Raw genomic sequence first — 54,809 nt, 5'->3', positions numbered from 1 at the left:
CGACAGGGCCCCGATCTGGGCGGCCGACAGGGCGCCGATCTGGGTCGAGGTCAGTTCGCCGAAGTCGGTGGTCGACAGGCTCTTGAGCTGGGTGGTGGTGAGGCCGCCGACCTGGGTGGTGGTCAGCGAGCCGGTCTGGGTGGCGTCCAGGGTCGAGAGGCTGGTGGTCGACAGGGCGCCGATCTGGGCGGCCGTCAGGGCGCCCAGCTGGGTGGCGTCCAGCGCGCCGATATTGGTGGAGCTCAGGGCCGCGATCTGGGTCGCGGCCATGGCCGCGATCTGCGTGCCGGCGAGCTCAGCGACGTCGGTGGCGTCGAGGCCCCGCAGCTGGCTGACCGACAGCGCCTTGACCTGGGTGGTGGAGAGCGCGGCCGTCTGGGTGGCGTCGAGGGCCGAGATGTTGGTGGCCGTCAGCGACGCGATCTGGGCGTTGGACAGGGCCCCGATCTGGGTGGCGGTGAATTCGCCGATGTCGGTGGCGTTGAGGGCGGAGAGCTGAGTGGTGGCCAGGCCCTTGACCTGGGTCGTGGACAAGGCCGCCGTCTGGGTGGCGTCCAGAGCCGAGATGTTGGTGGCCGACAAGGCCCCGAGCTGATTGGCGCTCAGGGCGCCGATCTGGGTCGAGGTGAGCTCGCCGAAGTCGGTGGTGCTCAGGGACCTGAGCTGGCTGGTGGTGAGGCCGCCCACCTGGGTGGTGGTCAGCGAGCCGATCTGGGTTCCGTCCAGGCCCGAGAGGCTGGTGGCCGACAGGGCGCCGACCTGGGCGGCCGTCAGGGCGCCCAGCTGGGTGGAGTCCAGGCTGGCCAGGCTGGTGGAGGACAGGGCCCCGATCTGCGCCGCCGACATGGCGCCGACCTGGGTCGAGGACAGTTCGGCCACATCGGTGGTGTCCAGGGCCCGGACCTGGGTCGCCGAGAGCGCCTTGATCTGGGTGGTGCTGATCGCCGCCACCTGGGTGGCGTCGAGCGCCGAGATGTTGGTGGCCGTCAGGGCGCCGAGCTGGCTCGGAGTCAGGGCGCCGATCTGGGTGTCGGCGAACTCGGCGATGTCGGTAGTGCTCAGGGCGGCGAGTTGACCGGTGGTCAGGCCCTTGACCTGGGTCGTCGACAGCGCGGCGACCTGGGAGCCATCGAGGGCGGAGACCGCGGTCGCCGTCAGGGCGCCGATCTGGCTGCTGGAAAGGGCGCCGACCTGGGTGGTGGTCAGTTCGCTGACATCGGTGGCGCTGAACGACTTGAGCTGGGTGGTCGTCAGGCCACCGAGCTGGGTGGTGGTGAGGGCCGCCGTCTGGGTGGCGTCCAGGCTCGAGATGGCCGTCGCCGACAGGGAGCCCAGTTGGGCGGCCGACAGGGCGCCGATCTGGGTGGAGGTCAGCTCGCCGAAGTCGGTGGTCGACAGGGTCTTGAGCTGGGTGGTGGTCAGGCCGCCGACCTGGGTGGTGGTGAGCGAACCCGTCTGGGTGGCGTCCAGCGCAGAGAGACTGGCGGCGCTCAGGGCGCCGACCTGGGTCGAGCTCAGGGCGCCGACCTGGGTCGAATCCAGGGCGCCGACCTGGGTGGTGGCCAGAACGCCAACCTGCGCCGCCGTCAGGGCGCCGATCTGGGTGCTGGAAAGCTCACCGATATCGGTGGTGCTGAGGCCCTTGAGTTGGGTGCTGGTGAGCCCCTTCACCTGGGTCGTGGACAGGGCCCCGATCTGGGTGGTGTCCAGGGCGGAGATGTTGGTGGCGGAGAGCGCCGCGACCTGACCGGCCGACAGGGCGCCGACCTGGGTGGCGTCGAGTTCGCCGATGTCGGTGGTGGTCAGGCCCGCCAGCTGGGTGGTGGTCACCCCCTTGATCTGGGTCGCGGTGAGCACGCTGGTCTGGGTGTCGTCGAGGCCCGAGAGGTTGGTGGCCGAGAGCGCGCCGATCTGCGTCGCGCTGAGAACCGCGATGTGTGAGGTGTCGAGAGCGCCGAGCTGGGTGGAGGTGAGCGCCTTGACCTGGGGGGCGCTGAAGACCTGAAGCTGCGCGGTGTCGAAGACGATGGTTGTGTCGAAGTGCGGGATCTGGGTGGCGGAGAGCCCCTTGACCTGGGTGGCTGAGAGCGCCCCGACCTGGGTGGTGTCGAGGGCCGCGATCCCCGTGGTGTTGATCGCCCCGACCTGGGTCGCGCTGAGCGACTGGATCTCCGTCTGGGAGAGACTCTGAATAACGGTGACCGAGAGGGCGCCGATCTGAGCCGCCGAGAGGCTGGAAATCGCCATGTGAGCTTCCTAGTCGAGAATTTTGAGCGCGGGTTCAGGTCGATCGAAACGCAATAGATATGGAGAGCGCGATACTACCTGGACGCGTTTCCCCGACCCCACCCACAACAGAAACACTAACCAGTGTGTTACGATGATTCTTGGGGCCCGACGCCGTTATCCATTGGGGCCCGAAGTGTTGGGACAGATTAGAGCCGGGGGCGCAGGTGCTCGGTCTTGGCTGGTCTTCAGCGGACGGAGAAATGGCGTTACGGGATCGCTCGCCTTCCCTTCCAACCGGCCCGTTCGCCTGGGGGTTCCCCAGGGGGCCGTCACTTTCCCGCCGCGTCGCCGACACAATCAGCACCCGTTGCCAGGCTTGGGGTTGCGGCGTCCCGCACACGCCGATCGCCCTGCCCGGTCGCACGAGTGGGGCCGCGCTAGTCGAGTTCGGAGTTCGCCAGGACGGCGGCGTCCGGAGCACCGTTCGGCGCCGGCGACGCGGGAGATCGCGGGTACGCGACGCCGCGCGGACGGGGCCCCGCGACCTTAGAGCGCAGGCCGCAGATTTAAGGTGAAGCTTCAGCAAAATCGGCCCGCGCCCCGGCCCGGAAGCCGACCGCGCGCCGCGATTTCAGATTGATTCGGCTGATTCGCTAGCGGCTCAGGCGGCCTCGGCCGCGCCGCCGCTCAGGCCCTGCATGATCATGCGATTGATGTCGATCAGGTCCTGGATGTCCTCCTGGCCGCGGATCGCCAGGCTGGTGTGTTTGCCGACCCAGATGGCCAGCGAGATGATCGAGGCGCGCAGGGACTCCGGCAGGGCGTTTTCCGGCGCGCCGCAGTCGGTGGCGAAGGCCGACCACATGCGGCGATTCCAGTCGAGCGCATCGGCGCGGCCGCTCAGATCCGAGGGATCGAGCTTGGCCGCCTCCATGAGGGCGCGCGTCACCTGGCCGAAGAGACGATACTCCGTCTCGCGGGAGGTTTCGGCCCTAGCCGCGGTCTGCTGGTACGCTCGAAGCGACATTCGTCCCCAACCTCTGATCTTCGTACTCGATGAGCTTCCGGCAGAGCATCAGCGCCTTGTAGTATTCCTTTTCCATGCAGTGCTTTGAGATCGCCACGCACTCCGAGAGCACGGCGGGGTTCCGGATCACGCCCATGAATTCGGTCAAGCGGTGAACGAACTCGTCGTAGTAGCGGGCGGCGCCGGTCTCATCGAGGTACATCATCATCACCGGGAAGTAGATCCGGCGTGCCGGTGTGTTGACCTCTTCTTGCTGCATGATGTCCTTCTCGCGAAGGACCGAGGCCTTGTTCTGGAGGATCAGGACGCCACGGCGGTCGCCATTCTGGACGACTGCGCCGTTCAGCACGAACTTCTCGCCGGGTTTCAGCGACAATTTCAGCGGCACGACCCAATTCCCCCAAAATAACCTGCGCCGAGACGGCGCGAATTCCTGACTTGGCCTGTCCCGGGCGAAAGCTTCGTTCCGGTACATACGACGCATAACCGGACGTTAGTTAACGACGCCTTGCGACGACCTGCGGCGTATGTGCTGAAAGTCTCAGGCCGCCCCATGGTTAGCTCGGGGTTAACCATGACCACCTGTATTGGCGGCATACTCGCCCAGACGACTCACGAGGACCCCGGTTCATGCCGCGTTCGGCCAAGCCTACCGCCACCTCGCCCCTGGCGCTGGAATCGCGGACCGCGCCCACGCCGATCCGGCTGGCGGCCGAGGCCATGGGGTCGGGCGGCGACCGCACCGCGCTGAAGAAGCTGAACGCCGCCATTGGCGAACTGAAGACCCTGGCGATCCAGCCGCTACTGCAGAGCGCCGTCAACGCCCTGCGCAAGCAGGACCATGAGCGCGGCGCGGAGTGGGCGCTGAAGGCGCTGGAGCAGGACGAGCGCAGTGGCTTCGCCTGGTACATGCTGGCGATCGCGCGCGAGATGGCCGGCGACTTCAAGGGCTCCATCACCTGTTACGAGGCGGCGCTCGCCCTCCTCCCCGACCATGCCGAACTGGCGAACAACCTGGGCCGCCTGGCCTACCGCCTGGGGCAGCTCACGGTGGCCGAGCAGTTGTTCCGGCACTTCCTGGCCCGCTTCCCCGACCACCCCGAGGGGGCCAACAACCTGGCCTGCGCCCTGCGCAGCCAGGGCCGGTTCGACGAGGCGATCGAGGTGCTCAAGGGCGCCCTGACCAAGGACCCCGCCCATCCCATTGTCTGGAACACCCTGGGCACCGTGATGTCCGAGCAGGGTGATCCGGTGAACGCGCTGGTCTTCTTCGAGGAGGCGTTGCGCCAGGACGCGGGCTTCGCCAAGGCGCGCTACAACCGCGGCAACATGCGGATGGCGATGGGCGAGATCGCCGCGTCCCTGGTCGACTGCGAGACGGCGCTGCGCCAGACGACACTGGAGTCCGAGCGACAGATGATGCGTCTGTCGCGCTCCACCATCCTCATCAACCTAGGCCGCATCGGCGAGGGCTGGGACGACTACGAGGCGCGCCTGCATCCGCAGTTCGCCGACTCCACCCAGTTCATCACCGACCGCCCGTCCTGGCGGCCCGGCGAGGCGCTGGCCGGCAAGTCGCTGCTGGTGATCGGCGAGCAGGGCCTGGGGGACGAGATCCTGTTCGCCAACCTGCTGCCCGATGTCATAGAGTCTCTGGGGCCTGAGGGGCGGCTGACCCTGGCGGTCGAGCCCCGTCTGATCCCGCTGTTCCAGCGCTCCTTCCCCACCGCCGAAGTCGGGAGCCACACCACCTTCAGCCACGAAGGCCGGGCCATGCGGACGGTTCCGTTCATGGCGGGTCGCCTGGACAGCGTGGACCTGTCGGTTCCCATGGGCTCGCTGCTGCGCCAGTTCCGCCGCTCGGTGGCCGACTTCCCGCAGCGCGAGCGCTTCCTGATCGCCGATCCGGACCGGGTGGCCCATTGGCGCGAGGTGCTAGCGACCGCACCAGCCGGCATCAAGGTCGGCCTGCTGTGGAAGAGCGCCATCGCCAGCGCCGGCCGCCACCGCTTCTTCTCGCCCTTCGAGCAGTGGGCGCCGATCCTCCGCACCCCCGGCGTCTGTTTCGTCAACCTGCAGTACGGCGACTGCAGCGAAGAGATCGAACACGCCCGGCGGGAGCTGGGAGTGGAGATCTGGACGCCGCCCGGCATCGACCTGAAGCAGGATCTCGACGATCTGGCCGCCCTCACCTGCGCCCTGGACCTCACCCTGGGGTTCGCCAACGCCACCTCCAATATCGCCGCCGCCTGCGGCGCGCCCTGCTGGCTGATCTCCACGCCTGGCGCCTGGCCAAGGGTCGGGACCGACCGCTATCCCTGGTATCCGCAGATGCGGGTCTTCCTGCCGCCGGGCTTCCGGCAATGGGAGGCGGTCATGGACGAGGTGGCCGAGGCTCTGGCGCAGTTCCAGGGGTCATGATCGCGCGCCCGGACACTGGTCGAACGCGCGCGGCGATCCCGCCCCTCGTGCTGATCTATGGGGTGTTGGGGCTCGCGCCGTTCCTGGCGCCCCCTCTGGTCGGCCGGCTCGCGCCGCACCTCTCTGGGCTGGCGGCGACCGGGCTGGCGCTGTACGGCGGCCTCATCCTCTCCTTCCTCGGCGGCGCGCGATGGGGCATGGCGGTCATCGAAGACCGGCCCCGAGGCGCCGTCGTCACCATGGCCATGATCCCGACTCTTGTGGGCCTCGCCCTGCTGATGCTTCCGCCGTCGGCGCAGACCGCCAAGCTGGCGGGCCTGGCCGCGGCCCTGAGCGTGCATCTGGTGTGGGATCTTCGCAGCCCGGGCCTGCCGTCCTGGTATCCGTCCCTGCGGATCCTGCTGACCGCCGGGGCCGTGGTCGGCCTGGTCGCCGGGGCAGCCTTGCTGAGGGGCTGAGATGGCCTCCAGCCTGGCGATCGTCATCGGCGGCTCCGGCGGGATTGGCCGCGCGCTCGCCCAACGCCTGAGCGACAGCCCCGCCCATGATCTTGTGCTGTCGGTCTCGCGCAAGCGGCCCGAGGGCTGGGTCGACACCGGACGCCAGGCGTGGATCGCAGCCGACATCCTGGACGAAGACAGCCTGGTCCGCGCGGCGGCGCATGCGGCCAGCCTTGGCGTTCCCAGCCTCGTCCTGGTGGCCACGGGGCAGCTACATGGACCTGGTCTGGCGCCGGAGAAGACCATGCGTTCGCTCGACCTCGCCGCCCTCACCGCGCTGTTCGCCACCAATGCGGCCGGGCCGGCTCTGGCGGCCAAGCACTTCCTGCCCCTCACGCCGCGAGACAGGCCGAGCGTCTTCGCCGCGCTCTCCGCCCGGGTGGGCAGCATCGGGGACAACCGCCTGGGCGGTTGGTATGGCTATCGCGCCTCCAAGGCCGCCCTGAACATGCTGATCCACACCCTGGCGATCGAACACCGGCGCACCCGGCCACTGGGCCTGTGCGTCGCCCTGCACCCCGGCACGGTGGACACCACCCTGAGCGCGCCTTTCCAGGGCGGCGTGGCCCCGGACCGCCTCTCGTCCCCACAGCGCTCGGCGCAGAACCTGCTGGAGGTCCTGGACAGGCTGAGGCCCGAGGACACCGGCGGCTTCTTCGCCTGGGACGGAACGTCCATCCCCTGGTGATGGCGACAGAGGAACAGGCTGGCGGGCCGTGGGTTACCTCCTGACCGGCGCCGCCCCGCGGGCCTCGCATTCAGGAGTTCACACATGCCCGGCGAGTTCGAGAACGAAGCCGACGGCCAGGACCAAGCCGAGGCCCTGGACGAAACGATTCTGGACGATCGCGAGCAGGTGGGGGAGATGCGCACCTTCGAGGAGCTGCCCGAGGTGCTCGACGTCACCCACGAGCCAGAGGATGACGGCGACGATGAGCTGTTGGCCGACAATGACGACGAGCCGGGCCCGGACGATGTCGAGGGGCCCTTCGTCGTGCACGCTGGCGAGTCCGACGCCGACCTCGACAAGCGGCTCGACGAAGGTCTGAAAGAGAGCTTCCCGGCCTCTGATCCGGTTTCGGTGACGCTGCGTGAGGACTAGGCGTTCCTCAACTTAGGTCCTGGCGCGACGTTCATGCCGCTTGAATGTCGCGGCTGTGCCTTTAGGTTGGGCCCAGGTTGAAACATTTGTTCGAGCGCGAGCGTCTTTTTACGCCCGCCCCTGGAGAGCCCTATTATGAGCGAGCGTCAGCGTTTTGAAGGCACCGACAATTACGTCGCCACCGAAGACCTCAAGGTGGCCGTCAACGCCGCCATCGCGCTTGAGCGTCCGCTGCTGATCAAGGGCGAGCCGGGCACCGGCAAGACCGTCCTGGCCTTTGAAATCGCCAAGGCGCTGGGCGCCGAGATGATCACCTGGCACATCAAGTCCACCACCAAGGCGCACCAGGGCCTGTACGAATACGACGCCGTCACCCGCCTGCGCGACAGCCAGCTCGGCGACGAGCGCGTCAAGGACGTGAAGAACTACATCAAGAAGGGCAAGCTCTGGGAGGCGTTCACCGCCGACAAGCGCCCGGTCCTGCTGATCGACGAGATCGACAAGGCCGACATCGAGTTCCCGAACGACCTGTTGCAGGAACTCGATCGGATGGAGTTCTACGTCTACGAGACCAATGAGACGATCAAGGCCGAGGTCCGCCCGATCGTGATCATCACCTCCAACAACGAGAAGGAACTGCCGGACGCCTTCCTGCGCCGCTGCTTCTTCCACTATATCCGCTTCCCGGAAGCCGAGACGATGAACGAGATCGTGGAAGTCCACTATCCCGGCATCAAGCAGAAGCTGGTCGCCGAGGCGCTGCGCATCTTCTACGACATGCGCAAGGTGCCGGGCCTGAAGAAGAAGCCCTCCACCTCCGAACTGCTGGACTGGCTCAAGCTGCTGATGGTCGAGGACATCGACGCCGCGGCCCTGGCCGAGAAGGATCCCACCAAGCTGATCCCGCCGCTGCACGGCGCCCTGCTGAAGAACGAGCAGGACGTGCACCTGTTTGAACGCCTGGCCTTCCTGGCCCGCCGCGAAGGCGCGGGCTCGCGTCCGGGTCAATAACGCTTACGACGAATTCACTCGACCTGATCGAGGGCTCCGGTCACCGTTGATACGAACGGGATCGGAGCCCTTTTTCTTATGAAGACCCTGCTGTTGCTGGCCGCCTCGGCCCTGGCGCTCACCGCCTGCCAGAGGCCCGCCACCCTGAAGGCCAAGCTGGAGTGCCCCCCGACCGAAGGCAGCCTGACCCGGGTCAGCGCCGCCGCCGACGGGCAGAGCTGCGTCTATCGCGAGAGCGACGGCGCCCAGATAACCCTGACCCGCATGCCGGTGAAGGGCGACGCCGTGGCGACGCTCGCCACGCTCGAGGCTGAACTCAAGACCCTTGGAGGCTCGCCTGTCGCCTCCGGCGCCGACACGGCCGCCGCGCCGGGCGCGGCCGCCGAAGCCGCGCGCGTCGTGGCCGAGGCCCGGGCGGACGCCAAGATCGACGCGGCCATCGACCCCGCGGTCGACGAGGCCGTTGAGGGTCGCCCCAGGATTCAGGCCAAGGTCGACACCGAGACCGGCGAGGAACACACCCAGGTCGACCTGCCGGGCCTGCACATCAAGGCCGAGGGCGACAAGGCCAACGTCCAGGTCGGCCCGATCCACATCAAGGCCGACGGCGACAGCTCGACGGCCACGATCAAGATGTACCGGGACGTCCGCATGCGCGGCGAGGCGTTGTCGCGGGAGAAGCGCGGCCTGCGCGCCACCTTCATCTACGCCGGCGACGACCTCACCGGCGGCTACAAGTACCTGGGCTATGAAGCGTCGGGTCCCAAGAAGGGCCCGATCGTCGTCGCGGTGGTGAAGTCGACCGCCAACAGCCGGCACGACGACATGTACGACGACGTCAAGACCCTGGTCCGCCGCAACGGCGGGACCTGATCGCCCAGAACCGCTCTAGGCCGGCTGGACTTCCACGACCTTGTAGGTCAGGGGCCGGCCGTCCTCGTCGGCGACGGTGACATATTCGCCCACGGCGAACCGATGGTCGCCCAGGCGGTGGACCGGCTCGTCGTCGGCGGTGTCGTCGGCCTCATAGTCGAAGAACCAGCGGGCGCCACGCTTGGCCAGGCGACCGTCGGTGGCCTCCTCATCGGGCGTGAAGCGGCGCACGGTGCACTGCGCCTTGGCCTTGGCGTAGGCCGCTTCGTCGATGTGGCCGTCGGAGGTGAGCGGCGCGGTCAGCGAGTAGCCACGGTGGTCGTCGCCTCCCGCGAACTCAGTGCCCGGATTGCGGGCAAGCCGCATGACGATGCGCGAGAGGCTCATGACGGTACGCTTTCAGTCTAGTGGGAAAGGAACAGGGACGGCTGGTCAGCCGCCAGCAGCGAACGGGTCGTGCCACCGAAGATGAACTCCTGCAGGCGCGGGTGCCCGAAGGCGCCAGCCACCAGGATGTCGGCGCCGGCCTTCTTGGTGGCGTAGAGCAGCAGCGGCGCGGCGTCGCCGGAGTCCGGCAGGATATCGACATCGGCCACGACGTTGCGGGCGGCGAAATAGGCCTGCAGACGCGCGGGATCAAAGCTGCGGGAGCTGGCCTTGGGCGCGGCGAGGATCACCACGCGGGAGGCCTTTTCCAAAAGCGGCATGGCCAGGCGCGCGGCGCGGGAGGCTTCCTTGCCGCCATCCCAGGCCACGGCGATGACGCCGCCGGTCTTGAAGCCCTCGCGCGCGATCAGCACCGGGCGCTGCTCGTCGGCCACCATCTGCTGGAAGGCCTCGGCCAGGGGACCACGCCCGCGCGGCGGATCATTGGTGAAGACCACCACGTCGGAAAGGCGGCTCTCGGCGGAGAGCCCCGCCCAGACCGGGGTCTGCAGGGAGATGAACTCGGCCTTGGCATAGGCGCAGGCGTCCACGGCGGCTCGGGCCTTGATCTCGCCGCCGGCCGCGGCCTCCTTCAGGGATTCCAGGGCGGTGGACTGAACCCCGCCCAGAAAGCCCTCGCCCATCCAGGGCATCACATCGGCGACATCAGCGGGGGTGTAGACACAGGCAAGCTCGGCGCCGAACGGTTCGGCCAGCAGGGCGGCGGCCTTTACGGCGGCCTTGTCGCCCTCGCCGCCGGACAGCGGCGTCATGATTCTAGCCCAGCTCATGTGTTTCCCCTTCACGTTGGTGCACAGTGGTGACGACGATGGACCAGCACATTGATCTTTCTCAAGTCCTGGTTCAGGTCACGAGCTTGAGTGTGAGAGGAACGCGTCGGTGAGGAAAGGGCTGCATAAGACCGCCAAAGAGCCCCGGGCGTGGCAACGGATGCTTTCGGGTCGGCGATTGGACCTGCTTGACCCCTCCCCGATGGATATCGAGATCGAGGACATCGCCCACGGACTGGCCCGCGTCGCGCGCTGGAACGGTCAGACGATCGGCGAGCACGCCTTTTCCGTGGCCCAGCACTCTGTGGTGGTGGAGGAGATCTGCGCCCACATCCAGCCCGATCTGGAACCGCGCTGGCGGCTGGCGGCCCTGCTGCACGACGCCTCGGAATACGTCATCGGGGACATGATCAGCCCGTTCAAGGCGGCGCTCGGCTACGACTACAAGCTGTTTGAGGAGCGACTGGAGCACGCGATCCACACACGCTTCGGCCTGCCGGCCAAGGCGCCGCTGAGCGTGAGGAAGCTGATCAAGCGGGCCGACCGGGCCTGCGCCTTCTTCGAGGCGACCCAGCTGGCGGGGTTCGGGTACGACGAGTCCGTGGAGTTCTTCGACCCGCCGCCGGAGGGCTACGACCTGCACATCGAGCCGTTGTCGGCCGCCCAGGCCCAGCTGCGCTACGTGCAGCGATACCAGGTGCTGTCGGAGGCGGCTGGCTTCTCCGTCGGCCCAGCCGCGTTCGATACCGAGTGAGCGTGCCCTTCATCATCTGCGGGCTGGCCGAGGTTCCCGCCGTGATCAAGGCGCGACGGCCTTCGCACATGGTGACCCTGCTGGATCCGGCCAGCATGATCGCCACGCCGGCGGGGATCGAGGCCGCCAACCATCTGCGCCTGGGGGTCAATGACATCGCAGAGCCCATGGAGGGCATGATCCCGCCCGACGAGCAGCTGGTCCATGACCTGCTGGCCTTCGGAAGCCGTTGGAAGGGGGACGCCCCCATGCTGATCCACTGCTGGGCCGGCATCAGCCGGTCCACCGCCAGCGCCTTCGTCCTGGCCTGCGAACGCAACCCCGAGGCTGATGAGCGGTTGATGGCGCTGGCCATGCGGCGCGCCGCCGGCCACGCCTCCCCCAACCGCCGGATCATCGCGCTCGCCGACGACATCATGGGCCGGCGGGGCCGGATGGCCGACGCCGTGGCGGCGATGGGCGACTACGACTACCAGCGCGCCCAGCCCTTCGATTTCCCGGCCCGGCACTAGGATGGATCGCGCGGTGATCATCGGGCTGTCGGCGGTGGTGGTGGCCATCCGCGACGGCCAGGCCGTGGTGCTGACGGTCCGGCCCCGGGGGCAGCATGCCGGCCTGCCCTTCGGCCCCTTTGACCCTGACGGCCACCGGACCTTCGAGCTGGCCCTGCGCGCCTTCGTGACGGCCCAGACCCGGTTCGATCTCGGCTATGTCGAACAGCTCTACACCTTCGGCGACAAGGGCCGTGACGCGCCCCTGGCCGACATGGGCGTCGGGACAGGGGCCGCGCGGGTGATCTCGGTTGGCTATCTGGCCCTGACCCCCCAGGCGGTGGACACCCACGCCCCCGACACCACCTGGGCCGACTGGAGCCGGTTCTTCCCCTATGAGGACTGGCGCGAGGGCCGCCCCGCCGCCCTGTCGGCCCTCGAACCCGCCCTGCGACAGTGGGCGGGGGCGGCGCCGGGTCCGGAAGCCAGCCGCCGCCGCTCGGCCGCCCGCCTGCTGTTCGCCCTGGACGACGCGCCCTGGAACGAGGAGCGGGTGCTGGAGCGCTACGAACTTCTCTATGAGGCGGGCCTGGCGCCGGAAGCCGCCCGCGACCGGGGCGAAGGGGCGCCCTCCCCCGCCCTGGCGGCGGCCATGGGCGAGCCGATGTTCTCCGACCACAGGCGGATCCTGGCCACGGCCCTGTCGCGCCTGCGGGGCAAGCTGAAGTATCGGCCGGTGGTGTTCGAACTGATGCCCGAGGCCTTCACCCTGTCCTTCCTGCAAAGGGCGGTGGAGGCCATCGCCGGCGTGCCGCTCCACAAGCAGAACTTCCGCCGGGCGCTGGAGCGCGCCGACATGGTGGAAGGACTGGGCCGGATGGACACCGACACGGGCGGGCGGCCCGCCGAATTGTTCCGCTTCCGCCGTGAGATCCTGGGCGCGCGGCCAGTCTCGGGCCTCAGCCTGCCGCTGCTGCTCCGCGACTAGACGGCCGTTAATACCAGGACGCGGGCGGCTTGGGCAGGGTCTGGGCGTGTTCGACGCAGTCCCGCAGGCCCGGCGTCAGGTCGGCGCGCAGGATAGCGGCCTTGTCGGGCCGGCCGTCACCGTGTTTCAGGGCCGCGTACCAGCCCGGCAGCAGTTCGTCGATGACGCGCTTGTCCGCCTCCGGCCCCACCTGTTTGGCCAGGATCTCGGCGTCATAGATGATGCGGTCGGCGACCGCGTAGATCTCGCGCATCAGGTCGAGGTCGGCCTGGGTCGGATTGTTCTCGGGCTTGGTGAGCCCAATGAAGCCCCCCAGGCGCAGCTCACAAAGATGGTCCTTGCGCAGGTAGTGGAGCCTGGCGTCCTCCACGTGTTGGGTCACCGGCTGGGCCGAGGCCGGCGGACCAGCCGCGAGGAGGGCGCTCGCCGCAAGGGCCGACAGGATCGGAACTCTCATGCTCATCACGCACCCCCCGTTTGGCGCAGGCGCGCCGAATGCGGCCTGGGCCCACGGGAAAGGATACACCTGTCCGGCGCAGAGGCCGAATCGGCGCGCGCGCAGGCGGGCGGGGGTCGGCAGGGGTCAGTGGCGCGGGTCGAAGATCGAGGAGAAGCGCGAGCCGGGGAAGGCGCGGCGGGCGTACTGGCGGTCCGGAGTCTCGCCGGGCCGGCGCTCCTCGGCGAATTCCGCCAGGACCTTCAGCAGACGCACCATCGGATCGTCGTCGATGAGCACGATCTTGTCGCTTGGGTGAAGCTCCATGCACCATCAACGGGGACGCCATGGCGAAGGTTCCCGCTTGGCGCGAACGGGCTGCCTCGAGCCTAGGCGGCGACGTCGGGGGAGTTGGGCTTGGCCTGGTCGGCGGCCCACTGGGCCTTGAGGGTCGCTGAGGTGTCGCGGGAGCCATCGGGGCTCCAGCCCGGGGGCCCGAACAGGTAGCCCGCGGCCTCACGAAGGGAGCGCGACCCTGCCAGGTCCTTGGCGATTCCAGCCCATTCATGAAACGCGACGCGCAAGATGTTGAAGCTGCTGAGGTTCTTGACGATGCCGTAGCGCGGCGTCTCCTCGTCCAGCTCCGGCTGGAAGGTGCCAAACAGCCTGTCCCAGATGATCAGGATGCCGGCGTAGTTGCTGTCGAGGTAACGCGGATTGCGGGCGTGGTGGACCCGGTGGTGCGAGGGCGTGTTGAATACCGCCTCGAACCACTTCGGCATCCGGCCGATGGCCTCTGTGTGGATCCAGAACTGGTAGACCAGACTGATCCCCTTCTGGATCGCCAGCATGGCCGGCGGGAAACCCAGGAAGGCCAGCGGCAGCCAGAGCGCCCAGGTCCCAGCCAGGCCGCCGGTCCAGGTCTGCCGCAGGGCGGTGGACAGGTTGTAGTGCTGGGACGAGTGGTGGTTCACGTGCGCCGCCCACCAGAACCGCCGCTCATGGCTGAGGCGGTGGAACCAGTAATAGGTCAGATCCTCCAGGAAGAAGATCGCCACCCAGGCCCAGATGGCGGTCATAGGGATGTCGAAGACCCGGTGCTGCCAGACCCAGACCGTGGCGGCCACGGCCGCGCCGCCGGTGAGCACGCCGGCCACATTGCTGCCCAGGCCCATGCCCAGCGAGGTCATGGTGTCCTTGGTCTCGTAGTGGCTCTTCACCGCCTTGAAGCGGGTGAGCGCGATCTCGAGAATGATGGTCAGGACAAAAAACGGGATCGCCAGGGTGACCGGGTCGAACTGGGCCTTGAGCGGATCCATCAGGCCGCCCCCGCGGGAGGCCAGGAGTCGAAGGCCAGGCGCGCGCGGGGCGCCGAGACGTCTGCGAGGTCGAGCTTCAGCACCCCGTCGCGGAAGCTGGCGGCGACGGCCTGGGCCCAGGGGATGTGGCGGGCGGCGTAGCCGTCGCCCACCTCGCAGAGCACCAGGGCCGAGGCGCCGGAGCGGGCCAGGGCGCCGCGACCGTCATTGGTGACCCAGAGAGCGTCGAGAGCCCTGCCCGGGAACTCATCGGCGAACAGGGCCCGGGCGCGGGCCTCGCTGAGCGGCGACATCGGCTTGGCGATTTTCGCCCAGGCGGCCAGGGCCACCAGCAGGGCCACCGCCGCGAAGGATCCAGCGAACTGGATCGCGAATTGTTTGTCCAAGGCGTGTTCTCCCTGACGGGAAAGTCCGCCGTGGGCGGACCAGCGTCAAGGGGCGCGGACGCCGCAATCTAGGCCGCCAGGGCGCGCCTAAGGCAGGTGACAACCTGGTCAGCGTGATAGGGCTTGGAGACGAAGTCGCTGCCCTCGGGCAGTCCGCCCGAGAGGTCCGCGCCACCCGTGGTCACCAGGATGCGGACGTCGGGCCACCGGGCGTGGACCAGCTGCGCCAGGTCGATGCCGTCCATGGAGCCCGGCATGTTCACATCGGTGAACACCGCGCAGATGTCGTCGTGCCTGCTGAGGAGTTCCAGCGCCTGCTCGGCGTCATCGGCCTCGATGACCGTGAACCCCGCCTCCTCTAACCCAACAGCGGCCGTGAGCCGGACCAGGATTTCATCTTCAACCAAAAGCACTAAGGGCGACATGGTGGAGCAACTTGCGGGGTTGGCGGAAGTTCCGGGTTCTTGCGATCAGTTCGCAGGCGGTTCGAACAGATAGGCCCACGGATAGCCGTGCGGCGCCGGTTCGCCCGCCGCGATCCGGTCCAGGTCGCGGCGCGCCTTGGCGCTGAGGAACTGGGCGTAGGTGATGATCTCGGCGGTCGGCTCGAGAGCTTCGGCGGGATTGGTGTCGGGGGCCTCGGTTTGCATGGCGTCACCTCTGTTGCGGCCTGGGCCGCGATAACCGCCATGAAGCGCCTGCCCGCCTGAATGGGCATGGAAGCGGCCCGTTGGCTGGCGTTCAGGTTCCCTGGCCTTGCCCGTGACAGGCGGCGGAAACAGAACAGGGCCGCCCCATGGGGACGGCCCTGCCTGCAATCGGTCGCGCGGGTGACCCGCGCGGGACTTACTTCTTCTTGGCGGGCGCGACGCCGTTGACGGCGTCCTTGAGGCCCTTGGCGGCGCGGAAGCGCACGGCCTTGGAGGCCGGGATCTTGATCGCTTCGCCGGTGGAGGGGTTGCGGCCTTCACGGGCGGCGCGGGCGCCGACGTCAAACACGCCGAGACCCGACAGACGGACATCGCCGCCGCCGGTCAGAGCGCCCGAGACGGTGGCGACCATGGCTTCCAGCACGCGGCCGACTTCGGCCTGAGTGGTCCCGGCGGCAGTGGCGACCTGTTCGATAAATTCAGATTGGGTCATGTGACCTCCGGTTGTCTTTGTTGCGCCCCGCGTATCGACGCAAGGGAGGCAAGGGTTTGCGCAGATTCGCAGGCTATGGCGACCTTGACGCAAGGGAAACGGGGCCTCGAGACCCGGTTTTTGGGCAAAATAGCGCGCATTCGTCGCGGAGGAGAGGCGTATGAACCCCTCCAGGACGTCATCGGTCGTCGCGCAGGTACACCACCTGGCTGCGACCCGAGCTGATCAGGTGACCCAGCAGGAAGCCGGCGGCGGCCGCGATGCCGAGGGCCACGTAGGGCTTCTCACGCACTAGGACGTCGGTGTCGCCGAAGCGTTCGACGGCGCGTTCCTTCACCTTGCCATAGACCTCCTGGCCCTTGGCGACGACCACCTCGGTCTTGCCTTCCAGCAAGGTGCGGGCGGCGCTCAGCAGGCTGTGGGCGGCTTCGTTGAGGGCGGCGGGCGCCTTGCCAAAGGCGTCGGCGGCTTCGTTGAGGGAGCCGGCGGCGCTGACCTTGGCGTTCCTGGCCGAGGCGGCGACCGGATCGAGGGCGGCGGTGGCGTCCGCCAGATTGGCGGCTGTAGCGTTAGCCGTGGTTCCGTTGGCGGAGGAGGTCATCGGGTCGGCCATGATTTTTCTCTTCGGATAGGGGATCAGGCCCCCAAGGGCGGGGAGCCGGGCGCGACATCAACGATGTCGGCCCGGCCAAGGTTCCGAACCTAGAACTTACGCGTGTAGGCGACCACCCAGACGTCGGCGGTGTCCTCCGACTTCATGAAGTCATGGTGGGTGTAATCCAGCCGGACGCCATTCTTGTCGTCCAGGAAGTACTGGCCGCCGGCGCCGAAGTTCCAGCTGGTGTTGCGGTCGGTCGCCGAGCCGCCGGCGGCCGTGAAATTCAGCTTGGTTTCGCCGTACCCAGCCCGGACGAACAGGTCGGCGCGCGGGGTTATAGGCAGGAAGCCGACGCCGTAGATGGCCGCCTGATGCTCAACCTCCACCTCGAGGGGGATGCCGGACACCTGGCCATCGCCGGACTTCACACCCTTCGAGAGCTCGACCTCAGCGCCGAAATAGGGGCTCAGGCGGGCGCCCAGGCGCGCCTGGACCGCGCCGGCGTCGGCGTCGGTCACATGATGGTTGGCATAGCCGAGCGAGCCGTAGATCGGCGACTGGGCCAGGGCGGCAGCAGGAAGGGAAAGGGTCAGGGCGGCCGCGAGGCCAAACAGGGTCTTCATGGTCTTGGTACTCCAAATTGCGGCCCACACCCCGGCCGGAAAGGGCGCGGCGCCACGGACGATCCGCGGCGCCGCCTGGTGGTCAGAACTTGCGCGTGTAGCCGATGGCCCAGACGTCGGCGTTCTCGCTGGCGTCCTTGAAGTCATGGCGGGTGTAGTCGAGGCGGACACCGTTCTTGTCGTCCAGGAAGTACTGGCCGCCGACGCCGTAGTTCCAGCTCTCGCCGTCATCGGCCGCCGAGGCCCCGGCCGCGGACGCCTTGATCTTGGACGTGCCGTAGCCGACGCGGGCGAAGAGGTCGGCCTGGGGCGAGACCGGCAGGTAGCCCACGCCGTAGATGGCGGCCTGGTGCTGCAGCTTCACGTCCACCGAGGTCCCGGCGACATTGACGCTGTCTTCCTTCACGCCGGCGGCCAGTTCACCCTCGACACCGAGGTATTGGCCAAAGCGGGCGCCGACGCGGCCCTGGACCGCGCCCAGGTTCACGTCGTCGATGTTGGCGTTCGCATAGCCAAGCGAGCCGTAGACGGTGGTGGGGGAGAGCGACTGCGCCGAGGCGATGGCGGGGACGGCGAACGTCATGGCGGCCGCGGCCGCCAGGGTGATGAGAGACTTCATAGGTTACTCCAACTCTTTGGTTCAGCTCCCCAGCACCGCCTAAGACGCCTCCAAACACGGCGGCCCTAGGTCAGTTCCCCGACATTCGGCGGAAACAATGTGGCGGGGGCGGAGGTGTGCCTCAGGGGGCACAGGTCGGCGCTCAGGGCGCTCGAGTTGGAGACCGGCGTTCGGACGCGGTCACGGCATGGCCGGGGCGATCCCCGGCCATGCCGCAGCAAGGCTTAGAACTTGCGGGTGTAGGCGACCGCCCAGACGTCGGCGTCGTCGCTGGAGTCCTTGAAGTCATGACGCGTGTAGTCGACTCGCACGCCGTTCTTGTCGTCGAAGAAGTACTGGCCTCCGACGCCGTAGTTCCAGCTGTCGCCGTCGGCGGCGGCGGCGGCGCCGAGCGCCGAGGCTTCGATCTTGGAGTTGCCGTAGCCCACGCGGGCCAGCAGGTCGAACTGCGGGTTCAGCGGCAGATAGCCGACGCCGTAGATCGCCACTTGGTGCTTCAGTTCCACGTCGACATTGACCGCGCCGACGCGGACGCTGTCTTCCTTGACGCCGCCGGCGACTTCACCTTCGACGCCGACATACTGGCCAAAGCGGGCGCCGAGGCGGCCCTGGACGGCGCCCAGGTTCACGTCGTCGATGGCGGCGTTGGCGTAGCCGATCGAGCCGTAGAAGGTGGTGGGCGACATCGACTGCGCCGAGGCGGCGGCCGGGGCGGCGAGGATGGCGGCGGCGGTGGCCGCGAGAACGATGAGAGACTTCATTTTTTTGATACTCCAACTCTGGGTTTCATTGCCCAGGCTGCGCAAATGGCATGCACCGGTTCCGAAACAAGCCTGGTTTCCGTACAAATCCTGGAAACAACAACGGTCCCTCACGAGCTGTGGCCGCTCCGCCACAGACTTGAAGTGATGGGAATCATGCCCATGGGCGCGCCGCGACAGCAACCTAGGGGTGATGAAACTGCGGCTTTTCAGAAGCTTAGCCTTGAGAGCGAGAGAGCGCGTGGGGAGGGCTATCGGCCTGTCGGCCTCCATCATGCTATCAACGCCGGCAGACGCCCCAGGAAGGGGCCCCTTGTACCGGGAGACGACGCCTTGCACTCAGCCGTGATCGCGGCCACCGGCCTCTACACCCCGCCTCAGAGCGTCTCGAACGCCGAGCTGGTGGAGGCCTTCAACACCTACGTCGCCAACTTCAACGCCGAGCACGCCGCCGCCATCGAGGCCGGCGAGGTGGAGGCCCTGACCCCCTCCTCCGTCGAGTTCATCGAGAAGGCCTCGGGGATCAAGTCACGGTTCGTGGTGGACAAGGCCGGCGTCATCGACCCGGCCGTGATGACGCCCTCCATCCCCGAGCGCTCCAACGACGAGCTTTCCGTGATGGCCGAGATCGGCGTGGCCGCGGCCCGCGACGCCATCGCGCGCTGGGGCAAGGACGCCAGCCAGATCGACGCGGTGATCTGCGCGGCCTCGAACATGCAGCGCGCCTATCCGGCCATGGCCATCGAGATCCAGCAGGCCCTGGGCATCGAAGGCTTCGGCTTCGACATGAATGTCGCCTGCTCCTCGGCCACCTTCGGCATCAAGACGGCGTCCGACTACATCGCCACGGGCTCGGCCCGCGCGGTGCTGGTGGTCAATCCGGAGATCACCTCGGGCCACCTGAACTTCCGCGACCGCGACAGTCACTTCATCTTCGGCGACGTGGCGACGGCCGTGATCGTCGAACGCGAAGACCTCGCCAAGCCCGGCCAGGGCTGGGAAATCCTGGGCACCCGGCTGAAGACCGAGTTCTCCAACAATATCCGCAACAATTTCGGCTTCCTGAACCGCGCGGCGCCCGAGGGCGTCGGGGCGGCGGACAAACTCTTCGTGCAGGAGGGCCGCAAGGTGTTCCGCGAGGTGGTGCCGATGGTCTCCGAGATGATCGTCCAGCACGCCGGCGACCTGGGCCTGGATCCCACGGGGCTGAAGCGCCTGTGGCTGCACCAGGCCAACATCAACATGAACCTCATGATCGGCAAGCGGGTGCTGGGCCGCGATCCGGCGCCGGGCGAGAACGTCATCATCCTCGACACCTACGCCAACACTTCGTCGGCCGGCTCGATCATCGCCTTCCACAGCGCCAACGAAGACTTCAAGGCCGGGGACACCGGCCTGATCTGCTCCTTCGGCGCGGGCTATTCCGCCGGCACGGTCTTCGTCAGGAAGCGGTAGGCCGCAGGGCCTTGGTCCGGAACCACTTGGAGATGATCCACTTCTCGCCGGAGGTGGTGGGGGAGCCCTCGTGCAGGGTACGGGGATCCATCTCGCCATCTTCGGTGACGCTGTCGAAGATCAGCGCCCCGCCGGGCGCCGGCCGGAAGGCCGCCTCCAGGCGCGGGAACAGGGTCGCTCCGCCCTCATAGCCGTCGTTGAGATAGACCAGCAGGGTGCGGACCCGCTGTCCCATCACCGCCAGTTGGCGCGCGTTCTCCGGCGTGTCGGGGATGTAGTCCATGTGCGGCCGGTAGCGTTCGCCGGGCGCGTAGTGCAGCACGCCCAGCCCCTCGGCGTTCTCCGGCGGCATCTCGGCGGCCTGGCTGATGCGCAGGTTCATCAGCTCCAGGATGACGTCTGAGTCCACCAGGCCAAAGTGCATGACCCGGTTGGAGCGCTCGCCACGCTCCTGTTCAGACCCGTCGTCGGTGAGCACCAGGGCGCGGTCCAGGGCCGGCTCGGCCAGAGCCATGGCGTAGGCGCACATCCAGCGCGGCAGCAGGCTGGGGACCGACAGGATGCGCGGGCTCTCGCTCTCCACCGCGCGACTGACCGGCGCGGCGAAATCGGAAAGGTCGGCGGCCGCGGCCACCGCGTCCCAGTCGGCGGGCGCGGGCACGACGCCCCGGTCGCCGAGGGCGGCGATGGCCGGCTCGAAGCCGGTGATGGCGGCGGCCGACAGGGCGGCGTGGGCCAAGGTCTCGTCACCGCATAACAGGCCAAGCTGGCAGGCGGCGCGGCCGTCCCCCAGCGCCGCGGCGCGGGCCAGCCAATAGAGGGCACGGCCGATATTGCGCGGTGTGCCGATGGCCCCAGAATCGACGATGGCGGCCAGGTGCAGGCCGAAGGGATCGCCGGCCTGGGCGGCCTGGATGATGCGGCCGACGCCAAGCGCCGGGGCCTGGGGGGTGATGTGCCCCACCAACTGCCACAGCCCCAGCCGTGAGACCGCCGGCATCCAGCCGCCCTGCGCGGCGCGGACCATCCAGTCGAGGGCGGCCTTGACCTGGCCCTGGCTGTCCAGGGCCTCGGCCAGGGCCATCTGGGCCTCAGTGTCGCCAGCCAGCGCCGCGCGGCTGGCCTCGTCGTAGGAAAGGATGCGCTGGGTCAGTAGATCGGCTCACTCTTGGGGGGATGGGCGGCCTTCCAGTCCATCGCCATGCGGACACGGCTGCCGACGGAAGGATGGTCGTAGAACAGCACCTCCTCCAGCTTCGAGGGGGTGGCGGCGCGATATTCGATCGTCTTTACCAGGGCCTTGGCCAGTCCGTCCGGCTCGTTGAAGCGTTCCAGCGAGAACCGGTCGGCGTCGGTCTCGGCCACCCGGATCAGGGACGAGGTGATGGGCGTCGCCAGCAGGCCCAGCACGGCCATGATGATCCAGACCACCGGCAGGCCGGCGGGGTCGGAAACCCCGCTGATGTCCCTGGCGCCCAGCAGCCGCGCGACCGGCGCGAACAACCGGTCCACCAGGAAGAACAGCACCAGGGCAAGGGCGCCGAAGGCCGAGGCCAGCCAGATGGAGTGCATGTGGACGTAGTGGCCCATCTCGTGCCCCACCACGCCCTTGACCTCGGCGAGGTCGGCGCCCTGCTTGAACATCGTGTCGCTCATGGCGATCCGGGCGGTGCCGAACAGTCCCGAGACATTGGCGGTGTAGCGGTTGGACTGCTTGGAGCCGTCATAGACATAGATCTTGTCGGAGGGCACGCCGTTGGCGTTGGCCATCGTCACCACCGTGTCGCGAACCGGACCGGGAGGCGCGGGCGTGTAGGTGTTGAACAGCGGCTCGATGAACACCGGGGACACCACCATGATCACCATGAAGGCCACGGCCACCAGGCCGCCGCCCCAGGCCCACCAGGTCTTGGGGGCCTTGCGCATCAAGGCGTAGACGCCGGAGGCAAGGGCCACGGTCATGACCAGGGAGATCGCCAGCATGAGCAGGGTCTCGCCGGCCCAGCCGCCGAAGGCCTGGTCGGTGAGGCCGTAGGACTTCTGCCGCCACCAGTCCTCATAGGCCGCCCAGGGCAGGGTCAGCAGGCCCTCGATCAGCATGTCGACGACGACGACTGCAACCACCGCCAGCCAGGGGCGGCTCTTCCCAGCCTCCACGCTGTTGCGGACCTTCACCAGGACGTCGGACTTCAGCACCAGCCAGGCGACCACCACCGCCACCACGGCGGCCCACAGCAGCACCCAGTGCCCGCCCTGGGTATAGGCCGTGGCCTTGGCGTGAGCCTCAGGCGGCAATGTCGCGAGATAGGCCTGCGTCGCCGCGGCCGCATCGAATTGGGCCATGCCCCTACCCTCCCGAATATGGGGTGGAAAAAGCCAGATAACCCCGGGCTTGTCAGGTGATTTATGTCCCGGCTTTCCGCGCGGCGGATGTCGGGAGATAAGTGCGCCATGACCACGATCCTCGCCATCCACGCCCATCCCGATGACATCGAGACCTTGGCCGCAGGCGCCATGGCGGTCCTGGCCGCCCGTGGACACGACCTGAAGATCGTCACGGTGACGGCGGGGGACTGCGGCTCCAACGAGACCGAGCCCGCCGAGACCGCCCGGATCCGCAAGGCCGAGGCCGCCACGGCGGCCGGGCTGATCGGGGCGGCCTATCGCTGTGCGGACATCCCAGACCTCTGCGTCTTCAACGACGATCCCTGCCGGCGTCGGGTGACCGAGATGATTCGCTGGGCCGCGCCGGACATCGTGCTGACCGCCTCACCCGTCGACTACCACCCCGACCACGAGGCGGTGAGCGTGCTGGTCCGCGACGCCTGTTTCGCCGCCTCGGTCCCCAACTACAGGACCGGCGACGCGCCCATCCTGGCGGGCATCCCGCATCTCTATTTCATGGATCCCATCGGCGGGCGCGACCGCGAGGGGGCGAAGGTGATTCCCGATTTCGGCGTCGACGTGGGCAGCCACTTCGCCACAAAGCAGGCCATGCTCGCGGCCCACAAGAGCCAGGACAGCTGGGTCTCCAAGCAGCACGACATCAGCGATCACCAGGCTTCGATGGAGGCCTGGACCCGCAGGCGGGGCCGCGATTTCGGCGTGGCCCTGGCCGAGGGGTTCCGCCAGTACCGGCACCATCCCTATCCGCGCACCACTCTGTTGCAGGAGTTGGTGGGGGAGTCCCTGGTCCTCGTCCCGGGCGCCTGACAAAAAGGGTCAGGTCCGTTGTCGGGCGTGCGTTCGGCGGTTCGTCCTTGAGGCAGGATCACCGGAAACAAGGGTGCTTGCGTATGACCAATCTTCTGAAGTCGTTGCTGGCCGTGGGCGCCAGTCTGGCGATCTCCCAGGCCTTCGTCGGCCAGGCCCTGGCGGCCAACGGCGCCTGCCCGCCCGGCGTGCCGGCGGGAATTTTCTGCGGTGAGCCCGACGCCAGCCTGGCGCCTGTCGGGACCTACAAGCTGGACAAGGACCACGCGTCCGTCCTCGCCCGCGTGCCTCACATGGGCTACTCGATCAGCGTCTTCCGCTTCGACAAGGTGGCAGGCTCCCTGGTCTGGGATCCCGCCTCGCCGGCCAAGTCGTCGGTCACCGCGACGGTGGAGACCGGGACCGTAGCCACCAATGTCGCGGGCTTCGGCGCCGACATCTCCAGCAAGTACCTGGGCGCCAAGGCCAATCCGACGGCGACCTTCGTCTCCACCGCCTTCCGCAAGACCGACGCGACCCATGGCCAGGTGGACGGCGATCTCACCCTGATGGGCAAGACCAGGCCGATCACCTTTGATGTGGTGCTGGTGGGGGCCGGCAAGGGCTTCGGCAAACCGCGCATCGGGATGACCGCCACCACCAGGATCAAGCCGGCCGACTTCGGCATGCCGCCCGTGTTCGCCGACCCCATCGAGCTGGTGATCGACGCCGAGTTCGAAGGCCAATGAACCGTGGCGCGACTGGGCGCCACATGGATTCGCCCGAACCGCCGAAGGTGTTCACGGGCGTCTGGACCAGCGCCCTCCGAGCATCAACGACCAGCGCGCTACAGATTCTCGATCTCGCAGCCTAGGTCCTCGGCGATCGTGGCAGCCAAAATCTTGCGATGGCACCCGCAAGGATCGGCCTCATAGCAGAGCAGCGCGGTCTTACGGTCGGCAGCGATGGCGGTGGCGCGGGCCAGTTCGAGCTGGGCGGCCGGCTCGGCCATGTGGGCCTCGAAGATCTCTGTCATCTCCGCCACCCGCCCCTTGCGCGCGGCGTCGCGGCCGGGCTTGGGGGTGCCCAGCTGGCGCAGGTGGAGGTATTCAATCCCGGCCTCGGCGAGGCTGGCGGCCAGCAGGGTCTTGGAGAAGCCGGCGCGACGGGACGCCGCCACCGCCCGAACGTCGATCAGCACGGACACCTTCGCGGCCTTCAGGCGGGCGATCACCGCGTCCTGGGTCTGGCTCTCGTAGCCGATGGTGGCCAGGGGGATTTGACTAGGCATTTCCGCAAGATAGGCGCGAGTCGTCAAATAACCAGCGCGACCGTCGAGCAGGGTGATCCCAGGGCGGCGAAAAGCCGCTTTCCCTCCTGTAAGGCGCAGGGCACGCTTCGCCTATACCGCGCCTGGGGGGGCCGACGTGACCACATCGACCGACGCCACGGGCTTACCTGACATCACCGCCACGCGCGACTTGATGGGCCATCCACGCGGCCTGCTCTATCTGAGCTTCACCGAGGTCTGGGAGCGCTTCTCGTTCTACGGAATGCAGGCGCTGCTGGTGCTCTACATGGTGGACCAGGCGCTGCAGCCGGGCCACGTCGAGGCTATCGCCGGGATGCCGGTCTTCCGGGCGGGCCTAGAGAGCGTATTCGGGCCCCTGTCGATCCAGGCCCTCTCGTCGCAGATCTTCGGCCTCTACACCGCCTTCGTCTACTTCACGCCGGTGATCGGCGGCTGGATCGGCGACCAGGTGCTGGGCCAAAAACGCACGGTGATCCTGGGCGCAGTGCTAATGGCGCTGGGCCACCTGCTGATGGCCTTCGAGGTCTCGTTCCTGATCGCCCTGCTGGTGCTGATCCTCGGCAGCGGCTGCCTGAAGGGCAACATCTCGGCCCAGGTGGGCGCTCTCTACGGCAAGACCGACTCGCGTCGCACGCGGGGCTTCTCGCTCTTCAACCTCGGCATCAATGTCGGCGCCTTCCTCGCGCCCCTGGCCTGCGGAACCGTGGGCGAGCTCTATGGCTGGCACTACGGCTTCGGGCTGGCCGCGGCGGGCATGGTGGCGGCTCTGATTACCTACCTGGCCGGCGGCCGGCATCTGCCACCGGATACCCTCAAGTCGCGCGGGACGGAGAAGCGGCCCAGCCTCGCGCCCGGCGACGGCAAGATCATCCTGGCCCTGGTGGGCATGTTGGTGCTGGGGACCTTCTTCTCCACGGCCTACGCTCAGGAATTCAACGTCATGACCCTGTGGTACCGGGAGACGACCGACCGGCACATCCTTGGTTTCCAGACCCCAGTGACCTGGCTTCCCGCCCTGGACGGGCTGTTCATCGTGGCCTTCACGCCTTTGGCCATCCGGCTGTGGCGCAATCAGGAGGCGCGCGGAACCGAGCCCAGCGACCTGGTCAAGATCGGCTGGGGGAGCTTGATGGGGGCTGCGGGCATGGTCTGCCTGGTGGTCGCGTCCCTCATCGTGGCCGGGGGCGGCAAGCCGAGCCTGCTGTGGAGCGTGGCCTGCTTCGCTCTGTTCGCCCTTGGCTTCATCTACACCTGGCCGACGACGCTCGCCCTCTGCTCGCGGGCAGCGCCCTCGGCCATCGGCGGCGTGGTCATGGGGCTGGCCTTCCTGACCTCCTTCGTCTCCAACTACCTGTGCGGCCTGCTGGGGAGCTACTACGAGAAGATGGAGCCGGTCAGCTTCTGGGGACTGCACGCGGCCATATCCCTGGCCGGCGCGATCGGGGTCCTGGCGTTCTACCGGCCGCTCAACCGCATCCTGCAGCCAACGCCGAGCTGAACCCAGATGGCGGTCGGATAGGGAAGAAAGAGCTGGCGAATGGCGCATTGACGCCACGCGCCACTGAACTGGCTATGCCCGCCCTATCGCGGCTGGACGGGCCTGCGCACGGTGATGGTCGGCGGCAGGTTGGACATGACTTCCAGCCGCTGCAGCTCGGCCACGGCGGTCTTGATCATCGCCTCGCCCTGGACCTCGTCGGCCGCGATGTTGCAGCCGGCCAGTTCGCCGTCCTTGAAGATGGCGATGATCAGCGGCAGGCCCTCCGAGGGGGCGGGATAGAGCGCGCCGTGAATGCGTGCGGTCATGTCGGGTCCCCAGGCTTGCCGTCGACTATGGTCAGTTTGCGGACGACGAGGTCGTCGATCTCGAGATGCTTGATGTGGCCGCGGCCCAGCGCCAGGCCGCCGACGGCCAGGTAGCCGATGGACAACACGCCCAGGGCCAAGGCCCCGACCGCGAAGGCGCCGAAGGCCACCGCGCCCACGGCTCCGGCGCCCATCGCGCCAGCTCCCATCGCCCCGGCCGGGAGCGCCTTGGGGGCGGCCCTGGCGAGGCGCGCCCGGGCTGCGGAGCCGTCTCGCCTCACCGGTCTTTCTCGCGCTCGCCAATGGCGGCCTGGGCCGCCGCGAGGCGGGCGATCGGCACCCGGAAGGGCGAGCAGCTGACGTAGTCCAGGCCGACCTTCTCGCAGAAGTCGATGGAGGCCGGGTCGCCGCCGTGCTCGCCGCAGATGCCGAGCTTGATATCGGGGCGGGTCTTGCGGCCGCGCTCCACGGCGATGCGGATCAGGTCGCCGACGCCTTCCTGGTCGAGGGTCACGAAGGGATCGCGCTCGAAGATACCCTTGTCGATATAGGCGCCCAGGAAGCGGCCGGAGTCGTCACGGCTGATGCCGAAGGTCGTCTGGGTCAGGTCGTTGGTGCCGAAGGAGAAGAATTCGGCGTGCTCGGCCAGGTCGTCGGCGCGGATGGCGGCGCGGGGCAGCTCCACCATGGTGCCGACGCGGTAGTCGATGGTGACGCCTTTCTCGGCCATCACCTGTTTCGCGACCCGGTCGGTGAGCTCCCGCAGGAACTTCATCTCCAGGCCCTTGGAGACCAGGGGGTGCATGATCTCCGGGATCGGCGCGGCCTTGCCCGACTGCACCACCTCGATGGCGGCCTCCAGGATGGCGCGGACCTGCATCTCGTAGATCTCAGGGTAAGCCACGCCCAGGCGGCAGCCGCGGTGGCCCAGCATGGGGTTCACCTCATGCAACTCCTTGGCGCGGGCCAGCAGCTTGGCGGCGTCCAGGCCGGTGGCCTTGGAGACGGCCTCCACATCCTCGGCGGTGTGGGGCAGGAACTCGTGCAGGGGCGGGTCGAGCAGGCGGAAGGTGACCGGCAGGCCCTCCATGATGGAGAACAGCTGGACGAAGTCCTCGCGCTGCATGACCAGCATCTTGGCCAGGGCCTGTTCCCGCCCGGGCCGGTCGTCGGCCAGGATCATCTCGCGCACCGCGGCGATGCGGACGGCGTCGAAGAACATGTGCTCGGAGCGCACCAGGCCGATCCCCTCGGCCCCGAACTGTCGGGCGGCGGCGGCGTCGGTGGCGGTCTCGGCGTTGGCGCGGACCTTCAGGCGGCGGATCGCGTCGGCCCAGACCATCAGGGCGGCGAAGTCGCCCGTCAGCTCCGGCTCGATCATCTGCACGGCGCCCGAGAGCACCTCGCCCTTGGAGCCGTCAATGGTGATGATGTCACCGGCCTTGAAGGTGCGGTTGCGGGCCCGGAAGGTCTGGGCCGCATCGTCGATATAGAGCTCGCTGGCGCCGGAGACGCAGGGCCGTCCCATGCCGCGCGCCACCACGGCGGCGTGGCTGGTCATGCCGCCCCGGGCCGTCAGGATCGCCTTGGCGGCATGCATGCCGTGGATGTCTTCCGGGCTGGTTTCCTCGCGGACCAGGATCACGGACTCGCCGGCGGCGGCCATCTTCTCGGCCTCGTCGGCGTCGAACACCACCTTGCCGGTGGCCGCGCCCGGCGAGGCCGGCAGGCCCGAGGTGATGACGTCGCGCGGGCTCGCAGGGTCAATGGTGGGGTGCAGCAGCTGGTCGAGCGAACCAGGCTCGATACGCATCACCGCCTCTTCCTTGGTGATCAGGCCCTCGTTGGCGAGATCCACCGCCACCTTCAGCGCCGCCTTGGCGGTGCGCTTGCCGTTGCGGGTCTGGAGCATGTAGAGGCGCCCCTTCTCCACGGTGAACTCGATGTCCTGCATGTCGCGATAGTGCTGTTCCAGCTTCTCGACGACGGACTTGAACTCCTTGAAGACGTCCGGGAGGGCCTCCTCCATGGACGGCGATTTCTCGCCCATCTCCTCGCGGGCGGCCCGCGTCAGGGCCTGGGGCGTGCGGATGCCCGCCACGACGTCCTCGCCCTGGGCGTTGATCAGGAACTCGCCATAGAGGCGGGCCTCGCCGGTGGAGGGGTTGCGGGTGAAGGCGACACCGGTAGCCGAAGAGTCGCCCATATTGCCAAACACCATCGACTGGACATTGACGGCGGTCCCCCAGCTCTCGGGGATGTCGTGCATGCGGCGATAGAACTTGGCCCGATCGTTCATCCAGCTGGCGAACACCGCGCTGATGGCGCCCCAGAGCTGGGCGTGCGGATCCTGCGGGAACGGGTGGCCCAGCTCGCGCTCGACCGCGGCCTTATAAGCGCCGACGACCTTTTCCCAGTCTTCGGCGGAAAGCGCGGTGTCGACGGTGACGTCGAGGCGTTCCTTCTGCTCGTCGAGGATGTCCTCGAACATGTGGTGGTCCAGGTCGAGGACCACGGCCGAGTACATCTGGATGAAGCGGCGGTAGCTGTCGAAGGCGAAGCGGCGGTCACCGGCCAGCTTGGCCAGCCCCTCCACAGTCTGGTCGTTGAGGCCCAGGTTGAGGACGGTGTCCATCATGCCGGGCATCGAGGCCCGGGCGCCCGAGCGCACCGAAACCAGCAGCGGGTTGGCGGCGTCGCCGAACACCTTGCCGGTGATCGTCTCCACCTTGGCCAGGCCCGCGATCACCTGTTCCTTCAAGCCCTCGGGATAGGTCTTGTCGTTGGAATAGTAGTGGACGCAGGCTTCGGTGGTGATGGTGAAGCCGGGAGGGACAGGCAGGCCCAGGGAGGACATCTCGGCGAGATTGGCCCCCTTCCCGCCCAGCAGGTTCTTCATGGACGCGTCGCCATCGGCGCCGCCTCCGCCGAAGGAATAGACCCAGCGCGACTTCGTCAGCGTATCGGTCGGCATCCTTGAGGTCTCCTAACCCGTCACCAAAGAGAAGTCCGCGACGCGACCCATCGCGTCCCGCACCTGTGCCAGAAGCCGTAGACGGTTCTCACGTTCCGCCGCGACTTCAGAGTTCACCAGAACCTTCTCGAAGAAGGCGTCCACAGGCCCGCGAAGTCCCGACAGAGCACGCATCGCGCCCGCGAAATCTTCATTGTGCAATGCACGCGCCACCGCGGGTTCCGCAAGGGAAATCGCCCCGACCAGGGCGGTCTCCTCGGGCGAGGCGCCGGCCATGCCGACCGCCGGCCCAGCCGGTAGCGGGCCCTTCTTTTCCTCGGCCTGCAGCAGCTGGCGGGCCCGCTTCTCGCCGGCCAGCAGGTTCTTGCCGTCCTCGGTCTTGAGGAAGCCGTCCAGCGCCTCGACCCGGGCCACGATGCGCACCAGGTCGTCGTCGCCGAGGGCGAAGACCGCGTCCACCAGGTCGTGGCGCTTGCCCTGGTCGCGCAGCACCACCTTCAGGCGGTCGGCGAAGAAGGCCATGACCTCGTCGGCCACCACGCCGTAGGGGCGGAATTCGTAGATCACCTCGCCCTCAGGCGCGTCGCCGGCCGCGGCCGAACGATCAAAGCGGATGTCGAAGTCTTCCTCGGTGACCACGACATAGGGCTTGCCCTCAAGCAGGGCGTCCTCGAACTCCTCGACATAGGTCTCGAAGACCTCCGAGGGACTGCGCGACAGCGGACCCAGATAGCCGGTGGTGCGCTTGGTGGAGACGTAGAGGGCGCGGCCCGGATCGACGAAGCAGCGCAGGGACCGGTACCAGTCACCCACCAGCTCACGGACCGGGGCGCGGGCTTCGGAGCCCAGCAGGATGCGGATCACGCCTAGCGCCGCGCGGCGCAGGGCGTAGGGGTCGCGGGAGCCGGTGGGCTTCTCGTTGATGGCGAAGAAGGCCGTCAGCGTGTCGAGCTTTTCGGCCAGGGCCACGGCCATGGTCACCGGCGTGTCGGGCGCCTCGTCATTGGCGCCGACCGGGCGGTAGTGATCGCGGATGGCGTCGGCGACGACGCCGCTGATCTTTTCCTCACGGGCGTAGTAGCCGCCCATCAGGCCCTGCAGTTCCGGGAACTCGCCGACCATGCCTGTTCCGAGATCGGCCTTGGCCAGGCGCGCGGCCAGCACGGCCTTGGCGACATCGGCGCCGACCCGGGGCGCGATGGCCTTGGACAGCAGCTCCAGCCGCTCGACCCGCTCATAGAGGCTGCCCAGCTTGGCGTGGAAGGTGACGCCCTTCAGCTTCTCCAGGCGGTCTTCCAGGGAGGTCTTGCGGTCCTCATCCCAGAAGAAGCGGGCGTCCGACAGGCGGGCCGACAGCACCTTGGCGTTGCCCGCCGCGATCACCTTGCCACCGTCGGCGGCCTCGATATTGGCCACGGTCAGGAAGTGCGGCGCCAGCTTGCCGGGGGCCGGGTCACGGACCGCGAAATACTTCTGGTGGGTGCGCATGGAGGTGCGGATGACCTCCGGCGGCAGGTCCAGGAACGCCGGCTCCATGTCGCCCAGCACCGGGGTCGGCCACTCGGCCAGGCCCGCCACCTCGTCCAGCAGGCCCTCGTCGTCCACCAGGTCCAGATTGCGCGCGAAGCAGAGCGTCTTGGCGCCGTCCAGGATGCGGTCCTTGCGCTCCTCGGGATCCAGGATCACGAAGTGCTTCGCCAGCTTCTCAGCGTATTCGTCGAAGTCCCGCACCTTGAAGGGCTGACCCGAGCCCATGAAGCGGTGGCCCTCGGTCACGTTCCCGCTCTCGACGCCGTCGACGCTGAAGGGCACGACCTCGCCGTCGAAGACGCAGACGATGCGCTTCAGCGGCCGCACCCAGCGCAGGGTTCCGCGGCCCCAGGTCATGGACTTCGGCCAGGGGAAGTCGCGGACGATCTTCTCGACCATCTCGGCGATGATCTCAGGCGTCGGGCGACCCTGGCGGTGGATGTGGGCGAACCAGACGCCGTCCTTCTCCACCAGTTGCTCGCGGGTCAGGCCGGTAGAGCGCAGGAAGCCTTCCATGGCCTGGTCCGGGGACCCGACGCGGGGGCCCTTGCGGTCCTCATGGCGGTCGCCTTGCGTGGCCGGCAGGCCCTCAGCCACCAGGGTCAGGCGGCGGGGGCCGCCGAAGGACTTCACGGCCTCCGGGATCAGGCCCTCGCTCGCCAGGTGCTCGCGGGCCAGACGTTCGAAGTCGCGCGCGGCCTGGGCCTGCATGCGCGCGGGAATCTCTTCGGAGAACAGTTCGATCAGAAGCTGGGGCATGGTCCTACTTCGCAACCTGCTCGGCGTCGGGGAGGCCGTTGCCCCCCTCATTCTTCACCCAGGCCAGGGCGCACATCTTGGTCAGGTCGCGGATGCGGCCGATGTAGCTCTGGCGTTCGGCCACGGCGATGGCGCCACGCGCGTCCATCAGGTTGAACAGGTGGCTGGCCTTCAGCACGTGGTCATAGGCCGGCAGAACGATGGCCTGGCCCTGGGGACCGGTCATGCCCAGCAGGCGCGGGACCTGGATCTCCATGTCCTCGAACTGGCGCTTCAGGGTCTCCACGTCATACCCGTGGAAATTGGCCTCGGAATGTTGGCGCTCATTCTCCAGGAAAACGTCGCCATAGGTCTTGGGCTCGGGGCCGTCGGGATCGTTGAAGGCCAGGTCGGCGAAGTTGTCCACGCCCTGGATGTACATCGCCAGGCGCTCAAGCCCGTAGGTCAGTTCGCCGGCCACCGGGAAGACGTCCAGGCCGCCCACCTGCTGCATGTAGGTGTACTGGCTGACCTCCATGCCGTCGCACCAGACCTCCCAGCCCAGGCCCCAGGCCCCGACCGTGGGGTTCTCCCAGTCGTCCTCGACGAAGCGAATGTCGTGCAGGCGCGTGTTCAGCCCGATGGCCTCCAGGCTGCCCAAATAGAGCTCCTGCAGGTTGTCGGGGTTCGGCTTCAGGATCACCTGGTACTGGTAGTAGTGCTGCAGGCGGTTGGGGTTCTCGCCATAGCGGCCGTCGCCGGGGCGGCGCGAGGGCTGCACATAGGCCGCCCGCCAGGACTTGGGACCGAGCGCGCGCAGGACCGTGGCCGGGTGCAGGGTCCCAGCGCCGACCTCCACGTCGTGCGGCTGCAGAATCACGCAGCCCTGACGGCTCCAATAGTCGTGCAATTTCAGGATAAGACCCTGAAATGAAAGCGGCTTGTCGGTGGGCATATGGGCTGTTTCGCAGGCGCAAAAAAAGTCGGCGGACCATAGGGCCCGCCGACCTCTGCTTCAACCCACGTAGGGGAGTCTTTAGTTACCCTTGGCGGCCGTGCGATTGCCGGCGCGCGACAGGGGCTTGTAGAGCGCGCGGTTCTCCGGCGTGTCGGCCACAGGACCGTTGGTCACCGTCGTGGTGGTCATGGTGGCAGATGTATCGGTGGTCGCGCCCGTGCTCGCCATCGGGGTCGTGACGCTGGTGGAGGACGTGCCCTCCACCGAGGTTTCCGTCGTGGCGCCGTCCATTGTCGGCACGGGGTCACCGGCCGGCGTCGTCATGGGCGGCATGGAGGGGTCGCCCGGCTGGGTCATGGTCTGAGCCTGGGCTGCGCCGGCCATCAGTGCGGTGGCGGCCGCGGCGGCGAGAAGAGTCTTGAAAGTCATGATCGTTGCTCCTGGTGGTTCCTGAAGAACCCGGCGCGATGCGCGCCGGGTAGCCCCGACTATTTGGTTTTCGGCATCACCTGGGTGGCCGGCAGGGTGCTCGGCTCCTTGGCCGGCGGCGCCGCCGTGGTGGCCGAGGCGGAGACGGCGGAGTTGACGGCCGCCATGGCGCCCGGCGGCATCAGGACCTTGTCCACGACGTGGATGACGCCATTGGTGGCCATCACGTCGGACTGGACGATCTCGGCGTCATTGACCTTGAGCGTCGCGCCGCCCGCCAGTTCGACGGAGGGGCCGGCGACGGTCGCCGCCTTGCGGGTGGCGCCCTTGAACTCGCTCGCGGGCACCTTGGCGTTGATGACGTGATAGATCAGCACCTTCTGAAGCTGAGCCTTGTTCTCGGGCAGCATCAGCTTGTCGAGTTCGCCGGCCGGCAGCGCCGCGAAGGCGGCGTCGGTCGGGGCGAACACAGTCAGGTTCTTGTTGTCCCTGAGCAGGCTGGTGAGGTTCGTGGCCTCGGCGGCTTTCAGGAAGGTCGTGAACTGGCCCGAGGCCTTGGCGGTGGCCACGATGTCGCCGGCGGCGACAATCTGGGCGGAGCCCGCGGTGGCGGTTTCAGCGGTCGCGCCGGCGGGCGCCGTGGCGGCGGGAGCGGCTGTCGATTTCGCGGTCGATACGGCGGCGGCCGGCGCCTTGGCGGGCTTGGTGGCGGTTTGCGCCTGCGCGACGCCGGCCATCAGGGCCAGGGCGGCGGTCGTGGTCAGGATACGGTTCAAATACATCGGGTTCTCATGACGGGGTGAATGGATGCCCCCACTCACCGAGCCTGGACGAAGGCTCGGCCTGTCGAGGCAAAGAGCGCACGGCGCCGCCTGCGGTTGCCCAGATCACGGGTTCGTGAACCCCATGCGGTGGGTCGCCCCCTGCAACTTGACCAGGGCGATGCGCGGTGTGGCGCCGCTATCTGCGTAACAATTGATCACCCCCTGGGCGATGTGCCTGCGGATAAGGCGCCCGACGACTTTTCCTTGATCAATAGTTACCGGGCGTCCGTCGTCACCGGCGTGTCTCGATAGCGTCGCCATGCCGTCGAGGGGGCTGAACTCGCGACGGGTCGGGAATTCACCACGGGCGTGCCGATCTTTGGGGCTGCGCAGGAGCGAGCGATGAAACTGATCATGGCGATCGTCAAACCCTTCAAGCTGGACGATGTGCGCGAAGCGCTCGTCGCCGCCGGCGTCGAGGGGCTGACGGTCTCGGAAGTTAAGGGCTACGGCCGGCAGAAGGGGCAGACGGAGATCTACCGGGGCGCTGAGTACCAGGTGAACTTCGTTCCCAAGGTGAAGCTGGAAGCGGTCGTCGACGACAGCGCCGCGGCCAAGGCCGTGGAAGCCGTCAAGGCCGCCGCCGCCACCGGCAAGATCGGAGACGGGAAGATCTTCGTCCTCAATGTCGAGGACGCGGTTCGCATTCGGACCGGCGAGTCCGGCACTGCGGCGCTCTAGAGCGCAGCGCGAACTCATCGGGACAAGGGGATAGCACATGAAAACATTCGGATTTAAGCGGCTGGCGGGCCTATTGGCCGCCGCCACCCTGGTCGGAGCGCCCCTGGCGTTCCCGGCCTTCGCACAGGACGCCGCGCCGCCCGCCGCCGAGGCCGCCGCGCCCGCGCCGGAAGCCGCTGCGCCCGCGCCTGAAGAGGCTCCGGCGGCCGAGGCTCCGGCCGCCGCCGAGGCGGCTCCGGCCCTGCTGGCTCACCAGGCCAAGCTCGAACTGGACGGCTCCGGCACGGCCTGGATCCTGACCTCCACGGCCCTGGTTCTGATGATGACGATTCCGGGCCTGGCGCTGTTCTACGGCGGCATGGTCCGCCGCAAGAACGTCATCGCCACGGTGGCCCAGTCCTTCGCCGTCACCTGCGTGGTGACGATCGTCTGGATGGCCATCACCTACAGCCTGTCCTTCGGCGTGAACCCCGATGAGAATCTGAACAAGTACATCGGCTCCTTCGACGTCCTGTTCCTCAGCGGCGTCACCACCGAGACGGCCTTCTCGGCCGCCAAGGGCCTGCCTGAGATGCTGTGGATCGTCTATCAGATGACCTTCGCCATCATCACGCCCGCCCTCATCGCCGGCGCCTTCGCCGAGCGCATGAAGTTCTCGGCCCTGCTGCTGTTCACCGCCCTGTGGGCGATCTTCGTCTACGCGCCGGTCTGTCACTGGGTCTGGGGCGGCGGCTGGCTCTCGGGCGCGGGCGTCCTGGACTTCGCCGGCGGCACCGTCGTTCACATCAATGCGGGCGTCGCGGGCCTGATGTGCGCCCTGGTGCTCGGCAAGCGTAAGGGCTACGGCGCGGAAAACATGGCGCCGTCCAACCTAGTCTACACCATGATCGGCGCCAGCCTGCTGTGGGTGGGCTGGTTCGGCTTCAACGCCGGTTCGGAATGGGCCGCCGACGGCATCGCCTCGGCCGCCATGCTCAACACCCAGATCGCGGCCGCCGCGGCCGCCCTGGCCTGGATGATCGTGGAGTGGGTCGAGCGCAAGAAGCCCGGCATGCTGGGCCTGGCCTCCGGTGCGGTGGCGGGTCTCGTCGCCATCACCCCGGCCGCCGGTTTCGTGAACCCGCAAGGCGCTCTGATCATCGGCATCATCGGTGGCGGCGCGGCCTATGTCGGCGCGGTCTGGCTCAAGCGTCTGCTCAAGTATGACGACAGCCTGGACGCCTTCGGCGTGCACGGGATCGCCGGCATCGTCGGCGCCCTGCTCACCGGCGCCCTGGCCGACCCGGCCATCAACAGCCTGGGTGAAGGCGCCAGCGTCGCCAAGCAGTCGCTGGGTATCATCGCCACCATCGCCTGGTCCGGCGTGGTCACCCTGATCATCCTGTTCGTGGTCAAGTTCACCACCGGCCTGCGCGTCTCGGAAGAGGGCGAAGTCGAGGGCCTGGACCTCTCGCTGCACGGCGAAGCCCTGCACGAATAGTCCACGTCAAACTAAAGCGTTGGGAACGGGGGTCCTTCGGGGCCCCCGTTTTCGTTTGGGCTAGCGCCAGTCGTCGCGCAGCAGCGCGTACTCCACCTCGCCCTGCTCCGCGCCCGGCAGGGGATCGTCCCAGGCCAGGTGGAAGGTGCGGACATAGGTCAGGCCCGCCTTCTCCATCACCCGCCGGGAGCCGACATTGACCGCCATGGTCTGCCCCCAGATGCGGGCGAGGCCCAGCTGGCGGAAACCCAGGGCGACGAGGGCGCGGGCTGCTTCGCTGGCGTAGCCCCGGCCCCAGGCCGCGGGGGTCAGCCGATAGCCCAGTTCCGCCTCATCGCCCTCAACCCGCAGCGACACCCAGCCGAGAAAGGTCTCGCCCTCGAACAGCAGCCAGGTGCGACGCGCGAGCAGGTCGGGCAGGCTCTGGGTCCCGACAACCTCGCGGGTCTCCCCTGCCCCGGTGATGAAGGACATCACCTGGGGATCGCCGTGCAGCGCGACCAGTTGTTCGAGATCGTCCGGCGTCAGCGGACGCAGGCGCAGGCGGGCCGTCTCCACGGGGTCACCCCCAGGGGCCGCCGAGACGGCAGCGCTGGACCCACCAGTCGGGCTTCATGGCCATGATCCGCTCGGCCAGGGTCTCGGCTTCGACCTCGCTCTGGCAGAGAGCGAAACAGGTGGCGCCGGAGCCTGACATGCGGGCGATCAGGGCCTCCGGCTCGTCGGAAAGCGTGGCGAGCACGTCGCCGATCTCCGGGGCCAGGGCCACGGCGGCCGCCTCCAGGTCATTGCGGGTGGTGGCGAGCCAGCCCGCCACCTCCTCCACGCTCTCGAAGGCCTCGGGCAGGGTCGGAGGCTTAACGTCGCCGAAGACGCTGGCGGCGTCGAAGGCACCGTAGACCGCGGGTGTCGAGACCGAGACGCCGGGATTGACCAGCACGGCCTCCAGGATCGGCAGGCCGGGGGCCGGTGAAAGCCGCTCGCCACGTCCCTCCGCCAGGACCGGCCGGCCCCAGAGACAGGCCGCGCCATCGGCGCCGAGGCTCGCGGCGACGGCCTCCAGCTCGGTGTCCTCCAGACGCGGGGTCATGTCCTCGCGCATCAGGCGCAGGGCCGCGCCGGCGTCGCTGGAGCCGCCGCCCAAACCCGCCGCCACCGGCAGGCGCTTGTCCAGAATGAAGGCCTTTGGGACCTGTGGCCCCCTGGCCTTGGCCAGCAGGGCGCGGGCCGCGCGCAGGACCAGATTGTCGCCCTCCCCCGATAGCTGGCCGGCGAAGGGGCCCCGCACCTTCACGGCCAGGGCGTCGCCCTCGTGCAGGGTCACCCGGTCGCCGGCGTCGGCGAAGACCATCAGGCTGCAGATCGGGTGATAGCCGTCGGCGCCCGGCGCGCCGACGTGGAGGAAGAGATTGATCTTGGCGGGCGCCAGGGTGTCGCCAGCCATCGGCCTAGGGTCCGGCGACGCGGGGGCTCTGGGCCGGCCCCGTGGGGCCCAGACCAGAGGCCAGCTTGGCCGACACCTCGGCCTTCATCTTGGCGTCAGGGTCGAGGGTCAGGACCCGTTTCCACTGGAATTCCGCCTCGTCGCGGCGGCCGACACGCCAGTAGGCGTCGCCCAGGTGATTGTTGATGTCCGGATCGCCGGCCTCCAGCTCAATGGCTTCCTCAAGCTTCTCGACGGCCTTCTTGTAGTCGCCGAGCCGGTAATAGGCCCAGCCGAGACTGTCGATGATGGCGCCCGACTTGGGGTTCGAGGCCGCGGCCCGCTGGACCATGCCCAGGGCCTCGGACAGGTGCTCGCCGCGGTCGATCCAGGTGTAGCCGAGATAGTTCAGCATCTCGCTGTCGTCGGGGCGGATCTTGAGGGCGGCGCGCAGGTCGGCCTCACCCTCCTTCGGGCGCCCCGCGCGGTCATAGTTCACCCCGCGCGAATAGAGCAGCCGCCAGTCGCCGGGCCGGGCCGCCATCACCTCGGTCAGGATCTGGATGGCCTCGGGATACTGCTCATTGACCCGCAGCATGTCGGCCAGGGTGACCTTCGAATCCAGATCGCCCGAGGCGGCGGCCTCGCGGGCCATCTTCAGGGCGGTCTCGTTGTCCTTGGCCTTGAGATAGCTCCAGGCCAGCTTGGCGCGGCCGGCGGCATATTCCGAAGAACCAGGCCTGGGTTTGGCGTAGGCCTCGCGGGCGGCGTCGAGATCCCCGGCGGTCTCCATCAGGTCCCCCACCATCAGCCAGGCGTCGTTGCGGTTGGGATCCAGCCGCAGGACCAGGCGCAGATAGGCCAGGCCGATCTGTTCCTGCTTGGCGGCCAGCATGGTGGCCGCCGGGGGCATCAGCGCCTGGGCCGCGCCCTGGCGCAGGGTCGGCGCCGGCGGGGCCGACTTGCCCGCCGCGGCGCGCGCCTTGGCGGCCAGCAGAGTGGAGTTGGACGGCTCGTCGGCCAGCCCCTTGTCGTACACCGCGATCGCGTCGAGGCGCTTGCCGCGCCGTTCCAGGAAGCCGCCATAGGCCAGCAGGACCAGGTCGCCGGGATTCTCGCCGCCGGTGAGCGCCTTGAAGTCGGTCTCGGCCTCGTCGTAGCGCTTGGCGCGCTCATAGAGGAAGGCCTGCCCCAGCAGGCCGAAATACTCGACGACCTTGTCGTTGCGCAGCTCGGGCCGCACCACCGCGCCGGTGGCGTCACCCGCCATCGCCGAGGCCCAGGGGCCTAGCAGAGCCGCGGCGCCCTTGTGCGGGAACCCCATGCCTTCGGGCGCCAACAGCGCCTTGGCCGCCTTGCCCTGGTTGGTGGACATGGCCTCCACGGCCTTGACCATGCGGCCCAGCCGTTTGCCGGATTCAGAAGACCCCTCGCCGGTGGGCGCAAGCGCCGCGGCCTTGGTGATGTCCCCGGCCAGGATGGCGGCGGTGAAGGCCCGCTCGGAGATCAGCTCGTCTTCCGCGCCGCCGGCCTGGGCCTGTTCGAAATAGGCCGCGGCTTGAGCGCCGCGTCCGTCGTTCAGGGCGCTCTGGCCGGCCAGGAACAGGCCATAGGAGGACCCGCCCGGATCGGAGAGGCTGGCGAGATCATCGGCTGGCTGCGTGGCGCAGGCGGCCAGCAGGAGGAGCGGGGCGGCACAGACGAGCAGTTTACGCATGGGGCAGAACCTCACCGCTTTCCGTCCGCGCCGCAAGCTTGGCAGGCGCCTCAGCGCCCTTTTGTCCTACATGTTCGGGTAGTTGGGCCCGTCCCCGCCCTGCGGCGTGGTCCAGACGATGTTCTGCGACGGATCCTTGATGTCGCAGGTCTTGCAGTGGACGCAGTTCTGGAAGTTGATCTGGAACTTCGGGTTCTGGCCGGCCTCGTCGTAGAGCACCTCGTAGACGCCCGCCGGGCAGTAGAGGCGCGCCGGCTCGGCGAACCGGGGCAGGTTCACCTCGATCGGGACGCTGGGGTCCTTCAGCTTCAGGTGGGCTGGCTGGTTCTCGTCGTGGTTGGTCGCCGACAGGAACACGCTCGAGAGCTTGTCGAAGCTGAACTCGTTGTCGGGCTTGGGATAGACGATCGGCTTGTAGTCCTTGGCCAGGCCGGTGGATTCGGCGTCCGACTTGCCGTGCTTCAGCGTGCCCCAGGGCGACCAGCCGCCGAAGATGGTGGCGATCATGGCGTCAGCGCCGCCCAGGACCAGGCCCGGGATGGTGCCGAACTTCGACCACAGCGGCTTGAAGTTGCGGACGTTCCACAGCTCCTTGTGGATCGAAGACTTCTTGTAGGCCTCTTCGTAGCTGGTGAGCGCGTCGCCCGAGCGGCCCTCGGCGATGGCGGCGAAGGCGGCCTCGGCGGCCAGCATGCCGCTCTTCACCGCGTTGTGGCTGCCCTTGATGCGCGGGACATTGACCATGCCGGCCGAGCAGCCCAGCAGCACGCCGCCCGGGAAGTAGAGCTGCGGCAGGGACTGCGAACCGCCCTCGGTGATGGCGCGCGCGCCGTACGAGATGCGCTTGCCGCCTTCCAGATAACCACGGATCGTCGGGTGGGTCTTGAAGCGTTGGAACTCGTCGAAGGGCGAGAGCCAGGGGTTCTTGTAGTTCAGGTGCAGCACGAAGCCGATGGCCACGTAGTTGTCCCCGAAGTGGTACATGAAGGACCCGCCGCCGGTGGCGTTGTCCAGCGGCCAGCCGAAGGTGTGCTGGGTCAGACCGGCCTCGAATGCCTCGTCGGGAACCTGCCACAACTCCTTGATGCCGATGCCGAACTTCTGCGGATCGCGGCCCTCGGTCAGGCCGAACTTGGCCTGCAGCTGCTTGGCCAGGGAGCCGCGGACGCCCTCGCCGATGAAGGTGTACTTGGCGTGTAGTTCAATGCCGGGCTGGTAGTCCGGGCCGGGCTGGCCGTCCTTGCCGACGCCGAAGACGCCGGCGACGACGCCCTTCACCGAACCGTCCTCGTTATAGACCACTTCGGAGGCGGCCATGCCGGGATAGATCTCGACGCCAAGGCTCTCAGCATGCTGGCCCAGCCAGCGGCAGACGTTGCCGAGGCTGGCGATGTAGTTGCCGTGGTTCAGCATCCACTTGGGGAAGGGCAGGAAGCTGATGTCCAACTCGCCCTGCGGGCCGAGCATCACGAACTTGTCGCGGGTGACCTTGGTCTCCAGCGGAACGCCCAGTTCTTGCCAGTTCGGCAGCAGCTCGTTGATGCCGCTGGGATCGATGACCGCGCCCGACAGGATGTGGGCGCCGACCTCGGACCCCTTTTCCAGAACGGCGACGGTGATTTCCGTCCCCGCCTTCTCGGCGAGCTGCTTGAGGCGGATCGCGGCCGAGAGCCCCGAGGGGCCGGCGCCGACGATCACCACGTCGTACTCCATGGCCTCGCGTTCGATGACGTCGCTCATGATCCCCTCAACTCCTCTGGGCCACGCGTCAGGGGTTCCCCGCCCCTTACGCCGCGCGGCGTTGATCCGTTCGCCGACTTATCGGAAGCTTGCCGGTCGCCGGTCAAGGGTGAACTCCGTCGCAACAACGATTACAAGGACGCATGACCCTCGCCTCCCGTGACATCGCCGCCGAAAGCCTGCTCGCCTTCTGGGCCGAGGCCGGCGTCGACGCCATGCTGCTGGACGAGCCCTATGACCGTATCGAGGCCGGCAAGATCGCCCCGATCCGCCTGCCGGAGAAGCCGGCCGCCGCCCCGATCGCCGCCCGCGCGGCCCCTGTCGCCGGTCCCGACGTTTCCAGCGCCGTCGCCGAGGCGAAACGCCTGGCCGCCGCCGCGCCGGACCTGGAGGCCCTGAAGGCCGCCATCGAGGCCTTCGATGGCTGTCCGCTGAAGTTCGAGGGCGCCGCGCGCCAGTCTGTCTTCTATCGCGGCTCGCTCACCGCGCCCCTGATGGTGATCGGAGAGGGGCCGGGACAGGAGGAGGACATCCAAGGTCAGCCCTTCGTGGGCCGCGCCGGTCAGCTCCTGGACCGGATGTTCGCCGCCGCCGGCCTGACCGACCAGGTCTTCATCACCAATTCGGTGTTCTGGCGCCCGCCCGGCAACCGCAATCCCTCCCCCGGGGAGCAGCTGGTCTGCGCGCCGTTCCTCGAGCGGGCCATCGAACTGCTGAAGCCGCGCATGCTGCTGCTGGTGGGCGGGCCGTCGGCGAAGTCCATGCTCAAGCGGGAGGAAGGCATCCTGTCCCTGCGCGGCCGCTGGTTTGAATGGAAGTCCGCCGACGGCGCCATCGAGCTGCCGGCCATGCCCACCCTGCACCCCGCCTTCCTGCTGCGCCAACCGGCGGCCAAGAAAAAGGCGTGGAGTGATCTGCTGACGCTCACCGAGCGCCTGAATCGGCCGGAACGTCCTTAACGGCGCCTCCTGCGGCGCGAACGCACTTTCTCTTCATCAATAAGGGCTCTAAACCTCCCAGGTCGTTGAGAAAAAGGGTCACGCCAGACCAGCGAAGACGCGGCGGCGTGAGAGTGGGCATGACGCAGACCAAGCGCGTGCGGATCGCGGCCCTGGCCCTGATCTGCGCCACGATCGCGGGAAAGGCGCTGGCCGGCAGCCCGCAAGTCCTGACGCCAGCCGACGCCCAGGCCTACGCCCGGGCCTTCGAGGCGGTCGACCGCGGCGACTTCATCGACGCCACCATGCAGGCCATCGAGATCAGCGACCCGTCGCTCTCGGGCTACGTCACCTATCGCGGCCTGATGCACCCGACGGCGCACAAGTCGAACTTCGACGAGCTGTCGGGCTGGCTGTCGCGCTACGCCGACCTGCCGGTGGCTGAGCGCATCTACACCCTGGCCAGCAAGCGCAAGACGCCGGACCTGGCCGCCCCCGCCGTGCCCGGCCTGATCGGGACCGACTGGAGCAAGATCGAACTGGTGCCTCCGGGCTCTGGCGGCCCCTTCGACGCCGACAACGCCCGCCTTGCCCGCGAGGCCTTCTATTCCGGCGACTCCAAGCGCGCCCTGGAGCTGGCCCGGGCGGTCGGCGAACGCTGGATCGCCGGCATGGCCGCCTATCGCCTGCGCCGCTACGACCAGGCCGAGACCTATCTGTCGCAGCTGGCCCAGGACACCGAGGAAGATATCTGGGTCCGCGCCGGCGGCGCCTATTGGGCGGCCCGCGCTGCCGAGGCCGGCGGCCATTCCGACCGGGCCGCGACCCATCTGCGCCAGGCGGCCGGGTCGCCCCACACCTTCTACGGCATGATCGCCGAGCGTCAGGTGGCCCTGCGCGGCCTCGGTCCCGCAACGCCGCTGTCGGAGGCCCGGGCCTATCAGCCGCGAGCCCGCAATGTTCTCAAGGCCTCCTACGGCGGCCCCACCGCCGACGTGACCAGGATGATGCGGGACGACGCCCGGGCTCACCGCGCCGCCGCCCTGGCCCAGATCGGGCGCGTGCCCGAGGCCGGCCAGGAGCTCCGCGCCGGCCTGGCGCTGGCCCGCACCCCGGAAGACCGGGCGCGCTGGATGCAATTGGCGGCTGTCATCAACGAGGGCCTGGCCCAGGACATGGCCGCCGCCGGACCCGCGCGCCGCCGGGGCCAGCCCGACTATCCGACCCCGAACCTGAACCCGCGCGAGGGCTTCAAGATCAGCAAGGCGCTGGTCTACGCCATCGTGCGCCAGGAGAGCCGCTTCAATCCCGGCGTCGTATCGCCGGCCGGCGCGGTCGGCCTGATGCAGCTGATGCCCGACACCGCGGCCCACGCCACTGGCAACGCCCGGCTGCGCGACGACATGAGCCCGTTGTTCGACGCCGGCTACAACCTCAAGGTCGGCCAGGACTATGTCACCTGGCTGATGGGCGAAGGAGTCGGCTACGACATCCTGCGCACGGTGGCGGCCTATAACGGCGGGCCGGCCACCCTGCAGAAGACCGCCCGGATGCTCGGCGACGACGATGAGAGCCTGATGGTCATCGAGTGCATGCCGGCGCCGGAGACCCGCAACTACGTCGAACACGTCATGGCCGCCTACTGGACCTACCAGAAGAAGTTCGGCCAGGAGTCCCGCACCCTGGACGCCCTGGCCACCGGCCAGAAATACATCGACGCCCGCTGGGACGCGCCCCTGCCCGCGGCCAAGGTCGAGGTGGCGGAAGACGAGGACGTCAAAGACTCCGGCAAGTCCGACAAGAAGGCCAGGCGCTCGAAGCGCGGCTGACGCCTCGCTTCGTCCTCAATCTGCGATTAGCTCTGTGCGACCGGCCGCAGCAGCCCGCCCCGACGCCTGCGGTCAACGGAGACCAGATTGAGCGACGCACCCCGCAAGAAGCGCCTGCCCCTGCGCTGGCTGAGCTTGGCCGAAATTGTGGGCGTGGTGGCCGTGGTCGTGGCCGTCCTCGGCTACTGGGACAGCCATCGGGAACGGACCCAGACCTCCCGGGAAAAGGCCCTCGCCGCGCGTGAGCGCCAGGTGGAGGCCCGCGCCAATGCGCTGAAGCAGACCTTCCTGATGACCGGAACCCTGGAAGGCTCGGGCGACCGCATCCGCCTGGCCTCCCAGCGGCCCGAGCAGGTGATCCAGACCCAGACCATCTGGTTTCCCAGGCAGGTGCGCGCCAGCAGCGTCGAGACCACCGGCAATCCGCGCCTGGAGGTGAGCTGGGTCGAGGACGGTCTGCGCAAGACCAAGGCCGAGACCGGAAGGGTCCCCGTCGGCGTGCTGACCGTGTTCATCGAGGACGGCGTCACCAAGACGGACCGGGCCGTCTACCAGGTGGGCTACAGCCTGCACGGCCGGACCCTTCGGCCAGACGAGGTGGACCTGGACGGCCTGTCCCTGGCCCGGCGCGGCGTCACCGGGGACCTGCAGACGGCGGCCGACACTCTGTGGGCGGCCCGCTAGAGCATACCGATTGCATTATGCAATTGGTCTGGTTAGGTTTCGACCGTCCACATCAGATCCGGAGGCTGCCGGTGCCCCTCGTCCTCTATGGCCACCCCTTCTCGTCCTATACGCAGAAGGCGCTGATCGCCCTCTACGAGAACGACACCCCCTTCGAGTTCCGGGAGATCGGGCCCGACAAGCCGCAGAACGCCGAGGAATGGCTGCGGCGCTGGCCGATGCAGATGTTCCCCCTCCTGGTGGACGGCGGGCGCCAGTTCGTCGAGACCAGCATCATCATCGAGTACCTGCAGCTCGAGCACCCAGGCCCGGTGCGCCTGATCCCCGCCGACCCGCTGGCCGCCCTGGACGTGCGTTTCCTCGACCGCTTCTTCGACCTGCATGTGATGGACGCCATGCAGGTGGCGGTCAGCAGCAAGCTGGGTCGGATTCCGATGAAGAGCGAGGACGGCCTGTCTCTGGCCGGTGAGCGGCTCGACCGCGCCTATTCCTGGCTCGAGGGTCATCTGGCCGGCAAGACCTGGGCGGCGGGCGAGACCTACAGCCTGGCCGACGCCGCAGCCTCCCCGTCCCTGTTCTACGCTGACTGGGTCCACCCGATTCCGCAGGCCTATCCCAACCTGCGCGCCTACCGCGCCCACCTGCTGGCCCGGCCGTCCTTCGCCCGAGCGGTGGACGAAGCGCGCTACTTCCGGCCCCACTTCCCCCTCGGCGCGCCCGACCGCGACTGAGCCTATTTCAGGGTCGCGAGGCGCCCGAACTGCCGGCGCAGGCCCGCGAGGTCGGCGTTGGGCGCAAGGTTGCCCAGCTCGCTCTTGCGCACCAGCAGGCCCCAGGGTCCGGGCTTCAGCCGGTCCAGCAGCGAGCCGCCATCGCTCTGGCCCTTCAGGCCCGCCGATCGCCCCTGCTTGATCCCACGCGCCACGCGATCAGCCCAGTCGTGGGTCAGGCGGATGTCGGGGGGCAACAGCAGGATCCAGTCCTGTTTCGCCCGCTTCATGGCCTGGGCGATGCCGTCGGTGACCACCTCCACCCCCGCGTCGTCACAGATCATCAGGGTGGGGTCGGTGGAGCCCTCGTCGGCCGCCATCACCTCCCGCACAAGCCCATCCACCGCGGCCGGCACCAGCACCGGCAGCAGATCCTGCAGTTCGGTCGACGAATTGAAGGTCGGAATGATCACGCTGAGCATGGCGCCACAAGCGATGCGTCGGGCGTGGTGGTCAAGCTGCCCTGCTCTCCCTGCGCAGCGATCGCGACGAATAGTTCTTGATTTGTTCTCGTGCGCCGGCTTGGATGAGGCATGGCCACCTTCACCCAGCAAGTCCAACCGCAGCCCCAGGTCCGCGGGCGCGGCGCGCGGACAAACGCCTCCGGCCGGTACGAGAGTCAGGCGCGCGAGGCCTTCGATGACGGCTGGACGTCCGACGATGTCGAGCCGGTGAAGCTGAAGACCACCCTGACGGCTGAGAAGGCGCGGGTGATCATCTCCAAGAACACCAGCCCCGACGTGGGTTTCAGCCGTTCCATCAACCCCTATCGGGGCTGCGAGCACGGCTGCATCTACTGCTACGCGCGGCCGGCGCACGCCTATATGGGCCTTTCGCCGGGCCTGGATTTCGAGAGCAAGCTGTTCTTCAAGCCGGAGGCGGCGCGCCTGCTGGAGGCCGAGCTTTCCAAGCCCCGCTACCAGCCCATCGCCATCCATATCGGCGGCAACACCGACCCCTATCAGCCGCAGGAAAAGACCCTCCGCATCACCCGGTCGATCATCGAGGTCATGGGCCGGTTCCAGCACCCCTTTTCCATCATCACCAAGTCGGCCCTGATCCTGCGGGACCTGGACCTGCTGGCGCCCCTGGCGCAGGCCAACCTGGTGCGGGTGGCCATCTCGATCACCACCCTGGACCGCAAGCTCGCCCGCAGCATGGAGCCCCGCGCCGCCACCCCGGAAAAACGCATCGCCGCCGTCAAGGCCCTGGCCGACGCCGGCGTGCCGGTCATCGTCATGTTCGCGCCCATCATTCCCGGCCTCAACGATCATGAGATGGAGGCCGTGCTGGAGCGGGCGAGCCAGGCAGGCGCGCGAGGCGCCGGTTATGTCGCCCTGCGCCTGCCCCTGGAGATCAAGGACCTGTTTCGCGAATGGCTGGCCACCGATCATCCAGACCGCGCCAGCCGCGTGATGTCCCTGGTCCGGCAAATGCGCGGCGGGAAGGACTATGACGCCGACTGGGGGACCCGGATGAAGGGCCAGGGGCCGCTGGCTGACCTGATGGCCGTGCGCTTCCAGGCCGCCCGCCGGCGCTATGGCCTGGAGTTCGCCTTCGAGGGCCTGGATCTGACTAGATTCCGGGTTCCCGTGCGGACCGGCGACCAGGGCGACCTGTTCGCGGGCGGCTAGATCAGACTGTCGCGGCCTTGAGAAAGCTGCCGAGTTTTCAGTCAGTTAATTGAACTGTTGTTAGATGGCCCGGCAAGAAGGGGGAGATGATCGGTCATGGACGGCCCGACCACCACATCAGCGACAGCTCCCGCGGCCAACGCGAACGCCTACCAGCTCACGCTGGGGGGCTTGGCCATGCCGATCAAGATCCACGTTGTCTTCAACGCCGTCGCCCTGGCGGCCGTCCTGGTCCTTGGCCATCCGGTGGTCGCCGGCCTCGCCTTCCTGGCCAGCTGCGCCATGGACATCCTCTATCAGCGCACCATCGCCCGCTGGCTGGCCCGCAGCGCACATACCGAGGTCGCGCGTGGCTTCCGTCAGTTGGCCCTGCTGTGCGTCGCCCGGGTGTCGATCTACCTCTCCGGCCCCACCATCCTGGCCCTCTGGGGCGGGCAGAAGGAGCTGGCCTATCTCGCCATCACGGTCGCGTCCATGGTGGCGGTCGCCTGCGCCAGCGGCTCCCTGTCGCGCGCCGTCTTCTGGTCCTTCGCCGGTCCCGCCGTCCTGGCCTTGACTGGGACCCTGGTGGCGATCTTCCCCCCGGCGGCCTTCGCGGGCCTGATGATCTCAATGGCCTGCCTGATGGTGCTGCTGGTGATGATCTCGGACGGCACCACCCGGGCGGTGACCAGCTGGCAGGAGGCCTACGCCTCGAACCTGGCGATGATCCCGCAACTGGAGGCCGCCCGCGACCACGCCATGGCGGAGACCCGGGCGGCCGACGAGGCCCGCGAGGTGGCTCGCCAGGCCAATCTCGCCAAGTCCAACTTCCTGGCCACCATGAGCCACGAGATCCGCACCCCCATGAACGGCGTCCTGGGCATGGCCCAGCTGCTGCGGCGCGAGGAGACTGATCCGGTCCAGGCCAGCCGGCTGGAGACCCTCATGGAGAGCGGCGAACACCTGCTGTCGATCCTCAACGACATCCTCGACATGTCGAAGGTCAACGCCGGGCGGCTGGACATCACCCCCACCCCCGAGAACCTGCCCCTATTCCTGGACCGCGCAGTGGCCTTCTGGCGCGCGCGGGCCGACGAGAAGGCGGTGGCCCTGCGGCTCGAGGTCGACGAGGACCTGCCCAGCCATGTCTGGATGGACGCGATCCGGGTGCGGCAGGTGCTGTTCAACCTGATCGGCAACGCCCTGAAATTCACCGACGAGGGCGCCGTCACCGTCAGGGCCGCCGCCCGACCCGTCGGCGAGACCGCCGTCCGCATCCATATCTCGGTGATCGATACCGGCCCCGGTATCCCGGAGGAGTACCTGCCCGCCCTCTTCGAGCGTTTCTCGCAGGTGGACGAGTCGGAGGCACGCAGGTTCGGCGGCACCGGCCTGGGTCTGGCCATCGCCAGCCAGCTCACCGAGCTGATGGGCGGCCGGGTCTGGGTCGAGAGCCAACTCGGCCAGGGCTCGACCTTCCACATGGAGGCCATCTTCGACCTGGCCCAGGCGCCGGACTCAGCCCCGGCCGAGCCGGTGACGGAGGACGCCCCGGCAGCCGAGCTCGACGTGCTGATCGTCGACGACAATCCAATCAACCTATTGGTGTTGCAGCAGATTCTCTGCGCCTTCGGACATCGGGTAGAGAAGGCCGCCAGCGGCCAGGCGGCCCTGGACCTGCTCGCCTCGCGTCCTTTCGACCTGACCCTAATGGACATCCAGATGCCCGGCATGACCGGCGTCCAAGCCCTGCAGCGTCTGCGCGCCAGCCCTGGCCCCAACCAGGCTATCCCGGTGATCGCGTTAACCGCCGACGTCACCTCCGGCGGGCGGACGCACTATCTGGAGCTCGGCTTCACCGAGCACACCGCCAAGCCTATCCAAATCCCCGACCTGATGTCCGCAATCTCCCGGGCCTTGGCCGACACCGAACGCGAGCGGCTGATCTCCCAAGCAGGTTAGCGTGTAAACACCCCCACCAGCTCCACGTGGGGCGACCACAGGAACTGGTCCACCGGCAGGACCCGATCCAGGCTGAAGCCCGCGTCGATCAGCACGCGTGCGTCGCGGGCGAAGGTGGCCGGGTTGCAGGACACGCCGATCACCTTGGCCACCTTGGAGGCCGCGATCTCGGCGGTCTGTTCCAAGGCGCCCGCGCGGGGCGGGTCGAAGAGCACGGTGTCGATCTTCTTGAACTCAACCGCCAGGACCGGGCGCCGCGCCAGGTCGCGGGTCTCGGCGGTCACCCCCTTCAGCCCGGGCGCCGTCGCGATGGCTTGGGTCAGGGCCCGGATGGCGGGCGCATGGCCGTCGGCGGCGTAGACCGGAGCGACCTGGGCCAGGCGGAAGGTGAAGGTCCCTACGCCGCAATAGAGGTCGGCGATCCGCTCGGCGCCGGCCACCTGCTCGACCGCGAAGGCCGCCATCATCGCCTCGGCGGCGGGCACGGCCTGCAGGAAGGCCCCGGCCGGCAGTGCGACCACGGCTGGTCCCACCCGGATCAGCGGCTGGCGCGCGCCGTATTGAACCTCCCCGTCCATGGTCACGCGGGCGAAGCCGGCCTCGGCGGCGATCTGACCCAGTTGCATGCGGGCGTCGGCGCTGAGGCCGCCGCTCTTGCGCTCCACGCCCGTGATCTCAACGTCCAGGCCCTCGGTGGTCAGGGTGACATGCAGGGTCGGCGCGGACTTGGGATGCTGCAGCAAGGGGGCGGCCAGGCGGCGCAGGGCCGGCAGGGCCGCCTCCAGCCGCGGATCGGCGATCGGGCAGACGGCGATGTCGATGACGTCCCAGGACTTGCGGGTCTTGTAGCCCAGCCGGGCCTCGCCCCGTTTGCCGGGACGCGCGTGCAGGGCCAGGCGCCGGCGCGACGCCGGGGGCGAGGCGAAGGGGGCGAGGATCTCGGTTTCGATGTGCTGCAGGCCAAGCGTCTTGCGCAGGCGCTCGACCTTCCAGGCGAGATAGGCGGCGTGTTCCCAGTGCTGCAGGGCGCAGCCGCCGCACACGCCGAAGTGCGGACACGGCGGGGTCACGCGTTCGGGACTGGCGACGAGCACCGCGTCCAGGTCCCGCCGCTCGCCGGCCCCGGTCGCCCGGACGGTCTCACCGGGCAGGGTGAAGGGCACGTAGATGGGCCCGGGCGCCACACCATCCCCCTCGCCGCCGATGGTCTCGATGACCACTTCGACGGGCGGACCCGAAGGTTTGGGGGGCTCGGGACGGCGGTTGGAACTTCGCATGGTCGGGATCATTTACGGTTTGGAGGCGGATGGCAGCTTCACCATTCACGCCCCGGAGTCGGGAAAGAACGTTTCTGGGTCTGTTCAAGACCCGTTCAGGTTCGATCCGTCAAACCTCATCTCCGAAAGCGGGGCCATGGCGCCGCTTGAGCCTGCGAAGGAAGAGACCATGAAGCGTACATTCGCCGTCGCCGCCGCCACCGCCGTCCTGATGACGGGTATGGCCGTCCCCCAATTCGCCGCGGCTCAGGCTAACCGGTCCTATGGCAGCGGTGACATCTGCCGCGAAGCTCGCCGGGAGTCCGGCCACAAGGGCGCGGTCGTCGGCGGTGTTCTGGGCGCTGTGCTTGGCTCGCAGGTCGCCGGAAAGGGCGCGAAGACCGAAGGCGCCGTGCTCGGCGGCGTCGTGGGCGCCGCCGCCGGCAACCAGGTCGGCCGCAATCGCATTAACTGCAAGGGCTATCCCAAGCGCGTCGCCCAAACCAACTACAGCCGCAAGAACTGCCAGTGGGTGAGCGAGTACTACGGCGGCCGCGATCACAACTTCGAAGTTTGCCGTGGGCGCGATGGCGTCTGGCGGCCGAGCGGCCGCGCCTAAGGCCGGCACGTCTTTCATCAAATCCCAAGGGGGAGAGTTCCCATGACCAAGATCTTCGCCAAGACCGCCCTGGCCGGCGCCGCCGGCATCATGGCGCTCAGCGCCGCCGCCGCGATCCCGAGTTTCGCCTCGGCGCAGTCCGGCTATTACGGCCAGAGTTACGGCCAGAGTTATGACAGCGGCTACTACGATCCCTGCCGCCGTTCGTCCTCGAACCGCAGCACCACCGGCGGCCTGCTCGGTGCGCTGGCCGGCGCCGCCATCGGCTCCAACGTCGCGGCCCGCAATGCGCGGACCGAGGGCGCGGTGCTGGGCGGCCTGGTGGGCGCGGTGGCCGGCTCCAAGATCGGCAAGGACTCCGCAGCCTGCACCCCCAGCCGCCAGAGCGGCTACTACAACGGCGGCAGCCAGTACGGATCGAACGGCTATTATAATGGCGGCAGCGGCTACTACGGCAGCAGCAACTATGGCGGCGGCTACGCCGACCGCACCTACGACTATGACCGGTCCGGCTATTACGATCAGGCCTATGATCGTCGGGGCGCCAGCTACGCCGTGTCGACCCAGGGCAGCGTCGGCTCGGACGGCTGCACCCTGGCCGAGAGCCCGATCTATCTGCCTGACGGTCAGGTGCAGAAGCGTTTCGTCCGCGTCTGCCGCGACAACCAGGGCCGTTATCAGGTCGTCGACTAAGACCTGAGCTTGAGAATTGAGAAAGCCGCCCGGTCAGTCCGGGCGGCTTTTTCGTGCGCGCAGCAGATACTCGGCGTTCCCGTCGCCGCCCAGGATCGGGCTGTCAGCGGTGGCCAGCACCGCCCAGCCTGAGGCGGTCAAGAAGCTGCAGACGTCGGCTAGGGCCCGAGCCCGGGCCTCCGGGTCGCGAACCAAGCCGCCCTTCCCCACCAGGTTGGGGCCCACTTCGAACTGCGGCTTCACCAGGGCGATGAGCTCGGCGTCGGGCGCTGCAAGCGAGAGGGCGGCCGGCAGCACCTTGGCCAGGCCGATGAAGCTGGCGTCACAGACCACCAGGCTGGGCGGTAGCGGGATCAGATCGGCCGTCAGGGCGCGCGCATCAAGCCCCTCCAGGGCCACCACCTGCGGGTCGCCGGCGAGCCGGGCGTGCAGCTGGCCCCGGCCCACATCGACCGCATAGACCCGCGACGCGCCCCGCTGCAGGCAGACCTCGGTGAATCCGCCCGTGGAGGCGCCAACGTCCAGCACCACGGCGCCGGTGACCACGACCGGCCAGAGGTCCAGGGCGTGAACCAGCTTCAGCGCGCCCCGCCCCACATAGGGGTGGGCCGCCTCCGCTTTCAGGTCGCAGGCCTCGTCGAGCGCTTCGGAGGCCTTGGCCACCACCCGACCATCGGCGGTGACCCCGCCCGCCGCGATCGCCGCCTGGGCCTTGGCGCGGCTCTCTGCGAGACCCCGGGAGACCAGCAGCAGGTCGGCGCGGACCTTGGGCACTACAAAACCCCGCTTACCCCGGCGAAGGCCGGGGCCCAGATCATAAGGCTCCGGAATCCCGAAGAGGTCACCCGACCCTCTGCTTGAAACATCAGGCGCTCTGCGACCTGGGTCCCGGCCTTCGCCGGGATGAGCGGTTGAGAGCGCATGTCCAGTCAGGCCGTCGCCGCATCCTCTTCGAACAGCTTTTTCAGCTCATTCTTGAGGATCTTGCCGTTGGCGTTGCGCGGCAGGGTTTCGTGCCAGAACTTCACCTTCACCGGGACCTTGAAGGCGGCCAGGTGCTCGGCCACGTGGGCCCGCAGTTCAGCCTCGGTGGCGCTGGCGCCCGGCTTCAGGGTGACCACGGCGCCCGGCTCTTCGCCCAGCGTCCGGTGAACAATGCCGACGACGGCGGCGTCCATCACCGCGGGGTGGTCATAGAGGACGTTCTCCACCTCGATGCAGTAGATGTTCTCGCCGCCCCGGATCAGCATGTCCTTGGCCCGGTCGATGATGAAGCAGAAGCCCTCCTCATCCACGCGGGCCAGGTCGCCGGTGCGCACCCAGCCGTCGACGAAGGTCTGGGCGGTGGCCTCCGGCTTGTTCCAGTAGCCCTTCACGATCTGCGGGCCGTTGGCCCAGAGCTCGCCCACCGCGTTGGGCGGCAGCACCGTGACGCCATCGGCGGGATCGCGAATCTGCAGCTCGCTGACCGGCACGGCGGGGCCGCAGCTGTCGGGGCGGTTGGCGTAGTCCTCGGCCCCGTGGGTGGTGACGGTGGCGCAGGTCTCGGTCATGCCCCAGCCGTTGCCGGCGGCCGACTTGGGGAAGGTCTCCTTGATCTTCCGCACCAGTTCCGGGGCGGACGGCGCGCCGCCATAGGCCACGCTCTCCAGGGACGAGAGGTCGTACTTCTCCCGCAGGGGATGCTCGATGAGCTGCCAGGCGATGGTGGGCACGCCGCCAGCCGACTGGATCTTCTCGCGCTGGATCAGCTCGAAGGCGCGGATCACGTCCCACTTGTGCATCATCACCAGCTTGGCGCCGCCGATCAGCGACGGGTTCAGCACGGCGAAGCAGCCGGTGGCGTGGAAGAAGGGCACCGAGATCAGCGACGAGCGTTGCGGCGCATCGGGGTCGGGCGCGGGCGGCGCCTCGCCGCGGCGCAGGAAGGCCCGCGCGCCCGAGGCGGCGCCGGCCATGATGTTGGAATTGACCGCGCGGTGGGTGGCGAGCGCCCCCTTGGGCTTACCCGTGGTGCCGGAGGTGTAGAAGATGGTGGCGTCGTCGTCGGTGTCGATCTCGGCGGGCGGGATGGCTTGGTCGGGCAGGCTGATCCACTCGTTGGCGCCGCCGATCACGGCCTCCAGCTTGGTCACCTGGGGATGGGCGATCTCGTCGATCTCGCGGCTGACATAGATGCGCTGCAGGTCAGGGCAGTTGGGCAGGTGCTCGGCCAGGCGGCCATAGCTGCCGGTGTCCAGGACGGCGATCTTGGAGCCGGAGTCGGTCAGGCCGTACTCCAGCTCGGGCCCGGTCCACCAGGCGTTCAGCGGCGTGACGATCGCCCCCAGGGAGGCCGCGGCATAGAAGGCCACCGGCCACTCGGGCAGGTTACGCATGATGATGGCGACCCGGTCGCCCTTCTTCAGGCCCTGGCCCTGGAGTTCCACGGCGAACCTGGCGACGGCCCGGTAGAAGGCCTCGTAGGTGACACGCTCGTCCTCATAGACCAGGAACACCTTCTCACCGTGGGCGCGGCCGGCCTCCACCACCGAGCGGAGCGTCGGCGGCAGGTTCTTCCAGGTCTTGGTCTTGATCCCCCGGATGACCACTTCCTCGACCTCCGCGGCCGATCCCGGCGCGGTGATCAGGGCGTTGGCGTCGGCGATGGACATGGCGGGCCAGCCGGCCGGCAGGGCGTCCTGGGTCATATGCTTTCTCCACTAGGTGCGCAGCTTGCCGCCGCGTCGTCGTGGGTGAACAAGCATAACCTAGGAGCCGACGCAAACGCCCGTTGGCAGAACGCCGGTTCGGCTCAGACCACCGCCTCCAGCCTCGCCAGCGCGCCTTCCAGCTTGATCTTGGCGGCCTCGGATTCGGCGAGGCGTTCGCGGTTCTCCTCCACCACCTCCTCCTTGGCGTTCGCGACGAAGGCCGGATTGCCGAGCTTCTTCATCACGTGGGCGATGTCGCTGGCGCGGGTGGCGATCTCCTTGGCCAGCCGAACCTTCTCGATGGCCAGGTCGATGAACTCGGCCACCGGCAGGGCGAAGGTCACGCCCTGGACCACGAAGGGGATGGCGCCCTGCGGCGCGGTCTCGGCGACCTGGACCTCCGAGACCCGCAGCAGCTGGGCCATGATCGGCCCATTGGCCTCCAGCACGGCGCGCTGGGCGGCGTCGGCCTCCAGCACCAGCAGCGGCGGACGCGCCGATCCTGGCACGTTCAGCTCGGCCCGCACCGAGCGCCCCTCGGTGATGGCCGCCACGATCAAGCCGATCTCGGCTTCGGACTTCGGGTCCAGCAGGCTGGCCGGCAGGTCGGGCCATTGGGCCGAGATCAACATGCCCTCGGCGCGCGGTGCGCCCAGATCGGCGGTCTGGCTCCACAGCTCCTCGGTGAGGAAGGGCATGATCGGGTGCAGCAGCTTCAGGATCACATCGAGCGCCCAGGCGGCCGTGGCCTGGGTCTCGGCCTTGGCGGCGGCGTCGTCGCCGGTGAGCAGCGGCTTGGCCAGCTCCACGTACCAGTCGCAGAACTGGTTCCAGATGAAGCGGTAGAGCTGTTCGGTGGACTCGCCGAAGCCGCACTCATCCAGCGCCGCGGTGACCGCCTGGGCGGTGCGGGTGGTCTCGCCGACGATCCAGCGATTGAGCGGGGTCTTCACCGTAGACGGGTCGAAGCCGTCGGCCCGGGCGCAGCCGTT

The 54,809-nt window shown here is 68.3% G+C and carries 58 protein-coding genes (1 of these 58 running past the window's edge); 23 read left to right on the top strand and 35 right to left on the bottom strand.

Annotation, left to right across the window (positions count from 1 at the left end; translation table 11 throughout):
* The 3 genes from Q8N10_RS01290 to flbT all read right to left on the bottom strand — a co-directional run.
* Window positions 1-2,247, bottom strand: the 5' portion of a protein-coding gene (locus Q8N10_RS01290; RefSeq protein WP_305663851.1) for an ice nucleation protein. 5,244 nt of this gene lie to the left of the window's left edge; only the first 2,247 of its 7,491 coding nucleotides appear in the window; its start codon is at window positions 2,245-2,247; its stop codon lies off the left edge, out of view.
* A gap of 643 nt (window positions 2,248-2,890) precedes the next feature.
* Window positions 2,891-3,256 (bottom strand): flagellar biosynthesis regulator FlaF, encoded by a 366-nt coding sequence (gene flaF, locus Q8N10_RS01285; RefSeq protein ID WP_304776724.1) that lies wholly within the window; start codon window positions 3,254-3,256, stop codon window positions 2,891-2,893.
* Window positions 3,222-3,644, bottom strand: coding sequence for a flagellar biosynthesis repressor FlbT (flbT, locus tag Q8N10_RS01280; RefSeq protein WP_304776721.1), 423 nt, complete (start codon window positions 3,642-3,644; stop codon window positions 3,222-3,224). Before flbT ends, flaF begins: the two co-directional genes overlap by 35 nt.
* A gap of 242 nt (window positions 3,645-3,886) precedes the next feature.
* Between flbT and Q8N10_RS01275 the strand changes: the two genes are divergently transcribed.
* The 6 genes from Q8N10_RS01275 (at window position 3,887) to Q8N10_RS01250 (ending at window position 9,163) form a co-directional block, all read left to right on the top strand.
* Window positions 3,887-5,677: a tetratricopeptide repeat protein gene (locus Q8N10_RS01275; RefSeq protein ID WP_304776720.1), complete on the top strand. Its 1,791-nt coding sequence runs from the start codon at window positions 3,887-3,889 to the stop codon at window positions 5,675-5,677.
* Entirely contained in the window at window positions 5,674-6,135 is a 462-nt protein-coding gene (locus tag Q8N10_RS01270; RefSeq protein WP_304776717.1) for a DUF3429 domain-containing protein, read from the top strand. Before Q8N10_RS01275 ends, Q8N10_RS01270 begins: the two co-directional genes overlap by 4 nt.
* A gap of 1 nt (window position 6,136) precedes the next feature.
* A complete protein-coding gene (locus tag Q8N10_RS01265; protein WP_304776714.1) occupies window positions 6,137-6,865 on the top strand; it encodes an SDR family NAD(P)-dependent oxidoreductase in 729 nt (242 codons plus the stop codon).
* Between the two features lie 84 nt (window positions 6,866-6,949).
* Complete coding sequence (locus tag Q8N10_RS01260; protein WP_304776712.1) at window positions 6,950-7,279, top strand: hypothetical protein; 330 nt, start codon at window positions 6,950-6,952, stop codon at window positions 7,277-7,279.
* Window positions 7,280-7,414: 135 nt separating this feature from the next.
* Complete coding sequence (locus tag Q8N10_RS01255) at window positions 7,415-8,290, top strand: MoxR family ATPase (RefSeq protein ID WP_215339903.1); 876 nt, start codon at window positions 7,415-7,417, stop codon at window positions 8,288-8,290.
* A 78-nt stretch (window positions 8,291-8,368) separates the two neighbouring features.
* A complete protein-coding gene (locus Q8N10_RS01250) occupies window positions 8,369-9,163 on the top strand; it encodes a hypothetical protein (RefSeq protein WP_304776709.1) in 795 nt (264 codons plus the stop codon).
* A 15-nt stretch (window positions 9,164-9,178) separates the two neighbouring features.
* On the opposite strand, the gene Q8N10_RS01245 is transcribed toward Q8N10_RS01250, so the two are convergent.
* Both Q8N10_RS01245 and Q8N10_RS01240 read right to left on the bottom strand, forming a co-directional pair.
* Complete coding sequence (locus Q8N10_RS01245; RefSeq protein WP_304776707.1) at window positions 9,179-9,550, bottom strand: hypothetical protein; 372 nt, start codon at window positions 9,548-9,550, stop codon at window positions 9,179-9,181.
* A gap of 17 nt (window positions 9,551-9,567) precedes the next feature.
* Window positions 9,568-10,380 carry a universal stress protein gene (locus Q8N10_RS01240; RefSeq protein WP_304776705.1) on the bottom strand — a complete coding sequence of 271 codons (813 nt, stop codon included), beginning with the start codon at window positions 10,378-10,380 and terminating at the stop codon, window positions 9,568-9,570.
* A 109-nt stretch (window positions 10,381-10,489) separates the two neighbouring features.
* On the opposite strand from Q8N10_RS01240, the gene Q8N10_RS01235 reads away from it, so the two are divergent.
* The 3 genes from Q8N10_RS01235 to Q8N10_RS01225 are packed head-to-tail and all read left to right on the top strand — an operon-like array spanning window position 10,490 to window position 12,613.
* On the top strand, window positions 10,490-11,134 hold the full coding sequence (locus Q8N10_RS01235; protein WP_304776703.1) for an HD family hydrolase: 645 nt from the start codon (window positions 10,490-10,492) through the stop codon (window positions 11,132-11,134).
* Window positions 11,131-11,646: a tyrosine phosphatase family protein gene (locus Q8N10_RS01230; protein WP_304776700.1), complete on the top strand. Its 516-nt coding sequence runs from the start codon at window positions 11,131-11,133 to the stop codon at window positions 11,644-11,646. The genes Q8N10_RS01235 and Q8N10_RS01230 overlap by 4 nt, the downstream gene beginning before the upstream one ends.
* A gap of 1 nt (window position 11,647) precedes the next feature.
* Entirely contained in the window at window positions 11,648-12,613 is a 966-nt protein-coding gene (locus Q8N10_RS01225; RefSeq protein ID WP_304776698.1) for an NAD regulator, read from the top strand.
* A gap of 7 nt (window positions 12,614-12,620) precedes the next feature.
* Here Q8N10_RS01225 and Q8N10_RS01220 read toward each other — a convergent pair whose 3' ends face one another.
* From Q8N10_RS01220 to Q8N10_RS01170, 11 genes are all read right to left on the bottom strand, one after another.
* On the bottom strand, window positions 12,621-13,076 hold the full coding sequence (locus Q8N10_RS01220; RefSeq protein ID WP_304776695.1) for a hypothetical protein: 456 nt from the start codon (window positions 13,074-13,076) through the stop codon (window positions 12,621-12,623).
* 120 nt (window positions 13,077-13,196) lie between these two features.
* Complete coding sequence (locus Q8N10_RS01215) at window positions 13,197-13,376, bottom strand: hypothetical protein (protein WP_304776692.1); 180 nt, start codon at window positions 13,374-13,376, stop codon at window positions 13,197-13,199.
* A 62-nt stretch (window positions 13,377-13,438) separates the two neighbouring features.
* A complete protein-coding gene (locus Q8N10_RS01210) occupies window positions 13,439-14,368 on the bottom strand; it encodes a sterol desaturase family protein (RefSeq protein WP_304776691.1) in 930 nt (309 codons plus the stop codon).
* Window positions 14,368-14,754 (bottom strand): hypothetical protein, encoded by a 387-nt coding sequence (locus Q8N10_RS01205; RefSeq protein WP_304776688.1) that lies wholly within the window; start codon window positions 14,752-14,754, stop codon window positions 14,368-14,370. The genes Q8N10_RS01210 and Q8N10_RS01205 overlap by 1 nt, the downstream gene beginning before the upstream one ends.
* A gap of 68 nt (window positions 14,755-14,822) precedes the next feature.
* On the bottom strand, window positions 14,823-15,179 hold the full coding sequence (locus tag Q8N10_RS01200) for a response regulator (protein ID WP_304776685.1): 357 nt from the start codon (window positions 15,177-15,179) through the stop codon (window positions 14,823-14,825).
* A 45-nt stretch (window positions 15,180-15,224) separates the two neighbouring features.
* Complete coding sequence (locus Q8N10_RS01195; RefSeq protein ID WP_304776683.1) at window positions 15,225-15,404, bottom strand: hypothetical protein; 180 nt, start codon at window positions 15,402-15,404, stop codon at window positions 15,225-15,227.
* Between the two features lie 196 nt (window positions 15,405-15,600).
* A complete protein-coding gene (locus tag Q8N10_RS01190; protein ID WP_304776681.1) occupies window positions 15,601-15,897 on the bottom strand; it encodes an HU family DNA-binding protein in 297 nt (98 codons plus the stop codon).
* A gap of 178 nt (window positions 15,898-16,075) precedes the next feature.
* Window positions 16,076-16,510 carry a hypothetical protein gene (locus Q8N10_RS01185; RefSeq protein ID WP_304776679.1) on the bottom strand — a complete coding sequence of 145 codons (435 nt, stop codon included), beginning with the start codon at window positions 16,508-16,510 and terminating at the stop codon, window positions 16,076-16,078.
* 89 nt (window positions 16,511-16,599) lie between these two features.
* Window positions 16,600-17,118 carry a porin family protein gene (locus Q8N10_RS01180; protein ID WP_304776676.1) on the bottom strand — a complete coding sequence of 173 codons (519 nt, stop codon included), beginning with the start codon at window positions 17,116-17,118 and terminating at the stop codon, window positions 16,600-16,602.
* Window positions 17,119-17,200: 82 nt separating this feature from the next.
* On the bottom strand, window positions 17,201-17,737 hold the full coding sequence (locus Q8N10_RS01175; RefSeq protein ID WP_304776674.1) for a porin family protein: 537 nt from the start codon (window positions 17,735-17,737) through the stop codon (window positions 17,201-17,203).
* A gap of 224 nt (window positions 17,738-17,961) precedes the next feature.
* A complete protein-coding gene (locus Q8N10_RS01170; protein WP_304776671.1) occupies window positions 17,962-18,498 on the bottom strand; it encodes a porin family protein in 537 nt (178 codons plus the stop codon).
* Between the two features lie 333 nt (window positions 18,499-18,831).
* Here Q8N10_RS01170 and Q8N10_RS01165 point away from each other — a divergent pair, with 333 nt between their 5' ends.
* On the top strand, window positions 18,832-19,953 hold the full coding sequence (locus Q8N10_RS01165) for a beta-ketoacyl-ACP synthase III (RefSeq protein WP_304776669.1): 1,122 nt from the start codon (window positions 18,832-18,834) through the stop codon (window positions 19,951-19,953).
* On the opposite strand, the gene Q8N10_RS01160 is transcribed toward Q8N10_RS01165, so the two are convergent.
* Both Q8N10_RS01160 and Q8N10_RS01155 read right to left on the bottom strand, forming a co-directional pair.
* Window positions 19,940-21,037: a 2OG-Fe(II) oxygenase gene (locus Q8N10_RS01160; RefSeq protein WP_304776666.1), complete on the bottom strand. Its 1,098-nt coding sequence runs from the start codon at window positions 21,035-21,037 to the stop codon at window positions 19,940-19,942. The two genes, Q8N10_RS01165 and Q8N10_RS01160, sit on opposite strands and share 14 nt — an antisense overlap.
* Window positions 21,038-21,102: 65 nt before the next feature.
* Complete coding sequence (locus tag Q8N10_RS01155) at window positions 21,103-22,296, bottom strand: M48 family metalloprotease (protein ID WP_304776664.1); 1,194 nt, start codon at window positions 22,294-22,296, stop codon at window positions 21,103-21,105.
* Between the two features lie 108 nt (window positions 22,297-22,404).
* Here Q8N10_RS01155 and Q8N10_RS01150 point away from each other — a divergent pair, with 108 nt between their 5' ends.
* Entirely contained in the window at window positions 22,405-23,166 is a 762-nt protein-coding gene (locus Q8N10_RS01150) for a PIG-L deacetylase family protein (protein WP_304776661.1), read from the top strand.
* A gap of 83 nt (window positions 23,167-23,249) precedes the next feature.
* Window positions 23,250-23,894 (top strand): YceI family protein, encoded by a 645-nt coding sequence (locus Q8N10_RS01145; protein WP_304776659.1) that lies wholly within the window; start codon window positions 23,250-23,252, stop codon window positions 23,892-23,894.
* A gap of 98 nt (window positions 23,895-23,992) precedes the next feature.
* Here Q8N10_RS01145 and Q8N10_RS01140 read toward each other — a convergent pair whose 3' ends face one another.
* Window positions 23,993-24,436, bottom strand: coding sequence for a DUF488 family protein (locus Q8N10_RS01140; RefSeq protein ID WP_304776656.1), 444 nt, complete (start codon window positions 24,434-24,436; stop codon window positions 23,993-23,995).
* A gap of 136 nt (window positions 24,437-24,572) precedes the next feature.
* Between Q8N10_RS01140 and Q8N10_RS01135 the strand changes: the two genes are divergently transcribed.
* Window positions 24,573-25,955, top strand: coding sequence for a peptide MFS transporter (locus Q8N10_RS01135; RefSeq protein WP_304776653.1), 1,383 nt, complete (start codon window positions 24,573-24,575; stop codon window positions 25,953-25,955).
* Between the two features lie 83 nt (window positions 25,956-26,038).
* On the opposite strand, the gene Q8N10_RS01130 is transcribed toward Q8N10_RS01135, so the two are convergent.
* From Q8N10_RS01130 to Q8N10_RS01100, 7 genes are all read right to left on the bottom strand, one after another.
* Window positions 26,039-26,263: a hypothetical protein gene (locus tag Q8N10_RS01130; RefSeq protein ID WP_304776651.1), complete on the bottom strand. Its 225-nt coding sequence runs from the start codon at window positions 26,261-26,263 to the stop codon at window positions 26,039-26,041.
* Window positions 26,260-26,457, bottom strand: a complete 198-nt coding sequence (locus Q8N10_RS01125) for a hypothetical protein (RefSeq protein ID WP_304776649.1) — start codon at window positions 26,455-26,457, stop codon at window positions 26,260-26,262. Before Q8N10_RS01125 ends, Q8N10_RS01130 begins: the two co-directional genes overlap by 4 nt.
* An 83-nt stretch (window positions 26,458-26,540) precedes the next feature.
* Window positions 26,541-29,237: a pyruvate, phosphate dikinase gene (ppdK, locus tag Q8N10_RS01120; protein ID WP_304776646.1), complete on the bottom strand. Its 2,697-nt coding sequence runs from the start codon at window positions 29,235-29,237 to the stop codon at window positions 26,541-26,543.
* Window positions 29,238-29,249: 12 nt separating this feature from the next.
* A complete protein-coding gene (gene glyS, locus Q8N10_RS01115) occupies window positions 29,250-31,526 on the bottom strand; it encodes a glycine--tRNA ligase subunit beta (RefSeq protein WP_304776644.1) in 2,277 nt (758 codons plus the stop codon).
* 4 nt (window positions 31,527-31,530) lie between these two features.
* Window positions 31,531-32,460, bottom strand: coding sequence for a glycine--tRNA ligase subunit alpha (locus Q8N10_RS01110; protein WP_304776641.1), 930 nt, complete (start codon window positions 32,458-32,460; stop codon window positions 31,531-31,533).
* An 81-nt stretch (window positions 32,461-32,541) separates the two neighbouring features.
* The gene (locus Q8N10_RS01105) at window positions 32,542-32,892 is read right to left on the bottom strand and encodes a hypothetical protein (protein ID WP_304776638.1); all 351 of its coding nucleotides are present in this window, start codon (window positions 32,890-32,892) and stop codon (window positions 32,542-32,544) included.
* 59 nt (window positions 32,893-32,951) lie between these two features.
* Complete coding sequence (locus Q8N10_RS01100) at window positions 32,952-33,674, bottom strand: fasciclin domain-containing protein (RefSeq protein ID WP_304776636.1); 723 nt, start codon at window positions 33,672-33,674, stop codon at window positions 32,952-32,954.
* A 384-nt stretch (window positions 33,675-34,058) separates the two neighbouring features.
* Here Q8N10_RS01100 and Q8N10_RS01095 point away from each other — a divergent pair, with 384 nt between their 5' ends.
* Both Q8N10_RS01095 and Q8N10_RS01090 read left to right on the top strand, forming a co-directional pair.
* Entirely contained in the window at window positions 34,059-34,397 is a 339-nt protein-coding gene (locus tag Q8N10_RS01095; RefSeq protein ID WP_215339866.1) for a P-II family nitrogen regulator, read from the top strand.
* A 37-nt stretch (window positions 34,398-34,434) separates the two neighbouring features.
* Window positions 34,435-35,877, top strand: a complete 1,443-nt coding sequence (locus Q8N10_RS01090) for an ammonium transporter (RefSeq protein ID WP_304776634.1) — start codon at window positions 34,435-34,437, stop codon at window positions 35,875-35,877.
* Window positions 35,878-35,937: 60 nt separating this feature from the next.
* On the opposite strand, the gene Q8N10_RS01085 is transcribed toward Q8N10_RS01090, so the two are convergent.
* The 4 genes from Q8N10_RS01085 to Q8N10_RS01070 all read right to left on the bottom strand — a co-directional run bounded on the left by Q8N10_RS01085 (window position 35,938) and on the right by Q8N10_RS01070 (window position 40,757).
* Window positions 35,938-36,435, bottom strand: coding sequence for a GNAT family N-acetyltransferase (locus Q8N10_RS01085; RefSeq protein ID WP_304776631.1), 498 nt, complete (start codon window positions 36,433-36,435; stop codon window positions 35,938-35,940).
* A gap of 4 nt (window positions 36,436-36,439) precedes the next feature.
* Window positions 36,440-37,321 (bottom strand): 4-(cytidine 5'-diphospho)-2-C-methyl-D-erythritol kinase, encoded by an 882-nt coding sequence (locus tag Q8N10_RS01080; protein ID WP_304776628.1) that lies wholly within the window; start codon window positions 37,319-37,321, stop codon window positions 36,440-36,442.
* Window positions 37,322-37,325: 4 nt separating this feature from the next.
* Window positions 37,326-39,017, bottom strand: a complete 1,692-nt coding sequence (locus Q8N10_RS01075) for a tetratricopeptide repeat protein (RefSeq protein WP_304776625.1) — start codon at window positions 39,015-39,017, stop codon at window positions 37,326-37,328.
* 66 nt (window positions 39,018-39,083) lie between these two features.
* On the bottom strand, window positions 39,084-40,757 hold the full coding sequence (locus tag Q8N10_RS01070) for an electron transfer flavoprotein-ubiquinone oxidoreductase (protein ID WP_304776622.1): 1,674 nt from the start codon (window positions 40,755-40,757) through the stop codon (window positions 39,084-39,086).
* 143 nt (window positions 40,758-40,900) lie between these two features.
* On the opposite strand from Q8N10_RS01070, the gene Q8N10_RS01065 reads away from it, so the two are divergent.
* From Q8N10_RS01065 to Q8N10_RS01050, 4 genes are all read left to right on the top strand, one after another.
* Window positions 40,901-41,716: a uracil-DNA glycosylase gene (locus Q8N10_RS01065; protein WP_304776620.1), complete on the top strand. Its 816-nt coding sequence runs from the start codon at window positions 40,901-40,903 to the stop codon at window positions 41,714-41,716.
* 119 nt (window positions 41,717-41,835) lie between these two features.
* Window positions 41,836-43,524: a lytic transglycosylase domain-containing protein gene (locus Q8N10_RS01060; RefSeq protein ID WP_304776618.1), complete on the top strand. Its 1,689-nt coding sequence runs from the start codon at window positions 41,836-41,838 to the stop codon at window positions 43,522-43,524.
* A gap of 87 nt (window positions 43,525-43,611) precedes the next feature.
* Window positions 43,612-44,208, top strand: a complete 597-nt coding sequence (locus Q8N10_RS01055) for a hypothetical protein (RefSeq protein WP_304776616.1) — start codon at window positions 43,612-43,614, stop codon at window positions 44,206-44,208.
* A 71-nt stretch (window positions 44,209-44,279) separates the two neighbouring features.
* Complete coding sequence (locus tag Q8N10_RS01050) at window positions 44,280-44,939, top strand: glutathione S-transferase family protein (RefSeq protein WP_304776613.1); 660 nt, start codon at window positions 44,280-44,282, stop codon at window positions 44,937-44,939.
* A gap of 2 nt (window positions 44,940-44,941) precedes the next feature.
* On the opposite strand, the gene Q8N10_RS01045 is transcribed toward Q8N10_RS01050, so the two are convergent.
* On the bottom strand, window positions 44,942-45,400 hold the full coding sequence (locus Q8N10_RS01045; RefSeq protein ID WP_304776611.1) for a glycosyltransferase: 459 nt from the start codon (window positions 45,398-45,400) through the stop codon (window positions 44,942-44,944).
* A gap of 111 nt (window positions 45,401-45,511) precedes the next feature.
* Here Q8N10_RS01045 and Q8N10_RS01040 point away from each other — a divergent pair, with 111 nt between their 5' ends.
* Together Q8N10_RS01040 and Q8N10_RS01035 are read left to right on the top strand one after the other, a co-directional pair.
* On the top strand, window positions 45,512-46,612 hold the full coding sequence (locus Q8N10_RS01040) for a PA0069 family radical SAM protein (protein ID WP_304776609.1): 1,101 nt from the start codon (window positions 45,512-45,514) through the stop codon (window positions 46,610-46,612).
* 96 nt (window positions 46,613-46,708) lie between these two features.
* Window positions 46,709-48,556: an ATP-binding protein gene (locus Q8N10_RS01035; RefSeq protein WP_304776606.1), complete on the top strand. Its 1,848-nt coding sequence runs from the start codon at window positions 46,709-46,711 to the stop codon at window positions 48,554-48,556.
* Here the strand turns inward: Q8N10_RS01035 and Q8N10_RS01030 are convergent.
* Complete coding sequence (locus Q8N10_RS01030) at window positions 48,553-49,833, bottom strand: class I SAM-dependent RNA methyltransferase (RefSeq protein ID WP_304776604.1); 1,281 nt, start codon at window positions 49,831-49,833, stop codon at window positions 48,553-48,555. The two genes, Q8N10_RS01035 and Q8N10_RS01030, sit on opposite strands and share 4 nt — an antisense overlap.
* Between Q8N10_RS01030 and Q8N10_RS01025 the strand changes: the two genes are divergently transcribed.
* Window positions 49,832-50,431, top strand: a complete 600-nt coding sequence (locus tag Q8N10_RS01025) for a glycine zipper 2TM domain-containing protein (protein WP_304776601.1) — start codon at window positions 49,832-49,834, stop codon at window positions 50,429-50,431. The two genes, Q8N10_RS01030 and Q8N10_RS01025, sit on opposite strands and share 2 nt — an antisense overlap.
* 42 nt (window positions 50,432-50,473) lie before the next feature.
* Entirely contained in the window at window positions 50,474-51,124 is a 651-nt protein-coding gene (locus Q8N10_RS01020) for a glycine zipper 2TM domain-containing protein (protein WP_304776599.1), read from the top strand.
* Window positions 51,125-51,157: 33 nt separating this feature from the next.
* Here the strand turns inward: Q8N10_RS01020 and Q8N10_RS01015 are convergent, their stop codons facing one another.
* The 3 genes from Q8N10_RS01015 to Q8N10_RS01005 form a co-directional block, all read right to left on the bottom strand.
* The gene (locus Q8N10_RS01015) at window positions 51,158-51,898 is read right to left on the bottom strand and encodes a TlyA family RNA methyltransferase (RefSeq protein WP_304776597.1); all 741 of its coding nucleotides are present in this window, start codon (window positions 51,896-51,898) and stop codon (window positions 51,158-51,160) included.
* Between the two features lie 155 nt (window positions 51,899-52,053).
* On the bottom strand, window positions 52,054-53,814 hold the full coding sequence (locus tag Q8N10_RS01010) for a class I adenylate-forming enzyme family protein (RefSeq protein ID WP_304776594.1): 1,761 nt from the start codon (window positions 53,812-53,814) through the stop codon (window positions 52,054-52,056).
* A 104-nt stretch (window positions 53,815-53,918) separates the two neighbouring features.
* Window positions 53,919-54,809 (bottom strand): class I tRNA ligase family protein (locus Q8N10_RS01005; protein WP_305663850.1); only part of this gene is annotated, 891 nt, incomplete at its 5' end.

Origin of the sequence: Phenylobacterium sp., from assembly GCF_030693625.1 — a bacterium.
GTDB lineage: Bacteria > Pseudomonadota > Alphaproteobacteria > Caulobacterales > Caulobacteraceae > Phenylobacterium > Phenylobacterium ferrooxidans.
Note: the sequence above shows the minus strand (reverse complement) of the source record. Positions and strands in the feature narration are given on the sequence as shown.

Coding starts and splice junctions, on each gene's coding strand:
- Q8N10_RS01045 (WP_304776611.1), bottom strand. CDS start 45,400: ATGCTCAGCGTGATCATTCCGACCTTCAATTCGTCGACCGAACTGCAG.
- Q8N10_RS01270 (WP_304776717.1), top strand. CDS start 5,674: ATGATCGCGCGCCCGGACACTGGTCGAACGCGCGCGGCGATCCCGCCC.
- Q8N10_RS01105 (WP_304776638.1), bottom strand. CDS start 32,892: ATGACTTTCAAGACTCTTCTCGCCGCCGCGGCCGCCACCGCACTGATG.
- Q8N10_RS01020 (WP_304776599.1), top strand. CDS start 50,474: ATGACCAAGATCTTCGCCAAGACCGCCCTGGCCGGCGCCGCCGGCATC.
- glyS (WP_304776644.1), bottom strand. CDS start 31,526: ATGCCCCAGCTTCTGATCGAACTGTTCTCCGAAGAGATTCCCGCGCGC.
- Q8N10_RS01185 (WP_304776679.1), bottom strand. CDS start 16,510: ATGGCCGACCCGATGACCTCCTCCGCCAACGGAACCACGGCTAACGCT.
- Q8N10_RS01220 (WP_304776695.1), bottom strand. CDS start 13,076: ATGAGCATGAGAGTTCCGATCCTGTCGGCCCTTGCGGCGAGCGCCCTC.
- Q8N10_RS01175 (WP_304776674.1), bottom strand. CDS start 17,737: ATGAAGTCTCTCATCACCCTGGCGGCCGCGGCCGCCATGACGTTCGCC.
- Q8N10_RS01145 (WP_304776659.1), top strand. CDS start 23,250: ATGACCAATCTTCTGAAGTCGTTGCTGGCCGTGGGCGCCAGTCTGGCG.
- Q8N10_RS01190 (WP_304776681.1), bottom strand. CDS start 15,897: ATGACCCAATCTGAATTTATCGAACAGGTCGCCACTGCCGCCGGGACC.
- Q8N10_RS01010 (WP_304776594.1), bottom strand. CDS start 53,814: ATGACCCAGGACGCCCTGCCGGCCGGCTGGCCCGCCATGTCCATCGCC.
- Q8N10_RS01275 (WP_304776720.1), top strand. CDS start 3,887: ATGCCGCGTTCGGCCAAGCCTACCGCCACCTCGCCCCTGGCGCTGGAA.
- Q8N10_RS01250 (WP_304776709.1), top strand. CDS start 8,369: ATGAAGACCCTGCTGTTGCTGGCCGCCTCGGCCCTGGCGCTCACCGCC.
- Q8N10_RS01210 (WP_304776691.1), bottom strand. CDS start 14,368: ATGGATCCGCTCAAGGCCCAGTTCGACCCGGTCACCCTGGCGATCCCG.
- Q8N10_RS01240 (WP_304776705.1), bottom strand. CDS start 10,380: ATGAGCTGGGCTAGAATCATGACGCCGCTGTCCGGCGGCGAGGGCGAC.
- Q8N10_RS01245 (WP_304776707.1), bottom strand. CDS start 9,550: ATGAGCCTCTCGCGCATCGTCATGCGGCTTGCCCGCAATCCGGGCACT.
- flaF (WP_304776724.1), bottom strand. CDS start 3,256: ATGTCGCTTCGAGCGTACCAGCAGACCGCGGCTAGGGCCGAAACCTCC.
- Q8N10_RS01215 (WP_304776692.1), bottom strand. CDS start 13,376: ATGGAGCTTCACCCAAGCGACAAGATCGTGCTCATCGACGACGATCCG.
- Q8N10_RS01080 (WP_304776628.1), bottom strand. CDS start 37,321: ATGGCTGGCGACACCCTGGCGCCCGCCAAGATCAATCTCTTCCTCCAC.
- Q8N10_RS01200 (WP_304776685.1), bottom strand. CDS start 15,179: ATGTCGCCCTTAGTGCTTTTGGTTGAAGATGAAATCCTGGTCCGGCTC.
- Q8N10_RS01260 (WP_304776712.1), top strand. CDS start 6,950: ATGCCCGGCGAGTTCGAGAACGAAGCCGACGGCCAGGACCAAGCCGAG.
- Q8N10_RS01155 (WP_304776664.1), bottom strand. CDS start 22,296: ATGGCCCAATTCGATGCGGCCGCGGCGACGCAGGCCTATCTCGCGACA.
- Q8N10_RS01100 (WP_304776636.1), bottom strand. CDS start 33,674: ATGTATTTGAACCGTATCCTGACCACGACCGCCGCCCTGGCCCTGATG.
- Q8N10_RS01195 (WP_304776683.1), bottom strand. CDS start 15,404: ATGCAAACCGAGGCCCCCGACACCAATCCCGCCGAAGCTCTCGAGCCG.
- Q8N10_RS01225 (WP_304776698.1), top strand. CDS start 11,648: ATGGATCGCGCGGTGATCATCGGGCTGTCGGCGGTGGTGGTGGCCATC.
- Q8N10_RS01095 (WP_215339866.1), top strand. CDS start 34,059: ATGAAACTGATCATGGCGATCGTCAAACCCTTCAAGCTGGACGATGTG.
- Q8N10_RS01025 (WP_304776601.1), top strand. CDS start 49,832: ATGGTCGGGATCATTTACGGTTTGGAGGCGGATGGCAGCTTCACCATT.
- Q8N10_RS01060 (WP_304776618.1), top strand. CDS start 41,836: ATGACGCAGACCAAGCGCGTGCGGATCGCGGCCCTGGCCCTGATCTGC.
- Q8N10_RS01255 (WP_215339903.1), top strand. CDS start 7,415: ATGAGCGAGCGTCAGCGTTTTGAAGGCACCGACAATTACGTCGCCACC.
- Q8N10_RS01070 (WP_304776622.1), bottom strand. CDS start 40,757: ATGAGCGACGTCATCGAACGCGAGGCCATGGAGTACGACGTGGTGATC.
- Q8N10_RS01035 (WP_304776606.1), top strand. CDS start 46,709: ATGGACGGCCCGACCACCACATCAGCGACAGCTCCCGCGGCCAACGCG.
- Q8N10_RS01160 (WP_304776666.1), bottom strand. CDS start 21,037: ATGGCCCTGGCCGAGGCCCTGGACAGCCAGGGCCAGGTCAAGGCCGCC.
- Q8N10_RS01125 (WP_304776649.1), bottom strand. CDS start 26,457: ATGGGCGCCGGAGCCGTGGGCGCGGTGGCCTTCGGCGCCTTCGCGGTC.
- Q8N10_RS01150 (WP_304776661.1), top strand. CDS start 22,405: ATGACCACGATCCTCGCCATCCACGCCCATCCCGATGACATCGAGACC.
- Q8N10_RS01140 (WP_304776656.1), bottom strand. CDS start 24,436: ATGCCTAGTCAAATCCCCCTGGCCACCATCGGCTACGAGAGCCAGACC.
- Q8N10_RS01075 (WP_304776625.1), bottom strand. CDS start 39,017: ATGCGTAAACTGCTCGTCTGTGCCGCCCCGCTCCTCCTGCTGGCCGCC.
- Q8N10_RS01110 (WP_304776641.1), bottom strand. CDS start 32,460: ATGCCCACCGACAAGCCGCTTTCATTTCAGGGTCTTATCCTGAAATTG.
- Q8N10_RS01040 (WP_304776609.1), top strand. CDS start 45,512: ATGGCCACCTTCACCCAGCAAGTCCAACCGCAGCCCCAGGTCCGCGGG.
- Q8N10_RS01065 (WP_304776620.1), top strand. CDS start 40,901: ATGACCCTCGCCTCCCGTGACATCGCCGCCGAAAGCCTGCTCGCCTTC.
- Q8N10_RS01090 (WP_304776634.1), top strand. CDS start 34,435: ATGAAAACATTCGGATTTAAGCGGCTGGCGGGCCTATTGGCCGCCGCC.
- Q8N10_RS01180 (WP_304776676.1), bottom strand. CDS start 17,118: ATGAAGACCCTGTTTGGCCTCGCGGCCGCCCTGACCCTTTCCCTTCCT.
- Q8N10_RS01265 (WP_304776714.1), top strand. CDS start 6,137: ATGGCCTCCAGCCTGGCGATCGTCATCGGCGGCTCCGGCGGGATTGGC.
- ppdK (WP_304776646.1), bottom strand. CDS start 29,237: ATGCCGACCGATACGCTGACGAAGTCGCGCTGGGTCTATTCCTTCGGC.
- Q8N10_RS01170 (WP_304776671.1), bottom strand. CDS start 18,498: ATGAAGTCTCTCATCGTTCTCGCGGCCACCGCCGCCGCCATCCTCGCC.
- Q8N10_RS01030 (WP_304776604.1), bottom strand. CDS start 49,833: ATGCGAAGTTCCAACCGCCGTCCCGAGCCCCCCAAACCTTCGGGTCCG.
- Q8N10_RS01130 (WP_304776651.1), bottom strand. CDS start 26,263: ATGACCGCACGCATTCACGGCGCGCTCTATCCCGCCCCCTCGGAGGGC.